The 57671-nt window shown below is 44.7% G+C and carries 51 protein-coding genes, 1 tRNA gene and 1 pseudogene (2 of these 53 only partly in view); 25 read left to right on the forward strand and 28 right to left on the reverse strand.

Features of this window, described 5'->3' with window-relative positions; genetic code table 11:
- On the reverse strand, positions 1 to 897 hold the 5' portion of the coding sequence (locus tag ACZ1GZ_RS06070) for an ABC transporter transmembrane domain-containing protein (RefSeq protein WP_472667580.1). The gene continues 873 nt to the left of window position 1, outside the view; only the first 897 of its 1770 coding nucleotides appear in the window; the start codon lies at positions 895 to 897; its stop codon lies off the left edge, out of view.
- Positions 898 to 1168: 271 nt separating this feature from the next.
- Between ACZ1GZ_RS06070 and ACZ1GZ_RS06075 the strand changes: the two genes are divergently transcribed.
- Both ACZ1GZ_RS06075 and ACZ1GZ_RS06080 read left to right on the forward strand, forming a co-directional pair.
- A complete protein-coding gene (locus ACZ1GZ_RS06075) occupies positions 1169 to 12640 on the forward strand; it encodes a cadherin domain-containing protein (RefSeq protein WP_472667581.1) in 11472 nt (3823 codons plus the stop codon).
- 149 nt (positions 12641 to 12789) lie between these two features.
- Entirely contained in the window at positions 12790 to 13131 is a 342-nt protein-coding gene (locus tag ACZ1GZ_RS06080) for an SH3 domain-containing protein (protein ID WP_472667582.1), read from the forward strand.
- Between the two features lie 90 nt (positions 13132 to 13221).
- Here the strand turns inward: ACZ1GZ_RS06080 and ACZ1GZ_RS06085 are convergent, their stop codons facing one another.
- A complete protein-coding gene (locus ACZ1GZ_RS06085; protein ID WP_472667583.1) occupies positions 13222 to 13818 on the reverse strand; it encodes a histidine phosphatase family protein in 597 nt (198 codons plus the stop codon).
- A gap of 118 nt (positions 13819 to 13936) precedes the next feature.
- Between ACZ1GZ_RS06085 and ACZ1GZ_RS06090 the strand changes: the two genes are divergently transcribed.
- The 9 genes from ACZ1GZ_RS06090 (at position 13937) to ACZ1GZ_RS06130 (ending at position 23094) form a co-directional block, all read left to right on the forward strand.
- Entirely contained in the window at positions 13937 to 14449 is a 513-nt protein-coding gene (locus ACZ1GZ_RS06090) for a DUF1499 domain-containing protein (RefSeq protein WP_472667584.1), read from the forward strand.
- Positions 14450 to 14505: 56 nt separating this feature from the next.
- Positions 14506 to 15273 (forward strand): LamB/YcsF family protein, encoded by a 768-nt coding sequence (locus ACZ1GZ_RS06095; protein ID WP_472667585.1) that lies wholly within the window; start codon positions 14506 to 14508, stop codon positions 15271 to 15273.
- Positions 15270 to 15950: a 5-oxoprolinase subunit B family protein gene (locus tag ACZ1GZ_RS06100; RefSeq protein ID WP_472667586.1), complete on the forward strand. Its 681-nt coding sequence runs from the start codon at positions 15270 to 15272 to the stop codon at positions 15948 to 15950. The genes ACZ1GZ_RS06095 and ACZ1GZ_RS06100 overlap by 4 nt, the downstream gene beginning before the upstream one ends.
- On the forward strand, positions 15943 to 16860 hold the full coding sequence (locus tag ACZ1GZ_RS06105; protein ID WP_472667587.1) for a 5-oxoprolinase subunit C family protein: 918 nt from the start codon (positions 15943 to 15945) through the stop codon (positions 16858 to 16860). The genes ACZ1GZ_RS06100 and ACZ1GZ_RS06105 overlap by 8 nt, the downstream gene beginning before the upstream one ends.
- 43 nt (positions 16861 to 16903) lie before the next feature.
- Positions 16904 to 18037, forward strand: a complete 1134-nt coding sequence (locus tag ACZ1GZ_RS06110) for an aminotransferase class I/II-fold pyridoxal phosphate-dependent enzyme (RefSeq protein ID WP_472667588.1) — start codon at positions 16904 to 16906, stop codon at positions 18035 to 18037.
- A 185-nt stretch (positions 18038 to 18222) separates the two neighbouring features.
- Complete coding sequence (locus ACZ1GZ_RS06115) at positions 18223 to 20178, forward strand: tetratricopeptide repeat protein (protein ID WP_472667589.1); 1956 nt, start codon at positions 18223 to 18225, stop codon at positions 20176 to 20178.
- Between the two features lie 33 nt (positions 20179 to 20211).
- Complete coding sequence (locus ACZ1GZ_RS06120; protein ID WP_472667590.1) at positions 20212 to 21249, forward strand: N-acetylneuraminate synthase family protein; 1038 nt, start codon at positions 20212 to 20214, stop codon at positions 21247 to 21249.
- A 5-nt stretch (positions 21250 to 21254) separates the two neighbouring features.
- Positions 21255 to 22409 carry a UDP-N-acetylglucosamine 2-epimerase gene (gene neuC / locus ACZ1GZ_RS06125; RefSeq protein WP_472667591.1) on the forward strand — a complete coding sequence of 385 codons (1155 nt, stop codon included), beginning with the start codon at positions 21255 to 21257 and terminating at the stop codon, positions 22407 to 22409.
- Positions 22387 to 23094, forward strand: a complete 708-nt coding sequence (locus ACZ1GZ_RS06130) for an acylneuraminate cytidylyltransferase family protein (protein WP_472667592.1) — start codon at positions 22387 to 22389, stop codon at positions 23092 to 23094. The genes neuC and ACZ1GZ_RS06130 overlap by 23 nt, the downstream gene beginning before the upstream one ends.
- 21 nt (positions 23095 to 23115) lie before the next feature.
- Here the strand turns inward: ACZ1GZ_RS06130 and ACZ1GZ_RS06135 are convergent, their stop codons facing one another.
- The gene (locus tag ACZ1GZ_RS06135; RefSeq protein WP_472667593.1) at positions 23116 to 24246 is read right to left on the reverse strand and encodes a GNAT family N-acetyltransferase; all 1131 of its coding nucleotides are present in this window, start codon (positions 24244 to 24246) and stop codon (positions 23116 to 23118) included.
- A 229-nt stretch (positions 24247 to 24475) separates the two neighbouring features.
- On the opposite strand from ACZ1GZ_RS06135, the gene ACZ1GZ_RS06140 reads away from it, so the two are divergent.
- The 4 genes from ACZ1GZ_RS06140 (at position 24476) to ACZ1GZ_RS06155 (ending at position 27532) form a co-directional block, all read left to right on the forward strand.
- On the forward strand, positions 24476 to 24925 hold the full coding sequence (locus tag ACZ1GZ_RS06140) for a hypothetical protein (protein WP_472667594.1): 450 nt from the start codon (positions 24476 to 24478) through the stop codon (positions 24923 to 24925).
- Complete coding sequence (locus tag ACZ1GZ_RS06145; RefSeq protein ID WP_472667595.1) at positions 24918 to 25517, forward strand: DedA family protein; 600 nt, start codon at positions 24918 to 24920, stop codon at positions 25515 to 25517. Before ACZ1GZ_RS06140 ends, ACZ1GZ_RS06145 begins: the two co-directional genes overlap by 8 nt.
- An 82-nt stretch (positions 25518 to 25599) precedes the next feature.
- Complete coding sequence (locus ACZ1GZ_RS06150) at positions 25600 to 26337, forward strand: SDR family NAD(P)-dependent oxidoreductase (RefSeq protein ID WP_472667596.1); 738 nt, start codon at positions 25600 to 25602, stop codon at positions 26335 to 26337.
- Between the two features lie 31 nt (positions 26338 to 26368).
- Positions 26369 to 27532, forward strand: a complete 1164-nt coding sequence (locus ACZ1GZ_RS06155) for a winged helix-turn-helix domain-containing protein (RefSeq protein ID WP_472667597.1) — start codon at positions 26369 to 26371, stop codon at positions 27530 to 27532.
- 51 nt (positions 27533 to 27583) lie between these two features.
- On the opposite strand, the gene apbC is transcribed toward ACZ1GZ_RS06155, so the two are convergent.
- Positions 27584 to 28729, reverse strand: coding sequence for an iron-sulfur cluster carrier protein ApbC (gene apbC, locus ACZ1GZ_RS06160; protein WP_472667598.1), 1146 nt, complete (start codon positions 28727 to 28729; stop codon positions 27584 to 27586).
- 40 nt (positions 28730 to 28769) lie between these two features.
- Complete coding sequence (locus ACZ1GZ_RS06165; RefSeq protein WP_472667599.1) at positions 28770 to 29138, reverse strand: gamma-butyrobetaine hydroxylase family protein; 369 nt, start codon at positions 29136 to 29138, stop codon at positions 28770 to 28772.
- A 186-nt stretch (positions 29139 to 29324) separates the two neighbouring features.
- Between ACZ1GZ_RS06165 and mobA the strand changes: the two genes are divergently transcribed.
- Together mobA and mobB are read left to right on the forward strand one after the other, a co-directional pair.
- The gene (gene mobA / locus ACZ1GZ_RS06170; protein ID WP_472667600.1) at positions 29325 to 29939 is read left to right on the forward strand and encodes a molybdenum cofactor guanylyltransferase MobA; all 615 of its coding nucleotides are present in this window, start codon (positions 29325 to 29327) and stop codon (positions 29937 to 29939) included.
- Positions 29936 to 30445 carry a molybdopterin-guanine dinucleotide biosynthesis protein B gene (mobB, locus tag ACZ1GZ_RS06175; protein WP_472667601.1) on the forward strand — a complete coding sequence of 170 codons (510 nt, stop codon included), beginning with the start codon at positions 29936 to 29938 and terminating at the stop codon, positions 30443 to 30445. Before mobA ends, mobB begins: the two co-directional genes overlap by 4 nt.
- Here the strand turns inward: mobB and ACZ1GZ_RS06180 are convergent.
- The 6 genes from ACZ1GZ_RS06180 to ACZ1GZ_RS06205 form a co-directional block, all read right to left on the reverse strand.
- Positions 30442 to 31563: an alpha-hydroxy acid oxidase gene (locus ACZ1GZ_RS06180; protein WP_472667602.1), complete on the reverse strand. Its 1122-nt coding sequence runs from the start codon at positions 31561 to 31563 to the stop codon at positions 30442 to 30444. The two genes, mobB and ACZ1GZ_RS06180, sit on opposite strands and share 4 nt — an antisense overlap.
- A 65-nt stretch (positions 31564 to 31628) precedes the next feature.
- Positions 31629 to 32192 (reverse strand): sulfopyruvate decarboxylase subunit beta, encoded by a 564-nt coding sequence (gene comE / locus ACZ1GZ_RS06185; protein ID WP_472667603.1) that lies wholly within the window; start codon positions 32190 to 32192, stop codon positions 31629 to 31631.
- Between the two features lies 1 nt (position 32193).
- Positions 32194 to 32691, reverse strand: a complete 498-nt coding sequence (comD, locus tag ACZ1GZ_RS06190; RefSeq protein WP_472667604.1) for a sulfopyruvate decarboxylase subunit alpha — start codon at positions 32689 to 32691, stop codon at positions 32194 to 32196.
- A 101-nt stretch (positions 32692 to 32792) separates the two neighbouring features.
- A complete protein-coding gene (locus ACZ1GZ_RS06195; protein WP_472668243.1) occupies positions 32793 to 33692 on the reverse strand; it encodes a LysR family transcriptional regulator in 900 nt (299 codons plus the stop codon).
- Between the two features lie 29 nt (positions 33693 to 33721).
- Complete coding sequence (locus ACZ1GZ_RS06200) at positions 33722 to 34516, reverse strand: anti-sigma factor family protein (RefSeq protein WP_472667605.1); 795 nt, start codon at positions 34514 to 34516, stop codon at positions 33722 to 33724.
- The gene (locus ACZ1GZ_RS06205; RefSeq protein WP_472668244.1) at positions 34513 to 34989 is read right to left on the reverse strand and encodes an RNA polymerase sigma factor; all 477 of its coding nucleotides are present in this window, start codon (positions 34987 to 34989) and stop codon (positions 34513 to 34515) included. The genes ACZ1GZ_RS06200 and ACZ1GZ_RS06205 overlap by 4 nt, the downstream gene beginning before the upstream one ends.
- Positions 34990 to 35249: 260 nt before the next feature.
- Here ACZ1GZ_RS06205 and ACZ1GZ_RS06210 point away from each other — a divergent pair, with 260 nt between their 5' ends.
- Entirely contained in the window at positions 35250 to 35789 is a 540-nt protein-coding gene (locus ACZ1GZ_RS06210) for a tetratricopeptide repeat protein (protein ID WP_472667606.1), read from the forward strand.
- 49 nt (positions 35790 to 35838) lie between these two features.
- Here ACZ1GZ_RS06210 and ACZ1GZ_RS06215 read toward each other — a convergent pair whose 3' ends face one another.
- The 4 genes from ACZ1GZ_RS06215 to ACZ1GZ_RS06230 are packed head-to-tail and all read right to left on the reverse strand — an operon-like array spanning position 35839 to position 38957.
- Positions 35839 to 36123, reverse strand: a complete 285-nt coding sequence (locus ACZ1GZ_RS06215) for a putative quinol monooxygenase (RefSeq protein WP_472667607.1) — start codon at positions 36121 to 36123, stop codon at positions 35839 to 35841.
- Between the two features lie 22 nt (positions 36124 to 36145).
- Positions 36146 to 37174, reverse strand: coding sequence for a Gfo/Idh/MocA family protein (locus ACZ1GZ_RS06220; RefSeq protein WP_472667608.1), 1029 nt, complete (start codon positions 37172 to 37174; stop codon positions 36146 to 36148).
- A complete protein-coding gene (locus ACZ1GZ_RS06225) occupies positions 37171 to 38274 on the reverse strand; it encodes an isocitrate/isopropylmalate dehydrogenase family protein (RefSeq protein ID WP_472667609.1) in 1104 nt (367 codons plus the stop codon). Before ACZ1GZ_RS06225 ends, ACZ1GZ_RS06220 begins: the two co-directional genes overlap by 4 nt.
- Positions 38275 to 38285: 11 nt before the next feature.
- Complete coding sequence (locus ACZ1GZ_RS06230) at positions 38286 to 38957, reverse strand: GntR family transcriptional regulator (protein ID WP_472667610.1); 672 nt, start codon at positions 38955 to 38957, stop codon at positions 38286 to 38288.
- Positions 38958 to 39094: 137 nt separating this feature from the next.
- On the opposite strand from ACZ1GZ_RS06230, the gene ACZ1GZ_RS06235 reads away from it, so the two are divergent.
- Entirely contained in the window at positions 39095 to 39889 is a 795-nt protein-coding gene (locus ACZ1GZ_RS06235) for an N-acyl homoserine lactonase family protein (RefSeq protein ID WP_472667611.1), read from the forward strand.
- Between the two features lie 3 nt (positions 39890 to 39892).
- Here ACZ1GZ_RS06235 and ACZ1GZ_RS06240 read toward each other — a convergent pair whose 3' ends face one another.
- On the reverse strand, positions 39893 to 40750 hold the full coding sequence (locus ACZ1GZ_RS06240) for an urease accessory protein UreD (RefSeq protein WP_472667612.1): 858 nt from the start codon (positions 40748 to 40750) through the stop codon (positions 39893 to 39895).
- Between the two features lie 214 nt (positions 40751 to 40964).
- Between ACZ1GZ_RS06240 and ACZ1GZ_RS06245 the strand changes: the two genes are divergently transcribed.
- Positions 40965 to 41041, forward strand: a tRNA-Arg gene (locus tag ACZ1GZ_RS06245).
- A 14-nt stretch (positions 41042 to 41055) separates the two neighbouring features.
- On the opposite strand, the gene ACZ1GZ_RS06250 is transcribed toward ACZ1GZ_RS06245, so the two are convergent.
- The 3 genes and pseudogenes from ACZ1GZ_RS06250 to ACZ1GZ_RS06260 form a co-directional block, all read right to left on the reverse strand.
- Complete coding sequence (locus ACZ1GZ_RS06250) at positions 41056 to 42135, reverse strand: tyrosine-type recombinase/integrase (protein ID WP_472667613.1); 1080 nt, start codon at positions 42133 to 42135, stop codon at positions 41056 to 41058.
- A gap of 14 nt (positions 42136 to 42149) precedes the next feature.
- Positions 42150 to 42452 (reverse strand): annotated as a pseudogene (locus ACZ1GZ_RS06255) (excisionase family DNA-binding protein); the annotation flags it as partial.
- 146 nt (positions 42453 to 42598) lie between these two features.
- Positions 42599 to 43021, reverse strand: coding sequence for a helix-turn-helix transcriptional regulator (locus ACZ1GZ_RS06260; protein WP_472667614.1), 423 nt, complete (start codon positions 43019 to 43021; stop codon positions 42599 to 42601).
- 173 nt (positions 43022 to 43194) lie between these two features.
- Between ACZ1GZ_RS06260 and ACZ1GZ_RS06265 the strand changes: the two genes are divergently transcribed.
- Together ACZ1GZ_RS06265 and ACZ1GZ_RS06270 are read left to right on the forward strand one after the other, a co-directional pair.
- The gene (locus ACZ1GZ_RS06265; RefSeq protein WP_472667615.1) at positions 43195 to 43473 is read left to right on the forward strand and encodes a hypothetical protein; all 279 of its coding nucleotides are present in this window, start codon (positions 43195 to 43197) and stop codon (positions 43471 to 43473) included.
- Positions 43474 to 43589: 116 nt separating this feature from the next.
- Positions 43590 to 43736 carry a hypothetical protein gene (locus tag ACZ1GZ_RS06270; RefSeq protein ID WP_472667616.1) on the forward strand — a complete coding sequence of 49 codons (147 nt, stop codon included), beginning with the start codon at positions 43590 to 43592 and terminating at the stop codon, positions 43734 to 43736.
- 110 nt (positions 43737 to 43846) lie between these two features.
- Here the strand turns inward: ACZ1GZ_RS06270 and ACZ1GZ_RS06275 are convergent, their stop codons facing one another.
- A complete protein-coding gene (locus tag ACZ1GZ_RS06275) occupies positions 43847 to 44014 on the reverse strand; it encodes a hypothetical protein (protein ID WP_472667617.1) in 168 nt (55 codons plus the stop codon).
- 487 nt (positions 44015 to 44501) lie between these two features.
- On the opposite strand from ACZ1GZ_RS06275, the gene ACZ1GZ_RS06280 reads away from it, so the two are divergent.
- Together ACZ1GZ_RS06280 and ACZ1GZ_RS06285 are read left to right on the forward strand one after the other, a co-directional pair.
- Positions 44502 to 45269, forward strand: coding sequence for a hypothetical protein (locus tag ACZ1GZ_RS06280; RefSeq protein WP_472667618.1), 768 nt, complete (start codon positions 44502 to 44504; stop codon positions 45267 to 45269).
- 393 nt (positions 45270 to 45662) lie between these two features.
- On the forward strand, positions 45663 to 47099 hold the full coding sequence (locus tag ACZ1GZ_RS06285; RefSeq protein WP_472667619.1) for a chromosomal replication initiator DnaA: 1437 nt from the start codon (positions 45663 to 45665) through the stop codon (positions 47097 to 47099).
- Positions 47100 to 47472: 373 nt separating this feature from the next.
- On the opposite strand, the gene ACZ1GZ_RS06290 is transcribed toward ACZ1GZ_RS06285, so the two are convergent.
- Together ACZ1GZ_RS06290 and ACZ1GZ_RS06295 are read right to left on the reverse strand one after the other, a co-directional pair.
- Positions 47473 to 49584, reverse strand: a complete 2112-nt coding sequence (locus ACZ1GZ_RS06290; RefSeq protein WP_472667620.1) for a DNA methyltransferase — start codon at positions 49582 to 49584, stop codon at positions 47473 to 47475.
- 87 nt (positions 49585 to 49671) lie between these two features.
- Complete coding sequence (locus ACZ1GZ_RS06295; protein WP_472667621.1) at positions 49672 to 50223, reverse strand: recombinase family protein; 552 nt, start codon at positions 50221 to 50223, stop codon at positions 49672 to 49674.
- 216 nt (positions 50224 to 50439) lie between these two features.
- On the opposite strand from ACZ1GZ_RS06295, the gene ACZ1GZ_RS06300 reads away from it, so the two are divergent.
- On the forward strand, positions 50440 to 51012 hold the full coding sequence (locus ACZ1GZ_RS06300; protein WP_472667622.1) for a hypothetical protein: 573 nt from the start codon (positions 50440 to 50442) through the stop codon (positions 51010 to 51012).
- 79 nt (positions 51013 to 51091) lie between these two features.
- On the opposite strand, the gene ACZ1GZ_RS06305 is transcribed toward ACZ1GZ_RS06300, so the two are convergent.
- The 6 genes from ACZ1GZ_RS06305 to ACZ1GZ_RS06330 all read right to left on the reverse strand — a co-directional run.
- Positions 51092 to 52141, reverse strand: a complete 1050-nt coding sequence (locus ACZ1GZ_RS06305; RefSeq protein WP_472668245.1) for an ornithine cyclodeaminase — start codon at positions 52139 to 52141, stop codon at positions 51092 to 51094.
- Between the two features lie 193 nt (positions 52142 to 52334).
- On the reverse strand, positions 52335 to 53063 hold the full coding sequence (locus ACZ1GZ_RS06310; RefSeq protein WP_472667623.1) for a branched-chain amino acid ABC transporter permease: 729 nt from the start codon (positions 53061 to 53063) through the stop codon (positions 52335 to 52337).
- Between the two features lies 1 nt (position 53064).
- Entirely contained in the window at positions 53065 to 53778 is a 714-nt protein-coding gene (locus tag ACZ1GZ_RS06315) for an ABC transporter ATP-binding protein (protein WP_472667624.1), read from the reverse strand.
- A gap of 9 nt (positions 53779 to 53787) precedes the next feature.
- On the reverse strand, positions 53788 to 54939 hold the full coding sequence (locus ACZ1GZ_RS06320; RefSeq protein ID WP_472667625.1) for an ABC transporter substrate-binding protein: 1152 nt from the start codon (positions 54937 to 54939) through the stop codon (positions 53788 to 53790).
- Complete coding sequence (locus ACZ1GZ_RS06325; RefSeq protein ID WP_472667626.1) at positions 54936 to 56816, reverse strand: branched-chain amino acid ABC transporter ATP-binding protein/permease; 1881 nt, start codon at positions 56814 to 56816, stop codon at positions 54936 to 54938. Before ACZ1GZ_RS06325 ends, ACZ1GZ_RS06320 begins: the two co-directional genes overlap by 4 nt.
- Positions 56813 to 57671, reverse strand: partial view of a branched-chain amino acid ABC transporter permease gene (locus ACZ1GZ_RS06330; RefSeq protein WP_472667627.1) — the 3' portion only. 107 nt of this gene lie beyond the right edge of the window; 859 of the gene's 966 nt are visible here — the last part of the coding sequence; its start codon lies beyond the right edge, outside the window — the gene reads right to left on this strand; its stop codon occupies positions 56813 to 56815. Before ACZ1GZ_RS06330 ends, ACZ1GZ_RS06325 begins: the two co-directional genes overlap by 4 nt.

Consider the following 57671-nt stretch of genomic DNA (forward strand, 5'->3'; position numbering starts at 1 on the left):
GGCAAGGGCGGCTAAACTCATATCGCCGCCAATGACGCGAACCGCGCCAAAAGAAACGACGCAAATCATCATCATGTTCGAAAAGATAACACCTTGAGTTTGCAGTTTGTTGGTGCTGATAATCGCGTTATAGCTTGAAACGGTGGATGTCTTCTGCAACATCTCAAATCGTCTTAGCAACTGACTTTCAACGGCAAGATTTTTCACCGTTTGAATATTTGCAAAGGTTTCCAAAAGAAAATCATTCTGACGGGTGTCCTGTTGAGATCGGTTATCAAGAAATGATTGGATTTCACGCCCCTGAAGGAAACTGAACAGGCCGAAAGCAATAATCAAAACAATTGGGACAAAAACCAAAGTACCACCGACCAACGCGACCATGGCTAAAAAGATAAACGCCATTGGAATGTCGATGAGGATGGTTCTGTTTTGACTTCCTTGAAAGTTTGAGTATTCGGCAATTGCATCAAGGCCGTCCAGCCATTTGGCCCGCGTAATTGTTGCACGCTCTCCTGGGTTAGCATTCAGCAACTGGTTCATTGCAAGTTGCTGCGACCGATGTCCGTTTTTTAGTGCCGCCCAACCTAGAATATAGGATCTTAAACTGCGCAACACTGTATCGAGAATGACAGCTGCTAACAGTCCTGAGATCAACCAAAATAAAGTTGCCCCGGCTTGATTGGGTAATATGCGGTCATAAACCTGAAAGATCGCAAGTGGCATCGCTAATCCTAAAAGGTTTGCAATGAGCGAGATGATCAAAACCTGTTTTGTTAAAGGTGTATCAGCTTCGGCAACCACTGGGTTTACGGTATTTTGATCGGCGCGCACGTCTTCAATCGCCGATGACAATTCTTCGGTTTTTGAGGCAATCTTCTGTCTTATTTCAAGCGCCATACGTTTAAAGAAGCCAATCTAATAAAATGTACCAGTCAATATGATTAGTTAGTACACGCAATTTATTAGCATCTTATTAACCATAATTAGATTGCGGCAAGCTTGCGAAAAGCCATCAAATTCCCAAAAATATCGACGAAACAGACACCAACGTAATTCTGGAGTCGTTTTGTTAACTATGATGCCAGATTCATAGATCTTGTAACGATCACCTCAACTTTTTGAAAACTTTTACAATTAAATTGAGGATTCGACATGTGTAGGAGTTATTATGTCTAAAGTTGAGCAAGGTTCTGGAAAAGCAGGCGCCACCAAGAAAAATAAGGTTGAAACAGAAAACCTAGATCTTGGTAGTGAAACACCCATTGAACGCATGGACATCGTGCTCCCAGGTCAAGATGAATTTGGCGATGGGCTAGGACATGGTGACGAACAGCCACTCGAAAGTGGCTTAACTGCTCCCACGACATCGCCATCTGGCGCTGGTATTTCTGAAGGACAAAACTCCGCCTTTAGTAATGCTGAGGATGCCAATAGAGCTGAACCAGAAGCTGCTCTATCTAATAATTCAGACAATCAAAGCCGCACTGCGCAAATCCAGGATACGCCATCTATTGATGGTGTTGATATTGGTACCGATCCATCCGCAAGTGGCCCAACACTTGCGCCTGAACTTGAAACATTGAATCAAGATCCCACTTCGTCAAACGCAGATAACCAGCAAGTTTTGTCAACTAATGCCACTGGTACGACGGGTTCCGATGAGGCGGGTGTAATTAATGTTGCGCCGAGCGATATTGTTTTCAGCAATACAGAAGTTGCGGAAAATGCCAGCGGTGGAACTGTTATCGCCACGCTTTCAACGCTAGATGCCGATGCTGACGACACGCATACATATACAATTGTATCAGATCCATCCGGATATTTTGAAATTGTTGGTGATGAAATTAGTGTCAAAGACGGTGCGGACTTGGATTTTGAAACAGCGCCGGTACATGAGCTTACAATAATGGTGACTGACAGTGCAGGTAATACCTTCACTGAAACCATGACAATCGATCTTACTGATCTGAACGAATATGATGTGAGCGAAATCACAGACACAGATGGTTCTGCAAATACCATTGCTGAAGATGTGTCTGATGGTGATAGTGTTGGAATTACAGCTTCTGCAACAGACGCTGATGGTTCAAATAATACAGTCACTTACAGCCTGTCTGACGATGCCGGCGGTATCTTTGAAATCGATGCGTCAACAGGTGAAGTGTCTATCGCAGATGCATCCGGCATTGATTACGAAACAGCGACCAGCCACACAATTGAAGTGACAGCAACATCTGCTGATGGTTCAACATCAACGCAGAGCTACACCATTAATGTAACTGATGTTGATGAGTTCGATGTGGGTGCGGTCACTGATACTGATAGTGCTACAAATACCATTGCAGAAAACGCATCTGCAGGTGATGAAGTTGGCGTGACCGCGTCTGCGACAGACGCAGATGGCACGAATAACACCATTACTTATTCCGTTGATGATGCACGTTTTGAAGTCGCATCCGATGGCACGGTAACAGTGGCTTCAGGTGCAAGCTTTGATGCTGAAACTGAAGGTTCAATTGATATTGAAGTTACGGCCACTTCTGCTGATGGTTCAACATCGACTGAAACATTCTCAATTAACGTCTCTGACATTGATGAGTTTGATGTGGGGGCAGTGTCTGACAGTAACGCTACTTCCAATGCGGTGGATGAAGATACGTCTGTAGGTGATACGGTTGGTATCACAGCGCTCGCTTCTGATGGTGATGCGACGGACGGTGTGACGTATTCACTTTCTGATGATGCGGGTGGTCTGTTTGATATTGATGCCAATACAGGTGTTGTCACTGTTGCGGGATCTTTGGATGCTGAAACTGCAACATCTCATACGATCGAAGTGACAGCGACATCTGACGATGGCTCAACATCAACGCAAACATTCTCTATTGGCGTGAATGATGTCAATGAGACATCGATCACAGCTATTTCTGATACAGATGCTTCAGGGAATTCTGTCACTGAAGGTGCGTCTGTTGGGACTGCAGTTGGCATCACAGCCTTTGCCTCTGATGCTGATGAAACAGATACAATTAGCTATTCATTGTCATCCAATCCTGGTGATTTCTTTGCAATTGACGCCAATACAGGTGAAGTCACTGTTGCAGGGTCTTTGGATTATGAGACAGACACATCCCACACCATTGAAGTAACTGCGACAAGCTCAGATGGTACAACATCAACGCAAACATTTACCATCGCTGTGGGTGATGAAGACGAACATGATGTCTCATCAATCACAGACACAGATGGTTCTGCAAATATCATTGCGGAAAATGTGTCTGATGGTGATAGTGTTGGGATCACTGCCTCTGCAACAGACGCTGATGGTTCAAATAATACAGTTACTTACACATTATCTGATGATGCGGGCGGTATTTTTGAAATCGATGCCAATACTGGCGAAGTCTCAATCGCTGATGCATCCGGCATTGATTACGAGAATGCAACTAGCCACACAATTGAAGTGACAGCAACATCTGCTGATGGTTCAACTTCAACGCAGAGCTACACCATCAATGTGACTGATGTTGATGAGTTTGCAGTTTCCGACATCACTTATACCGGTGGTAGTGTGAATGAAACTGTTGCTGATGGCGGTACGATTGATAGTTCTTATGATCCTTCAGGCGCCACTGTTGCTACATTATCCGCCGTAGATGGTGATGGTACAGATACATTTTCTTATGCGATAACTAATGATCCATCAGGCCATTTTGAGATTGTTGGCGATGAAGTACGAGTAAAATCAGGCCAAACAATCGATTTTGAAACAGCTGAATCGCATGACATTACCATCGAAGTCACAGATGCCGGCGGAAATACCTATTCTGAAACCATCACAATCAATGTCCAGGATTATGAGGGTTCTGAAACTGGTACAAGCGGCGCTGACACCATTACCGGGACATCTGAAGAAGATATCATCATCGCCGGCAAGGGTGACGACACAGTTTATGGTGGTGATGGCGATGACTTTATTTACGGCTTAGGTGGAAATGACAATCTTTACGGTGGTGACGGCAATGACACCTTTCAAGTCGGTGGTGGTAACAGCGACTATGTGGATGGCGGCGACGGCATCGATACCATCAATGCGACCGGTGCACATAGCGTTGATATAAATCTTGAAACGGGCAGCTATCAAATTGCTGGACAAAACAACACTGTCGTTGACATTGAAAATGTCGATCTAAAAGAGTCAACCGTTGATAATACTGTCGTTGGTAGCAGTGAGGATAACCTACTTGAAACGGGTTCAGGGTCGGATACACTAACAGGCGGCGCTGGAGATGATACGCTTGATGGTGGGGCTGGCACGAGCGACACAGCTATCTATTCAGGCGACTGGTCTGACTATACAATCACAGAAAGCGATGGCGTTTATACAATAGTTGATAATCGTGATGGTTCGCCTGATGGTACAGATACTGTCACCAATGTTGAGAATTTTGAATTTGCCGATGGCACTGTTGGTGTTGCCGACCTATTGGATGTTGGCCCTAGTGATATTGATGTGTCTTCTAACTCTGTTGATGAAAATTCAGCTTCTGGCACAGTCGTTGCGACATTGTCTGCGACCGACAATGCGCTTGATAGCCATACATATACGATCACCAATGATCCATCCGGATTTTTTGAAATCTCAGGGGACAAAATTCTGGTTAAGACGGGTGCTGATCTCGATGCAGAAAGTGCACCCTCGCATGATGTGACAATCGAAGTTACTGACGCGAATGGCAATACGTATTCTGAAACTATCACCATCAATGTCAATGATCTCGATGAGTTTGATGTGGGGGCAGTGTCTGACAGTAACGCTACTTCCAATGCAGTGGATGAAGATGCGTCTGTAGGTGATACGGTTGGTATCACAGCGCTCGCGACAGATGGTGATGCGACGGACGGTGTGACATATTCATTATCGGATGATGCAGGTGGTCTGTTTGATATTGATGCCAATACAGGCGTAGTGACTGTTGCGGGATCTTTGGATGCTGAAACTGCAACATCTCATACGATCGAAGTGACAGCCACTTCAGATGATGGTTCAACATCAACGCAAACATTCTCGATTAGCGTGAATGATGTCAATGAGACATCGATCACAGCTATTTCTGACACAGATGGTTCAGGGAATTCGGTTACAGAAGGCGCTTCTGTCGGCACAGCTGTTGGGATTACAGCCTTTGCCTCTGATGCAGATGAAACAGATACAATTAGCTATTCATTGTCATCCAATCCTGGTGATTTCTTTGCAATTGACGCCAATACAGGTGAAGTCACTGTTGCTGGCGCGCTGGATTATGAAACAGACACGTCACACACAATTGAAGTCACTGCGACAAGCTCAGATGGCACAACATCTACGCAAACATTTACCATCGCTGTGGGTGATGAAGACGAGCATGATGTAGGAAGCATCTCAGACACCGATGGTTCTGCAAACACAATTGCTGAAAATGTGTCTGATGGTGATAGCGTTGGAATTACAGCATTTGCAACAGACGCAGATGGTTCAAATAATACAGTTACTTACAGCCTGTCTGACGATGCGGGCGGTATTTTTGAAATCGATGCCAATACTGGCGAAGTCTCAATCGCTGATGCATCCGGCATTGATTACGAAACAGCGACCAGCCACACAATTGAAGTGACAGCTACATCTGCTGATGGTTCAACATCAACGCAGAGCTACACCATTAATGTAACTGATGTTGATGAGTTCGATGTGGGTGCGGTCACTGATACTGATAGTGCCGCAAATACTATTGCAGAAAACGCATCTGCGGGTGACGAAGTAGGCGTGACCGCGTCTGCGACAGATGCAGATGGCACGAATAACACTATTACTTATTCCGTTGATGATGCACGTTTTGAAGTCGCATCCGATGGCACGGTAACAGTGGCTTCAGGCGCAAGCTTTGATGCTGAAACCGAAAGTTCAATTGATATTGAAGTTACGGCCACTTCTGCTGATGGTTCAACATCGACTGAAACATTCTCAATTAACGTCTCTGACATTGATGAGTTTGATGTGGGCGCAGTGTCTGACAGTAACGCTACTTCCAATGCAGTGGATGAAGATGCGTCTGTAGGTGATACGGTTGGTATCACTGCATTAGCGACTGATGGTGATGTGACAGACGGTGTGACCTATTCATTATCGGATGATGCGGGTGGTCTGTTTGATATTGATGCCAATACAGGCGTAGTGACTGTTGCGGGATCTTTGGATGCTGAAACTGCAACATCTCATACGATCGAAGTGACAGCCACTTCAGATGATGGTTCAACATCAACGCAAACATTCTCCATTGGTGTGAATGATGTCAATGAGACATCGATTTCGGCGGTTTCTGATACAGATGCTTCAGGGAATTCTGTCACTGAAGGTGCGTCTGTCGGCACAGCTGTTGGGATTACAGCCTTTGCCTCTGATGCAGATGAAACAGATACAATTAGCTATTCATTGTCATCCAATCCTGGTGATTTCTTTGCAATTGACGCCAATACAGGTGAAGTCACTGTTGCTGGCGCGCTGGATTATGAAACAGACACGTCACACACAATTGAAGTCACTGCGACAAGCTCAGATGGCACAACATCTACGCAAACATTTACCATCGCTGTGGGTGATGAAGACGAGCATGATGTAGGAAGCATCTCAGACACCGATGGTTCTGCAAACACAATTGCTGAAAATGTGTCTGATGGTGATAGCGTTGGAATTACAGCATTTGCAACAGACGCAGATGGTTCAAATAATACAGTTACTTACAGCCTGTCTGACGATGCGGGCGGTATTTTTGAAATCGATGCCAATACTGGCGAAGTCTCAATCGCTGATGCATCCGGCATTGATTACGAAACAGCGACCAGCCACACAATTGAAGTGACAGCTACATCTGCTGATGGTTCAACATCAACGCAGAGCTACACCATTAATGTAACTGATGTTGATGAGTTCGATGTGGGTGCGGTCACTGATACTGATGCGGGCGCCAATTCAGTTGATGAAAATACCGCCGCAGGCACAACGGTTGGCATTGTCGCCTCTGCTTCTGATGCTGATGCAACAAATTCGGGTGTCACATATTCATTATCTGATGATGCCGGTGGTTTATTCACCATTGATGCAACATCAGGTGAAGTGACAACTACCGCACCATTGGATGCAGAAACAGCTTCGTCTTACGATATTGAAGTCACAGCCACATCTGAGGATGGCTCCACATCGACAACGACATTTACTGTTGATGTGAACAATCTCATGGATGAAGGCCCGACAGACATTACGTTCACGGGCGGCACGGTCAATGAAACTGTTCTTGATGGAGGCACAATTGATAGTGCTTATGACCCATCGGGCTCAACAGTTGCAACATTATCTGCAACAGATGCAGATTCTGGCGACACATTTACTTACGCGATCACCAATGATCCATCAGGACATTTTGAAATTGTCGGTAATGAAGTGCGCGTCAAATCTGGTCAAACGATTGATTTTGAAACCGCTGAGACTCATGACGTTACGATCGAAGTCACAGATGCGGGTGGTAATACTTATTCTGAAACAATCACCATCAATGTGCAGGATTTTGAGGGCGCGTATACGGCAACAAGCGCTGGTGAAACGATTACAGGTACTCGCGAAGAAGATGTCATTGATGCCCATGCTGATGGCAGCACAATTGATGGCGGTTGGGGATCTGACACGATCAACGGCAGTGCAAGTGATGATGACATCACCGGTAATCGTGGTCATGATACCATTAACGCAGGCGACGGTAACGATGTGATTGATGGTGGCGATGGCGACGACTTAATTTACGGTGGTGATGGTGATGACATCATTGAAGCTGGTGAAGAAATAAACTTTGGCGACGATGACATTATTTATGGTGGCGCTGGAAATGACACGATTACATCAGTTGAAACCGATAGTGGTTCAAATGACACATTTTACGGTGAAGCTGGCGATGATACGATTATCAGTCAAGGTGGCGCTGACATTCTAGATGGTGGTACAGGCAACGACCGTCTCAGCGGGGGCACCGGAAATGATACCATCGACGGTGGCGATGACACAGATACTGCTGTTTATTCCGGCAATTGGTCCGATTACACAATCACTGAAAGCGGCGGTACTTACACCATCGTTGATAACCGTGCTGGCTCTCCGGATGGCACGGATACGGTTACCAATGTAGAGAGTTTCGAATTTGCGGATGGCACTGTAGGCGTTGCGGATCTGCTTGACGTTGGTCCAAGCGATATTGATGTCTCTTCAGACTCAGTTGATGAGAATTCATCAGTTGGCACTGTTGTCGCGACATTGTCTGCGACTGATAATGCGCTGGATAGCCATTCCTATACGATTACCAATGATCCATCTGGTTTCTTTGAAATTTCAGGCGATCAAATTTTGGTAAAAGCGGGTGCTGCTCTGGATACAGAAAATGCTCCAAGCCATGACATTACAGTTGAAGTGACAGATGGAAACGGAAATACATATTCCGAGACAATCACCATTAATGTCAATGATGTTGATGAATTTGATGTGTCTGCGGTTTCAGATACTGATAGTGCTACAAATTCGGTTGATGAGAATGCACCGGCAGGCACAACAGTCGGCATCGTAGCGTCAGCATCTGATGCAGATGCAACCAACTCAGATGTCACTTACTCACTCACAGATGATGCAGGTGGTCTCTTCACTATTGATGCAAACACAGGTGAAGTGACAACAACCGCGCCACTAGATGCCGAAACAGCGTCTTCTTATGATGTTGAAGTTACAGCCACATCTGAAGATGGTTCATCATCGGCAACAACATTTACAGTTAATGTGAATAATCTGATGGACGAGGGTCCAACTGATATTTCTTTCGGTATGGATGATTTGATCATCAACGGTAGCTTTGAAGACTTTGTTGCAAGCTCAAGCAATGTTTATGGTGCAAATTCAAACGATGTTGAAGGTTGGACTGCTGAACATGGCGGCGTCATTGAAATGCATGTTGATGGTTATGGCGGTACGAATGCAACCGATGGTGACTATTGGATGGATGGTGGCACTAATGCCGATAATGCGCATATCTCTCAGGTTGTAGATGGTGCAAATGATGGTGTCAGTTATAATTTAACGTTCGATGCGGCCGATCGCAAAGATTCCGGTGAAATGGAAATTTACTGGGGCGGTGAACTTGTTGCAACCATTGATCCTGATACAACTGAAATGCAAAGTTATAGCGTTGAGGTTGTTGGTGGGGCAGGTGATGGCACCAATAAGCTTGAGTTTAAAGAAGTCGGCAATGTCGATAATTTTGGTGTTGCACTTGATAACGTTCAATTGGTGCAAAACGCAGTTGTCGAAAATGCAGCAGAGGGCACCATTGTTGCAACTTTGTCTGCTGAGGATGCAGACGCTGGCGATACCTTTACATATGCGATCACCAATGATCCATCGGGTTTCTTTGAAATTTCTGGTAATCAGGTTGTTGTAAAAGCAGACGCAGACATCGATTATGAAGATGCAACGAGCCACGATATAACCGTTGAAGTGACGGATGCTGGCGGGAACACTTATTCTGAAACCGTGACTATCAATGTCGCAGATACCAATGAAACGCCAACAGATCTGACGTTCACCGGAAATTCAGATCTTGAAATTACCGGTGGGGATGCGTCACACACTGATGCGGTCGTCACGGGTGAAATTGTTGCCAGTGGAAGCAATTCGTCCATTGATCGATTTGAGATCAGCCATAACGGTGGTGAATTAACAATTGATGGATTAGCCGTTGGATTTAATGGCGGTGATCTGGACATGCAGATCGAACTTTTACGTGATAATGGCGATGGAACATATACATCCATTGGCTATAATGATGACAGCAGATCCGGTTCTGATGGCAGCACAAGCTCTCTCGATTCATATCTGAATTTCACAGACCTTTCTGCTGGTGATTATTTGTTGGCAGTTGGCAATATCAACTTTGATCAATCTGATGTTGAAAATACATCAAGTGATTATCCAACTGGATATTGGAGCAATAGCTCTGAAACTGGAGAGTATCAGCTTACCATTTCTGGCGATGCGACAATCGCCGTTGCTGAAAACCCAGATTTTGGTGGCACTTGGGGAGATCCCCAAAACAACATTTCGATTGTAAATGATGGCTCTAGTTCGGCAACCATTGCCGCCGGGTCAGTCATTGGCAGCGTGGATAATGTTGCAGATGCCGATGCTGGTGACACATTTACCTATGCACTGACCGATGACGCTGATGGAAAATTTGAGATTGATGCTGATACAGGAGAGATTAAGCTCGTTGCAGAACACGATGCGACAACCGCATATAGAGATAGCGTTGACGTCCAAGTAACTGACGCGGATGGCAATACATATACTGAAACAGTGGGTATTCATCTGGGGACTGAGGGGAATGATGATATCATTGGCTCAACGGGTTCTGACATCGTACATGCATTTGATGGCGCTGATTATGTTGATGGTAACGGCGGTGATGATTTCGTCTCAACAGGTGGTGGTTCCAGCTCAGAGAACCTCATCGTGAATGGAAGCTTTGAAGCAAATGACGTAGGAACTGTACAACAAGCAACATCATTTGATGGTTGGACTGCTTCGTCGGGCACCATAGAAGTAGGTGATGAATCACATAGTCTGTATGGAGGTGTAAATGCTTCCGATGGAGAACAATTCGCTGAGATGGATTCCGCATCAGCTTTTGATTCCTTCTATCAAGACGTTACGACAAATGATGGTGAGATTTACAATCTAAGCCTTGATGTCGCGCTGCGCGGCGGAAGTGTAGCAGGTGACAATGGAGTTGAAGTTTACTGGAATGGCGAACTCGTTGACACAATAGAACCTAGTTCCAACTCGATGGAAACTTACACTTTCGAGGTTGTTGGTACTGGAGGTGATGATCGTTTGGAATTCGCCGAACCAGGTGGCACAGATGGAGGAGCGAGTGTTTTATTTGATAATGTGAGCTTGGTGTCTTCAGGTGACTTTGTGACCACAGACGATGGCAACGATACCTTGGTTGCCGGTGAAGGCACACCTGGTGAAGCTGAAGAACTGACGTTAAATGACACAGGAACAGATGCCGTTGCATCGGTTTCTAACCTCTTTAGCGTTGATTTGGATGAAATCTCATTTGAGGTTAATTTATCCGTCGATAATATTCCATCATCTGGCGCAACAATCGTCTCTTATGCGACGATGGATGGTTCTTCCATGCATGATGACGAATTTTCTATCGTCTTGCAGGCTGATGGAAGTTTGGACATAACCATAAATCAGACCTCTACTATCAATACCGGGTCATTGACCACAGATCTAACAGACGGTTCCGAGCATAGATTATCGGTCACCTGGGATAATTCTGATGGCGGCATTAAAGTCTATGTGGATGGAGCTGAAGAATATTCCGTAACCGGTATTGCGAAGAACAATATGATCGATGGTAGCGGAACGCTAACCCTTGGACAGGAGCAAGATTCAGTTGGTGGCAGCTATGATACCAACCAGATCTTCAGTGGCACCATGGATGACGTTCGCATTTTCAACGATGTAAGAACAGCAACAGAAATCGCAGACAATCACGATAGTCAGCTTGCTGATCCGTCATCAACCTCAAACCTTGTTGCCAATTGGCAGTTTGATGGTGAAAGCGGTTCGACAGTTACAGATCTTGCCAATCATTATGATCTGACTTTGTCAGGTGACGCATCGCTTGAAACTGGCCCGATCGAAGGGGATACGCTAAATGGTGGCAATGGTGATGACATCTTAGTCTCATCAACGGGCACAGATACGTTAAATGGTGGCGAGGGGTCAGATACTGCCAGCTATCAAGGGTCCGATGCTGCAGTGAACGTGAACCTGTCAACAGGCGCTGTATCTGGCGGAGATGCAGAAGGGGATACTCTTTCGTCCATCGAAAATGTTACCGGTTCAGATCATGATGATAGCTTAACTGGTAACTACCAGAGCAATACTTTATCTGGTGGTGAAGGGAACGACACACTTGACGGTGGATGGGGTAAAGATACCCTTGATGGCGGAGCAGGCGATGATATCTTGATGGCCGGATTTGATGACGGTACAGGAGATATTTTCATTGGTGGTGAAGGAAACGATACCTACCAGATCGAAGGAAGTACCGTTGAAAATTATGGGTTCAATGTCGATTTGAACACTGGTACCGACCAATATAACAACTCCTATTCCGGCATTGAAAATATCAATGGTGGTAATGGGGATGATACCTTTACCGGTGATGCCAATGCCAACACGTTCTCAGGTGGTGCAGGTGATGACACCATGTATGGTGGTGATGAAAGCGATATCTTTGTCTTTGGTGAAGGTGACGGCGCAGACACCGTTCATGGTGGTTCTGGTGGCGGCTGGACAGATACGATTGAGCTTTCGGATGCTGGAGGTGATCTTGGCGCATACGGCACCGATTGGACCGTGTCGCTCACGTCAGGTTCAATCGATGCACAGGATGCGAACAGCCTTACTTTAAGTGACGATGCCGATGGTACGATCACACTTGCTGATGGCTCAACGGTTGACTTCTATGAGATCGAGCGTATCGAATTTTGAAAGGGTGAGCTGGAAACTTCATCCAGTTAAGTCCATCAATTTTTATAACATGAATATAAACTGAACGTAGTACTCAAGCTACGTTCAGATCCGCTTTGGTAATTTGTTTTCAGAATTTAAGACAAAACGAATTAGCCGGAGGGAAAATCATGTCATTCATTTCAAAACTATCAAAAAACGCAAAACCGATCATGATTGGTATGATCGCAATCCTTGGTGCATCTTTCGTATCCGCGAGTTCGGCAAATGCAGCTGGCTATGATGCTGGTTATTATGCTTATGTAAAAGATGTTGCCTATTGGGATCGTTTGAATATGCGCAAATGGCCTGCGTCATATTCACAAAAAGTATCGTCTATTCCAGACAATGGTTGGGGTATTTGGGTTGAACGTTGCATTATTGTTGAAGATGCAAGCGACTGGTGCAAAGTTAAATATGCTGATCAATGGGGCTGGGTGAACAGCCGATATCTTCAACAGTACCAATATTAATTCAGTTGCGCTTCCGGGTTACCGTGGGCGGGCAGAAATGGGTGATGCGTAATATCGTATTGCCCGTTTCTTGGTTTTGCCATTGATGACTTAAAACGTGAATTGTTCAATGGGTTGCCAATGAGTGAGGGCTGATTGTTTGGCAATATCAATCTTAAAATAATTTCCACCACCACCGGATTGGTCAAATTGCCGGTCAATATCTTCGCCTGCCAAATGGCAGTATAACAATGTGCCCACGGCGCCGTGGCCAACAAAAATCAAACTCTCATCACCATTTTCTGCAAGATGCGCGCGATACCGCTTTACAATTCTATTCTGTGCGTCTCGCGCGCGTTCCCAGCCCTGTATGCTGACATCCGGATTTGCAAAAAACTGATTGGCAACTTGTTCAAATTGTTCAGGTGGCAAAAAGCCCGTTGCACTGCGATCATTTTCTCCCATCAAAGGATCTATGATCAACTCAACTGATAATATATTTGCTAACGGTTGAGCGGTTTCAATGGCTTTGGTTTCATCACTTGCAACAATCTTGAATTTTGATCCTCCAGGAATGTCTTGGGCGAGGATTTCAGTGAGTTCAGCAACGCGCTGCGTGCCCATCTGATTTAGTCCCCATTTCGGAACGTCAATCTTCGGATCAACATTTACTTGCGGGTGCGTGATGTAATAGGCGTAAGCTGACATGAAGTTTGATCGCTTTTTGGTTGTTCACGGATATTACGTGTTAAGAATTATGAATTGAACAGGTCTTGCAAGTCCATGTTTCGTGACTATCTTTATCGCAGAAATTAGAGTTGTTTACATGTCATTTTTCATAAAATTTATTGCCTTTTCCTTTATAGGTTTGATCGCCATTCTGGCTGCTATTTACACATTCGTCGGTTTTGAACGAGTCTGGTCAACAATTGGTGGAGAGCCAAACTCTGAGCTTGTTGATATTACAACGGTAAAAAAGACATCCAAGCCCAATCAATATCTTATCTGCCCAGCTGATTACTGCAACGAAGTGATCGATCAAACTGCCCCGATCCTTGATGTATCGGTCAGCAAATTGAGCGAGGTTTTATCCAGCTTGGAAAATTCTCAAGTTGATTTTACGAAGGTAAATTCAAACGATGATGGTCTACGCCAGAAATACATTTGGCGGTCGTCTTTCTGGAGATTTCCTAATCTGATTAGCATCGATCTCATTCCGCTTGAAAATGATCAATCTACCATCGCTATTTATGCGCAAGCACAACTGGGTCAGTCGGATCTGGGTGCGAATAAAGCATTTGTGGAGGATTTACTAAGCAAAATAAGTTCTCAAATCTGATATTGCGATCTTACAGATTTGTTCTAAAGTCTTTTTGGAACTGATTTGGGATAAAAATGAACTTGGAAATCGATTTAAATTCAGATCTGGGGGAGAGTTTTGGACCTTGGCGGATGGGAAATGATCCTGAAATGCTAAAGGTTGTTACCAGCGCTAATATTGCCTGTGGTGGACATGCAAGCGACCCTGAGACAATGTTTGAAACGCTCAGACTTGCCAAGCAAAACAATGTTATTGTTGGTGCGCATCCTGGCTATAACGATCGTGAGGGTTTTGGTCGTCGTGTAATCCCAATGCAGCCAGCTGAAATTGGCCGAATGGTTGCAGCTCAAATCGGTAGTTTGATCGCTGTAGCATCATTGGTTGGTGTTCGTGTTTCTTATGTTAAACCACACGGTGCATTGGGTAATTTAGCGGCCCGTGATAAAGATGTAGCGGAAGAAATTATCAGAGTTATTGCTCAAATAGATGAAAAATTGTCAGTTCTTGCAATATCGGGCAATGAATTAGAACATGCAGCGCGTCGTGCTGGTGTTTCGGTATATTCAGAAGTCTTTGCTGATCGTGGATATTTATCATCGGGTCAATTGGTGCCGCGTGGGCAAAAAGGCGCGATGATTGAAGACGCCAATGAAGCTGCAGATCGACTGATCGCTTTTTTGAAAGACGGGCTAATGCCTGTGATCGATGGTGATCCAATAAAGCTGAATGCACAATCTATTTGTGTGCACGGAGATAGTCACACTGCCGTTTTAATGGCGCAAACAATACGGCAGAAGCTGACCACTGAGGGTATATCCATCACGCCGTTTCTAACTTCATGATGCAGCCAAGATTTAAAAATGTATCAGATTGCGGTGTGCTGGTTGAACTCGGGTCTGAAATTAATGAAGAGACCAGTAACGCAATATATGCGCTGGATAAACGCATTGCATCCGCAAATATTAAGGGCGTTGTGGAAGTCATTCCTGCACTTATAAATTTGCTTGTAATCTTTGATCCAATCTTGGCAGATCATATTGATATTCAGGCGGCAATTTCCAAACTATTCCCCATTCCGAATACAGCAGATGGGCGTGTCGCAAAACATGTCGTCGATGTTTGTTATGATGAAGAATTCGCCCCTGATTTAAAGGCCGTGGCCGATGCCTGTGGTCTATCACAAGAGACAGTGATCAATAAACACTTAGCATCTGAATTGCGCGTGAGCATGTACGGATTTGCGCCTGGCTACGCCTATATGTCTGGCTTGTCAGATGCAATCCAAGTTCCGCGTAAAAATACAGCCGTGCGCGATGTACCAGCAGGCAGTGTCATCATCGCGGGACCTCAATGTCTCGTGACCACGATTAAGATGCCGACTGGCTGGTCTATCATCGGTAGGACACGCACGAAAGTTATCACCGGCCGTGACGATAATCCTTTTTTGTTTAATGTTGGAGACAAAGTTTCATTCAAGCGGATAACGAAGAAACAATATTTGGAGGCTGAAAATGACTAATGCGACATTTCGTGTTGTCCGTGCTGGCCCTTTAATTTCGTTTCAAGATCTCGGTCGAAATGGCCACATGCGATTTGGTGTACCCAAGTCTGGACCAATGGATATCTCCGCCTTTAATCATTCGAACGCGTCGCTTGGCAATGCAGGCGATACAACCTGTATTGAAGTTTCGATCGGCGGGTTAGAATTGGAGTGCGTACAAGGTGCGATATCTACTTGTGTCTGCGGTGAGAACTTTCATATCACACTTGATCAAAGTGAAATGGCGACCGGTGAAATATTCACAATCAGCTCGGGTCAAAAACTGACCATCCGAGCAGGCAAAACTGGATCATGGTGTTACCTTTCGTTTGCCGGTTCGTTAGATACAAAAACTTGGCTTGGCGCCAGTGCGACCCATTTTATATCTGGATTTGGTGGTGGAGTTCTAAAGGCCGATCAAATTATAAATGTGTCTGATGCGAAAAATATTGAACAGGTTGGTAGTACAAAGCCCATCAATCAAATGGCTTATCAAGGCTATATTCGCGTCACACTAGGCCCTCAAGATCATTATTTTACCTCTAAAGCGATCCGTAGATTGCTCAATGAAGAATACAAAGTTTCAACCGCATACGATCGGATGGGCATGCGTCTAATTGGACCTAATTTGGAATTAAATACAGCTCTTTCCATTCCATCTGAACCTTTGATGAAAGGTTCTGTTCAAGTTGCCGGCGATGGTGTGCCAACCATTTTAATGGCAGATCATCAAACCACAGGTGGTTATCCAAAAATTGCCACGGTCATATCATCTGATCTGGACACGCTGGCACAGTTGCGACCTAATCAACCTTTGCGGTTCATGGTGGTCACATCACAAGATGCTGTGCGGTTAGCCCGTGTGAAAAAGATTGAACAAAGCTCATAAATTGAACCATCGTTTCGTTGGCTTAAGATAAAAAGGGATCCAAATGCGCGAATTTGAACTCGAAAAACATTTTTCAAAATGGGAATTTGCAGCGCGCTATCATATGACGGCTTCAGACGCGCAGAGCATGACTGTCAACGAGCTTTTGGAAATGGCCGGAGGTAATGCCAAGGACGAACTACTTAATTGTTGGCTTGGATATACTGAAACGCGCGGCGCAGAAGATTTGCGCGAAGCCATTGCAGGCACCTATGACGTTTGCAAAGCAGATAACATCCAGTGTTTTGTAGGCATCGAAGAGGGCATTTACGCTGCAATGCGCGTCATGCTGAATTCCGATGATCATGCCATTGTTGTTGTTCCAAACTATCAGGCGGCTGAAACCCTCCCGCTGTCGATTTGTAAGGTTACAGGTGTTCCTCTTTTAGCGGATGAAAACTGGCGGCTGGATTTGGATGCATTACGCGATGCTATTCGTCCAAATACAAAACTTATCTCGATCAATTTCCCGAACAATCCTACAGGCGTAATTCCTGATCAAAAGACACTTGATGAATTAATCGCTATTTGCCGGGACCACGGCATATGGTTGTTTAGCGATGAGGTGTATCGCTTAATGGAGGTTGATGAGGAAAAACGCATCCCGCAAATCGCCGATATCTATGAAAAAGGCGTGTCTGTAAATGTCCTTAGTAAGGCCTATGGTCTGCCAGGTTTAAGAGTTGGGTGGGCAGCTTGTCAGGATAAGGAGCTGCTCGCATCTTTAGAAAAATATCGTCACTACCTTTCTATTTGCAGCTCAGCGCCAAGTGAAAGACTATCCGTGATCGCGTTGTCTGTGAAAGATAAATTATTAGCGCGTAACCGAAAAATTGTTTTGGAAAATCGCAACAAACTTGATGCATTTTTCGCAGATTATCCGAACCTGTTTGAGTGGTCACATCCAGATGGTGGATGTGTTGCCTATCCAAAATATCTCGGTGCAGATGGGGTTGAGGCCTTTTGCCATGATCTGGTTGAAACCGAAGGCGTCTTGTTATTACCGGCTTCCATTTACAAATCGGAATTGATGGAAACGCCTCAGCAACATTTCAGAATAGGCATGGGTCGATCTGGCATTGATGAGGGTTTGCAGGTTATGAGAAAATTCATCGATCGACGTGCAAACGCAGTCTAAAGTTTGGCATTTTAGCGTGCGAATTTAGCGGCTCTCAACCCTGAAATCCGGGTAAAAAATTTCGTTGGCAACAGGTACGCGCAAGTTCATTTAACTATCCCATTAACATGAAGAATATACTGGCATGTCAAACCCAGCTGAAAAAGTTGGTCCGCCAGTGAGAGAAGACATAGGGATCAAGTTCGATGGCTCAAGCCGCAAAAAAAGTCAGTGTTAATTCTCCACCGAAAAGAATATTGAAAGAAATCAAAAAGTTACAGAGTGCCGGACATGCAGGTCGGACAGTGTTGCTTTGTGATAGATTGCATAGTCTTGGCCACAAAGACGCTGAGTTTTTGCTGATGTATGGAACGGCATTGAAAGCAAATCGTGACTTTAACAAAGCGCTATTCATGCTAAATGCTGCTTTTGACCAAGAGCCTTCCAATCCCGATATTATTCATATGATGGCAACAGTCTTTTATCAGATGAAAGATGTTGAGACGGCCATTGAACTGTTCAAACGCGTCACAGATATGGATGAACGTCACTTCGATGCCTGGAAAGATTTGGGTATCGCACTGCAATCGGTTGAACGCTTTCATGCAGCACAAATTGCGCTCTCATGTGCGCATTTTATCAAGCCTGAAAATGTAGAAGTTATCATAGCGCTTATCGGCGTTTATCTTGAAACAATTTCCTATAAGCCCGCTGAAGAGCTTATAGAGCGCTTATTTGCACGGGGTGAAACCATCACGCCGGCGCTGTATATCAAGCGTCTTCAAATAGCATCTCGCTTGGAAGATTTTGATTACATTAGAACAAGTGTCGAAGGGACTGATTATTCTACATTTGAACTAGATGACCAGGCGCGCGTTGAGAACCTTTATGCCTATTATTTGCAAACCTACGATAGGTGGGATGAAGCACTGGAAGTGTTGAACAAATGGATCGGTGACGACAGCGATAAAAAGATTAAGAACGCGCTTTTGGCCCGATTGTTAAAGACACATGCGGCGGCAATTTATGCTGACAAGGGTGATCCTCAAAAAGCCATTGAAATGAACAAAGCGCTTGTAGCAGAAAATCCAAGTGACATTTCAATTAGATATAACTTAGCCAATCTGCAGATCTCAATTGGGGATTTAAAAGAAGCTTATGAGAATTACGAAATTCGCTTCAAATGGCGCGAATATACATCAAAGCGCAGACGCTTCAGCATTCCTCGCTGGAAAGGCGAACCAATCAAAGGCAAGAAACTTTTGGTCTGGCGTGAGCAGGGGATTGGTGATGAACTTCGTTATGGCTCAATGGTGCAAGATCTTGAAGAAATGGGCTGTGAAGTCACCTTTGAGGTATCTGAAAAGCTTGTACCATTGTGGGAACATAGCTATCCTTGGGCAAATATTCAGCCAGAGGGCGATATTGAATGTCGTGGCGACGAAAATTATGCGCATTTCGATTATCAGATTCCGGTTGTATCCCTCGCGCCATTAGTTCGTCCAACTGTTGAATCCTATGAGGGACGTCAAAAACCTTGGTTGCAGCGTTACCCGGAAATCGAAACGAAAATTCGCAAAGACCTTAAAGCCAAGAAAGATGAACTGATTGTCGGTATTTGTTGGCGTTCATATAATATGAGCGCGACGCGTGCCCGCTTCCTCTTTGCGGATAAACAATTAGCACCACTTAAAGACCTGCCCAACATTAAATGGGTCAATGTTCAATATGACGCTGGATTGGAAGAGGTGCAAAGCGCCCGTGAATCTGGTCTTGATATTTATCACTATACCGATATCGATCAAAAAGACGATTTGATCACAGCCTCTGGTCTATTGGGCGCATGCGACTTAGTGGTCACAGTGGGTGGTTCTGTTGGTGATTTGTGCGGCGGTCTTGGGATACCAATGATCTATATTCCAAAACCACGTGCATCTACTTTCCTTGGAACCAACAAGTTACCGTGGTTCCCAAATGGTAAAGGTTATCCAATCGCTTCCAATCAAGGTGATGCTGTCATTCAAAGCATTATCGATGATTGGGATGAAATCATTTCATGGGCGAAAGACCTAAATTCAGTTGACAGATATTTCACTGACGACATAGCTAGTGAAGACGCTGCGTTGGAATTTGATCGTCAGTATCAAATTCTAGACAAGTGATCTGTTGAATATTGAAATTTGGGGGTGGTGTGCATGAAAATCGCCCATCGAGATATCGGGGTACAATATCCGCCATTGGTGATAGCTGAAATTGGCATCAATCATGGTGGTGACTTGGCTGTTGCTAAAAACATGGTTCGCGCAGCAGCTCTTTCAGGGGCTGAATGTATCAAGCACCAAACACATTTCGTTGAAGATGAGATGACCGATGAAGCAAAGGCAATTTTCCCGCCCAATGCCGATGTATCCATTTGGGAAGTTATGGAGCGTTGTGCACTATCGCAAGCGGATGAAATAGAGCTTAAGCGGTTTAGTGAAGAACTTGGCCTGATTTATATTTCAACACCGTTTTCACGCAAAGCGGCTGACTTTTTAAACTCAATTGATGTGCCTGCTTTCAAAATTGGGTCCGGTGAAGCTGATAATCTGCCGCTGATCCGGCATATTGCGAATTTTGGTAAGCCGATCATATTGTCAACTGGTATGCAGTCGATAAAAACAATCAAGGCTTCGGTTGATATCTTAGAACAATCTGGTGTGCCATTTGCTTTGTTAGAATGCACGAACCTTTATCCATCACCGCCAGAAATTGTATCACTTGGCGGTATAAAAGAACTACAAAATGCGTTTCCAAATGCAGTCGTTGGCTTTTCGGATCATTCAATTGGCCCAAGCATGGCAATTGCCTCTGTGGCTCTTGGGGCGTCCATTATCGAAAGACATTTTACTGACGACAGGCATCGCAAGGGACCGGATATCATTTGTTCAATGGACCCGAGCGAATTGCGGTTCTTAGTCGACCGAAGTAAGGAAATTCATACAAGCTTATATAATCCGAAACAGCGCACACCGGATGAGGAACCTGTTTATAAATTTGCACGTGCATCGGTGGTATCCGAGCTTGATTTGCCAAAAGGCCACGTCATTAAAGAGCAAGATATATGGGCTCGACGACCCGGTAATGGGGATATCCCTGGCTATGAGTTTGATAAAGTTGTGGGAATGAGGTTAATTAAACCAGTCAAAAAGAATCAGCAGCTAACTTGGTCTGATTTTGAAACAGGTGAATGACCACAATGTCTAATAGGGTCCAACCACAGGATCGACATATTTTGTTCGTGACAGGAACACGAGCAGATTTCGGCAAACTAGAGCCGTTAGCGATCGCTGCTGCGGATGCAGGCTTCCCTGTTACATTTTTTGTAACAGGTATGCATATGATGAAAAAGTATGGCCATACAAAATACGAAATATATCGGCAGAACCGCTTTCAGATAGTTGAATATATCAATCAGCGTGAGGGTGACCCGCAAGATATGGTAACGGCGAAAACCATCACCGGTTTTTCTGACTTTTTGCAAGAGATGCGCCCTGATCTTGTCATCATTCACGGCGATCGCGTTGAAGCGTTGGCCTGTTCTTTAGTGTGCGCGATGAATTACATTATGTGTGCACATATCGAAGGTGGTGAAGTTTCAGGCACGATTGACGAGGTGTTTCGTCATTGCAATACCAAGCTTTCAACAGTTCATTTTGTTTCGTCGAAAGTGGCGGCTGAACGGGTGATACGCTTGGGTGAAGATCCAAGATCTGTAAAGGTTATCGGTTCTCCAGAGCTTGATATTCACTCAAAACCATCAGGTGTGTCGCTCGAAGCAGTTTTTGATTGGTATGAAATTTCCAACAAGGATTACGGTATTTGTGTATTCCATCCAGTAACGTCAGAAGTGCATAAAACTGCAGAACAAGCGAAATCATTATTCACAACTCTCAAGCAATCTGGCAAATATTTCGTTGTCATTATGCCAAATAATGATCCTGGTTCAAAAGATATAGAGGAAGAGATTGAAAAGCTGCCAAGCGACAGGTTTCGTGTGCTTCCTTCAATGCGTTTTCAGTATTTTTCTGAACTTTTGAAAAATGCTAAAATCATCGTTGGTAATTCAAGTGCAGGTGTACGAGAAGCGCCTTATCTTGGGGTTCCTTCACTAAGTCTCGGAACGCGGCAAAACAATCGTGCATTGGCGGCATCCGTTGCTAAATCGTCGTGTTTTGATACTGAAAAAATCGCGTCATTTATCGAAAATGAGTGGGGCAAACGTTATCCACGTGATGAATCTTTTGGTGAAGGATTAGCATCGGCTAAATTTGCTGAACTTCTATTATCATCAGAATTTTGGGATACCCCGCTACAGAAATACTTTGCCGATGGCACAAATGATCAATCTTGATCCTGAACAACCTTTGCCGATTATCCCAATTCGCAAAGGTTCCAAAGGCTTACGCAATAAAAACATTACGGCGCTTGCTGGCAAAGCTTTGTATCTCTACTCAGTTGAACAAGCTTTGCGTTTGTTTGGTCAATGCGTGATTTCGACAGATATACCATCGGTACTAAGCGCTGATTTGCCGGAAAATTGTTATATTATCGAGCGTCCAGAACAGTTGTCGCAAGATAAAACGCCAATGGATGATGTGTTGCTTCATACAGTGCAGGAGCTTAAAAATAACGCGTTGAGCCCCGCGTTATGCGTCTTGCTTCAAGCAACTTCGCCCCTACGGCTTGATGAGGATGTGCAAAAGGCTGTTGCGTTCTATAAAGCAAATAATTTTGAACTTGTTAAATCGGTCAGTCCAGTGGATGCAGGCTTTTTAAAATACGGCTCTATTGGTGTAAATGGTGAGTTTTTACCGGTATCAAAACCCCAATATTGTTTTACAAACCGTCAGGACCTACCCAAGATGGTTCGGCCAAATGGCGCGATATACGTGTTTTCGGCAAAAACGCTCATCGCAAACGGTGGATTGGCTTGCCAATCAATAGGAGCAGTTCAAACTGAACACACCGTTGATATTGACGAGCAAGATGACCTACGACGGGCTGAGCAGTTGATTTTGGAACGCGCAACCAAATAGACACAAAGGATAATTGTTCGCTTAAAGCGTTCGATTTGCTGTCTCAAGAAGCTTTAGAGCAAGCTTTCCTTTTGGGGACACAGCTTTAGTCATCTTATATAATCTGACTGCTTGCGTACCAAATTTGGGCTTAAAGGGTTCGTCGCCAATATCAAAATCGCAAACACGTCCACCATCTTTGTGCCAATCGGCCATCAGCATATCAACCATGCCAAATACAGGTGAAAACTTGCCGAAAGCATCATAATCACATGCCATTAGCATGCCATGATGGGTTTTATTATTGGTAAGACCAAACAATGCGCCGACAAATTTGTTATCAGCCTTTAAAACATAGGTACGCGCAAAGCCTTCCAATTGCCCTTGTTCGGCGATTTTTTTGTAAAAAGATAGAACGAAATCTTGCTGGATAGGGTCGCCTTCAAAGCGTCCTGCGCGTAACGATTGGATCTTTTCAATAATCTGCGCACATTCATCCGCAGGAGTTAGTTCAAACGAGATCTTATCATGATGATTTGTGATCCGGCGAACATTTTGATCAATTTTCTTGCGGTGTTTGGCATCAAAATATGCGTCTCGCCATTCAGCATAATTTTCGCCCATCACGGCCTCATGTGATGAGAAATCTAATTGTTCGAACTGACCTTCAAAGAACATCTCCCATTCCTTGCGCGATTGATCACGCACGGGCTTAAGGCGAACAATATCAAACTTGCCAATCTCAGCTTTGATTTTTGAAGGCAAGTTTTTAACTTTTGCAATTTGGTCGATATACTCTTTGTGCACAATTGGCGCAGAATAGTCACATACACCAAGATCTGCGGATTCAAGCAGTGTGATGCCCTTGAGTTTGCGTTTAATCAAGGGAAGCACAAATATGAGATTTCCATCTGCATTATTGCGGCCGGTGATGACGATTTTCGATGCGCCTCGGTGAGGTGCGAGTTGTTTATACAGCTCTTCTAACCAGAAAGCGGATTGAAACGCTGTAGCGGATGCATTTTGAAACAGGGCCTTATATTCATCATTCGTGAAATCAAAATCATCAGCTTGTTCGATCATGATATCATCAGCTAACCGTTCAGATGCTTCTGATAATTGCCCATGATTAACGCCATAATCCATTTTCGCTGTTTGACTACCCATATCCATTCGTGCGCCCACAATTCTTCAGGTTTTATTGCAAATTGTCCCATATTCGGACAGAAACCTACCTGAAAATTGTTAAAATAAGAAAAAATGCATAGTTACAAATTTATCTAAAACGCTCTACGTCATTGTATATCCATTTCAAAAACACCGCTTTATGGTCGAAGTATTGAAACCAGCTGCAATTGGCTTTAGTTCTTACAGATCACATCTTAAAAAGGTAGTTATAATCGTGAGTAACCAAGCAGCAACGGATCGATCCTTCCTAGCTTTCGCCAGAAAAAACATGATACCCATCGGGCTTTTATTGGCCTCGATCATTGCAGTCATATTCTTTTCTAAAGGTTTCATCGCAAATCTGATTTATTTTGCGGATCCAAGGCATCAAAATCAGCCATTGGAATATTGGATGACCCCGAGATACGTCGTTATGTCTTATGATCTGCCGCCGCCCATTGTTGATGAGGTGATGGGAATAAGGCCGAAAATCGATAAACGCAAACCATTGACCGAAGTGCTTGAAGATTTGGACATTACGCTGGAAGAGCTGCAAACCCGAATTAATGAAGCGCAAGCGGCTCATTTAAAGTCGCTTGAGAAAAAGCGCCCACCAAAGAAGGAAAAACTTTCAAAGCCGGAAGCCGATACAGCGACAAATAGCTTGGAAAATGCCAATGACTGATTATGTATTAGCGCTTATTCCGCAATATGGCCTCTTGGTGGTATTTGTGGTGACAACAATTGCATGTCTGGGCATTCCATTGCCTTCGGCTATGCTGGCACTCGCGGCTGGCGGGTTCGCAGCAACAGGCGATCTAACACTTTGGCATGTGATTGCAGTGACGTTGCTCAGTTTTATCGCCGGTGATCAAATTGCCTATCAAATTGCAAGAAAAGGCGGTCCAGGCCTAATTAATAAGCTGAAGAACTATCAAAAAGTTGAGAAAATTATCGGCAAAGCCGAAGGGCTTTTGGATAAACGCGGGAATACCGCAATCATTTTATCACGCACAATTGTAAGCCCTGCAGGGCCCTGGGTGAGTTATATATGTGGGGCAACAGGTTTTAAGTGGCCAAACTTTTCAATCTCTGCCAGTATTGGCGCCGCATGCTGGACGTTAGCTTATGTCTGTGTCGGTTATTTCTCGGCGGGGCATTTGTCTAACCTGACTGATCTAGTGAGTAATTTCTTAGGATTCATCATTGCAGGTCTCGTTGGCTTGATAAGCATTATCTGGTTAGTAAGATCTTGGATGCATCATAAAAACACATAAAAACAATTGCTTATGAAAATTAACTTAATTTGAGTTAATCTAATATTTTGGAAGAATAATTTGTTGAGGAGGGGATATCATAATGGGTAGGAAACAGGTTGCGGTTATCACAGGCGGCGCGCAAGGTATTGGTCTGGCAACAGCCATCCGGCTTGCAAAAAACGGCTTCTCTATAGCAATTTGGGATATGGATAAGGCAGCAATGGAAGCTGCCAAAACCGTCTTAAGTGATTTTCCTCATTGTGTATGTTCGGTAAATGTCATCGACGCGCAGCAGGTTTTTGATGCTGTGAGCGAGACCGAGGATAAACTGGGACCCATAACCGCGCTTGTTCATAGTGCGGGAATAACCGGACCAAATCAAAAGCTCGTGGATTATGATATCGACGCATGGCGGCAAGTGATCGATGTTGATCTTAATGGCACCTTTATAGTCAATAAAGCAGTTGTTGCGCGCATGCAGGCCCACAGATATGGCCGTATTTTAAACATCGCTTCGGTGGCCGGCAAAGAGGGTAATCCGAATGCATCAGCTTATTCATCTGCGAAAGCTGGTGTTATTGCGCTTACGAAATCACTTGGTAAAGAACATGCAGATGAAGATATTGCAGTTAATTGTGTAACACCGGCGGCAGCCAAGACTCGGATATTTGATCAAATGAGCGAAGAACATATTCAATATATGTTATCAAAAATCCCGCGTGGTCGTTTCCTTGAGGTTGAGGAAGCAGCAAATATGATTGCGTGGTTGGTTTCAGAAGAAAACAGCTTCACAACAGGTGGCGTATTTGATTTATCGGGTGGTCGAGCGACTTACTAGTTGGCTCAGCGGCCAAATTAGCGGCGAATAAATGCTAGAAATTGATAATAGGACAGCACGATCTCTATGGTTGGCTACAACTGGTTTGGCAAAAGCGCCCACGGGTGCTTTGAACTTGGAAAAGATTATTCATGATCTTGGCTTTGTTCAGCTCGATACGATTCAGGTCGTGTCGAGGGCCCATCACCATATCTTATGGAGCCGAAACCAAAACTATCGCGAACCCATGCTGGATAAAGCATTGGGTAAAGATCGTGTTGTTTTTGAGCATTTCACCCATGATGCGTCGGTTCTTCCCATGGAGTTCTTGCCCATGTGGAAGCGGCAGTTTAAACGAAAAAAAGATCGGATCGATAATTCTAACTGGTATTCTAGCATGTTGGGACCTGACGGGCGGCAAGAAATCAAAGACCGAATTCGCGCGCAAGGACCATTATCTACCCATGATTTTGATACCAAAATCGAGGGTGAGAAAGCCATGTGGCAGCGACCGCCGCATAAGCTAGCTCTGGATTATATGTGGTATTCGGGTGAACTAGCGACGTGCCATCGTGTAAATTTCACCAAGTTTTATAATTTAGCAGAGCGCGTGTTTCCCAGCCAATTGTGGGATCAAAATATCGATGAACAGGAACAGATAAACTGGCTATGCGAAGCGGCACTCGATCGTTTATCGTTTGGAAATGCATCTGATGTGCACAAGTTCTGGGAAGCAACTGATCTGGATGAAGTTAAGTCATGGGTAAGTGAAAACGAACATTTAGTTCCACTGCGCATCCAGTCCCATGACAAAAGCTGGGTCGAAGCTTTTGGACCGGCAAATATTGAGGACCGTCTGGCGAATTTAGAAAAGCCAACATCCCGTCTTCGGATTTTAAATCCATTTGATCCAGCAATTCGTGATCGCAATCGCTTAGAGCGTTTATTTGGCTTTAACTATCGTATCGAAATGTTTGTTCCAGCAGCTAAACGGCAATGGGGATATTACGTCTATCCGATTTTGGAAGGCGATCGTTTTGTTGGACGAATAGAAGTAAAGGCGGACCGGAAAAAAGGTGCGTTAAACATCATTCAGTTTTGGCCGGAAGGGAAGACTAAATGGACCCCAGCTCGAATACAAAAGCTCCACGGTGAACTTGAACGCTTGGCAAGATTTATCAAGGTCAGCGACATCATATGGTCGTGTGACATATAAAAGCCCGATCATTACAACCGGGCTTAAATAATTGAAATAGAAAACGTTTATCTACTCAAACGTAATGCTTGGTGCGACACCTTCAAATCCAGCACCATCAAGTGAATTAATGATTGATTGCGCAATCTCTGCATAAACTTTTGCATGCGGTCCATCTGGTTCAGAGGCAGCAATAGGGGTGCCGCCATCTGAATTCTTGCGAATGTCCATATGTAAAGGCACTTCACCCAAAAACGGAACGCCAACTTTTTCAGCCTCATCACGTGCACCGCCATGGCCGAATATCTCTGAACGCTCCCCGCATTTGGGGCAGATAAAGGTGCTCATATTTTCAATGATACCTAAAATTGGCACGTCGACTTTGCGGAACATATTGAGCCCTTTGCGTGCGTCAATCAGTGCAATGTCTTGTGGAGTCGATACAATCACCGCACCAGCAAGAGGCACGTTTTGAGACATGGTCAATTGTGCATCACCGGTCCCTGGCGGCATATCAACAACCAGCACATCAAGATCACCCCAAGCAACTTCGCGCAGCATTTGTGTAAGCGCTGAAATCACCATTGGTCCTCGCCAGATCATCGGTGTTTCTTCTTCTACCAAAAAGCCCATAGACATTACTTTAACACCATGGCCTTCAAGAGGGGTTAGAATTTTGCCATTCACCGTTGGTTGCTCATTAATTCCCATAAGGCGCGGCATAGAAGGTCCGTAAATATCAGCATCCAATATTCCCACTTTCTGGCCAAGTTTTGCCAAAGCGATTGCCAAATTTACCGATGTCGTTGATTTGCCAACGCCACCTTTGCCAGAGGCAACGGCTATAATGGATTTGATGCCTGGAACCGGAGCACTATTGTTGGCTTGTCGTGCTGCAGAACTTGTCGGTGCTTTAGGTGGAGTGGCCGACGCTGTTGGACGTTGAGAACTTGGTGCTGATCCACCGGCACGTTCTGCCGTGAAAATCACGGTGGCGTTTGTAACACCTTCTAATTCGCTAACCGCCCGTTGTGCGGCAAGGCGCATAGGCTCGAGCTTTTCTGTCTGATCTGATGGTACAGTGATGGTGAAAATGACTTTGCCACCATCAATCATAATTGGACTCACGAGGCCAAGGGAAACAATGTCACCCTCAAGATCGGGACCTTTAATAGTCTTAAGACATTCAATTACGGTTTCGTTCGTTACTTGTGACATTTCTTGTCCTGCTGTTTAATAAATGTGGCTCGAAATAGCCTTAATCGCGTGAAAGCCCTTTGGAATTGAGATCCTGTAGATACTCAGACCATCTGGTTTCCCTTTCATCGATCAATTGCCTCAGATAAGGCCAGTTAAATATACCTGTATCATGCCCATCAGAAAAGATAATCCGGATGGCATAACGTCCAACGGGTTCAATATTTGTTATCAATACATTGCGCTTGCCAACCTGCGGAACTTCCTGCCCCGGTCCATGGCCTTTAACTTCCGCTGACGGCGATGAAATTCGCAAATATTCTGAAGACAACTCACCCTCGGTTCCATCGTGGTAGAACAGCTTCATAATCCCACGTTCTTTTGAAACGCGGATATCTTTTGGAACATCATTCGGATTAGTTTCGGTCATTAATCAGCGCCTGCTTAGCACAATGTGTGTTTGTTTATTTCGTCTACAGTTAGGAACAGAATTACATACTGTCTAGGGTCTAATAGCGATTAATTTCCATTTGGGTGATGTGTCGCACCGAGATTGTAAAAATAAAGCTTGAAAGCACACCAAATACCAGAGATGTTTGAGCTTTTAAGGGAAGAAATGAAAATTCTCGGAGCAATCATTGCAGGTGGGCAATCTCGCCGAATGACAGGTGCTAATAAGCTGTTGCTTAAGCTCAACGGTGAACCTTTAGTTGCGCGCGCCGCAAGAAGGCTTTCTGCACAGACAGATAAGGTTGTGATTAATTCAAATGCTCCGGATGCAGCGATTGATGAGCTAGGTTATGACATTGTCGGCGATGAGCTTGTAGACCATCAGGGGCCATTGGCTGGCATTTTTTCCGTGCTCAATTGGGTTGAGCAAAATAACGTTTCGGTTGATTATATAATGACAGCACCTGCGGATGCTCCGTTCTTTGCGCAAGACCTGACTAGAACACTGCATGATGCTATTGGATCTCACCATATCGCCATCCCCCGCTATAATGGTTATTCGCAGCAACTATTTGGCCTGTGGTCGGTTGATTGTTTAGAGGATTTATCAATTTATCTCGAAAACCCTGAGAACCGAAAAGTTATGACTTTTATTAGATCAAAAAATTGGGTGCAGGTAGATATCAAAACACAGGAAATGGATCCGTTTACGAATATAAACACACCTGAAGATTGGAATCAGGTGCAACAGATACTCGCATCTAATGGTGATCTGGAATGACGCAAAAAGTATTTGGTATCTCTGGATGGAAAAATTCAGGCAAAACTACGCTGACATCGGCCGTTATAAAAGAGCTTTCGACAAGAGGTTTGCGCGTATCGAGCGTTAAGCATGCGCATCATAATATCGATGTGGATCAAGAAGGGACTGATAGCTTCAAGCATCGTATTTCAGGGGCCAGCGAGGTGATGCTTGCGTCTTCAAAGAGATTTGCCCTCATGCATGAAATCGCGGCAAGCGAAGTAGAGTGGAGTTTAGATCAGTTGCTTGAAAAAATGTCAGCTGTAGATCTCATACTAGTCGAAGGGTTTAAATCGTCAGATATACCCAAAATTCAGACAATTCGAATCGAGAGTTTGAAAAATGAGGGAAGGGGGCAGATGAAAAATGTTGTCGCTTATGCAACGGATATGCCCAAAGAAACTGAATTGCCTGTGCTTGATATCAATAATGTGTCGATGATTGCTGATTTTATTATTGATTATATGGACTTATATGTAAGCTAATACTTACATAATGACTCTTTGGAAACTGCGTTAATATCGTTTAACCCCAATTGTGCTAGTGCAATACTAATATCTGACGCGACATTATCAACATAAACAGTAAGTCCATGCTTACCACTGGCAGCTATTGCGTATGAAAACGGTCGGCCAAGAAACGCATAGTCCGCACCACAAGCATAGGCTTTAAGAATATCTTCACCCGACCGCAGCCCGCTGTCGAAGAACAATGGATAGTCATTTCCGACCATCTTTCGGATCTCTTGCAACGCGTGGATAGGGGCTGGAGCGCTATCCAACTGACGCCCGCCATGGCTAGATACCTGAATGGCATCTACACCTGCATCTTTAAGTTTCACCGCATCGCGCGGATCCAAAACGCCTTTCACCACAAGGTTTCCTTGCCATTTGTTGCGAATATCCTGAAGCAACTCCCAGTCTGCACCTGCGCGACTACTGGTGCGATCAAATTCACCAAATTGGCCGCCAAAGTTTGCAAGTTCTGGTTTCCCATGAAACAAGGTCGAGAGCGACCATTGGGGATGGAGTGCAAAATCTATGAACTGAGGAATGCCAATCTTAAAGGGCATCTTAAACCCGCGACGTAATTCACGAGGTCGTCTGCCCACTTCAGGCACATCAACAGTTAAGATAAGTGTTTGATAATCAGCAGCTTTTGCGCGATCAATGAGTTTAAGGGAATCGTCTTTGTTGCCGCTGAAATAGAGCTGAAACCAAGCATTGCCTTCAGACATTTCCGCCATATCTTCAAGGGAAGTGGAAGCCGCTGTTGAAACGCCAACAGGTATTTGGTGTTTTGCTGCAAATCGAGCCATTAGCTTATCTGCATCGTAGCGTGCAAGATTACACATGCCCATTGGACTAATACCAAAGGGAAGGCCAGCTTCTTTGCCAAATAGTATTGGTTTTATGTTGCGTTCAACGACATTATTTAGAATACGGGGCTGAAGTTTGATTTTCTGGATCTCATTGCGATTATATTGCTCGCCAGCCTCGGTGCCTGCGGCCCCGTCTATATAATCAAAGACCATCCAAGGGAGGCGCTTTTTTGCTAAGCGCCTCGCATCTTCATATGTATGTATTTCGTTGTTGTGAAGCATTGTTTTCATTTCCTAATGTAAGTTTATAATTACATAAGATGCGAAGATGCTTCTTAAAGCATGGATTAGGCGTTGCGCTCAGCAACCGTTTTCATAAAGCGGTCACGAATAACAACAGGATCCATAGTGATAACAGGAACTTTGATATTACCTGATTCACATTTGCTCACAATGATAGTCATTTTATCACCATCAAGTGCTTCTTGAACAACTTTGGCGGTATCTTCAGCAGAACATTCAATAACATTTTCGCAACCGCAAGCTTTTGCAACAGCAGTTAGAGATGTTTTCTTACCAGCATATGTTGGTTGGTCTCCGGTTGAACCGTAACTACCATTATCGATGATAAGAAGAATAAAGTTATCAGCAACATTGTTGGCAATCGTCGGTAATGTACCAAAGTTGGTCAAAACAGAACCATCACCGTCAATTGAGATCACTTTTTCTTTTTGAGCTAAGGCAAGACCAAGACCGATTGATGAAGAAAGGCCCATGGTTCCAAGCATATAGAAATTGCTTGGCTGATCGTCCATCAAATGCAATTCCTGGCTTGGAAGACCAATGTTACATACAACAAGCTGGTCAGAAATGATTGGCATAAGTTCTTTTAATACGTCTGAGCGGATCATATTAGTATCCTTTCCAGAATGAAGCATCGGTGAGGATCGCAACTGGTTTGTTGCACATGAATGTATATTTCAAAATTTTATCTAGCTCTTGCACATCGTCTTCATGGTGGAAGTGATATGTTGGGATGTTGAGCTGAGCCAAAAGCGCCTTTGTATGCACAGCCATTTCGACCTGACACGCAACAGGTTCGCCAAGCTCACCGCGATAAGAAATCAGCATTGGGAGCGGCATGCGGTAGTATTGTGTTAATGTCACAAGCGTATTGACGGTCACACCAATAGCAGTGTTCTGCATGATGATTGCAGGACGCTTGCCGCCCATATACGCACCAGCGCAAAGGCCCATGCCTTCGTCTTCTTTATTGGCAGGAATGTGATAGATGTCTTCACTTTCCTCGATTTTATCAATAACGCCAGCCAATTGCTTACATGGCACTGTCGTTACAAAATTGACGTCGTTGGCGACGAGGTCTGCAACTATTTTATCATTAACGGACACGGGATTTTAGCTCCTATTTGGTTAGGTTACCTGGGTTATCTTATAAATGTAAATTTAATTCAAGGCAAAGATATTTGACAAAATGTAAAATAAATTTTTACTTATAAGCCTGACTTTTCTGCCAGCACAATATTTTCAACAGTTTCAAGCAGTTTATCGATTAATGTTGATTTTGAGCTGTTTTTACGGGCTAATATGCCCAAAATTCGGCCGGCTGAATGGTCATTCTTCTCTATATCCAATGGAATTTTGCGTAAGGATTTAAAAATTAAATCCGGAACACATAAGTTTGGCGCAATAGATACGCCCAGATTATGTGAAATCATGCTGCTTAATGTTTCCAATGATTCCATTTCCATGGAGGGACGTACGGAAATATTGTTTTTTAAAAGCCAGTCCTCCGCCAGTTGGCTAACAGATGCACGCCGTGTTTGACTTATATAGGGCAGGGTTTGCAAAAGTTTCACCGGATCTGTTTCGTCAACCTCTGGAGCGGTTAGCAAAACCAACTCTTCTTCAACAAAAGGGCGCCACTCCATATGTGCACCTATATGAGTGGGCATAGCAATCACGCAGGCATCAACGGCACCGCGTTCGAGTTGTTCATGAAGATCCTCAGATAATCCGGGCACTACGCGTATATGCAGTTCAGGATATGTCTCAATTAGCTTTTTGATCGTGCGCGGAATAAGTTCGCGGATCACCGATGGCACTGCACCAATGATTAACTCTCCATGGAGTTGCGCTGTGCCGACAATATCATCCAGCATCGTGTCATATGCCGCCACCACCTCACGAGCTTTGGGAACAAATGCCTTGCCCAGTGCATTGAGCTGAGGTGACTTTTGTGAGCGATCAAAAAGCTCTATTTGCAGCTGATCTTCAAGACGCTTCATTTGCTGTCCTACAGCAGCATGTGAAACATATACTTTTTCAGCTGCTGCACTGAAACTGCCATGATCTGCAATTGCAATCAGAGTTTTTAAAAGAGATATGGACAGATCAAAACCTCAATGACTGAGTGTGGAACTTAAATGTCCAGCTTAACTTGATCCGCCACTTCTTTCAAACGACTTTCTGTTTGTTCCCCAATGACCAAATATTGGCCATTGCCTTTGGACCAGGACAAGATATCAAACCCATTGATCGTGCTTGATTTAGTCTCATCAGATCCCATCATCGATCCAGAACTGTTTTGGAAACAAATCGCGATAACAGCTCCCGCCTGATCTTTATACATTAGCTGAGCAACAGGTTTGCCCTTCACAACAAGCAATCGCGCACCTTGGAATTCAAACCCAGCATCGGTGATATCAGGAATTGAAAATGGCAATCCTGTTGTTTTGCTTAACCAGCCAACGATATGATCAGATTCATCGGCGCCAACTTCGACCAAATGCCGTTTTTGTTGCGCATAAATTCCGTGATAGTCAGCAACATGGTGGAGCCAACCTGTGGTTTGAGCAACCGTTATTTCCGGTTGATTGGTTTCGTTGAAGACAAATCCACCAATCCCACCGGCAATCAGCAATGCAATTCCCGCAGCTATAGAGCGAAAGCTAAAGTTATTGTTAGCCGCAACAGGTACAGGTTTTACGCTTGGTTGCAGATCAGCATTTTCAATCATGCTGATTAAGTCGTTGGATGTATCATTATCCAGCAGTCCCTCAAACTCGGTTAAGGCATGGTCATTTGCAAGCGCTAGCTTATCAAACTCTTCGGCAACCTTGGGATCGGTCTCGATTAGATGGCGAATTTCTTCAAGCTCATCTTCAGGCAATTCCTGATCAAGATACGCACTTAATTTTACTGATAAATCACTCATATCGTTTCTTCCCTTGGTGTAAGGGTTTCACTGATCATTTTTCGTGCTCGGTGAATGCGGCTCATCACCGTGCCAACCGGGATATCTAAAGCTTGAGCTGCTTCTTTATAGGTGAAGCCTTCCTTTGCAACGAGCAACAGTGTTTGGGATAGTTCGCTTGGTAGTTTCATAACAAGGCTTCCAATTTGATGCGCAAATAAAGTTTCATCCGCATCGTTATTGTCACTTAGATCATGTGCATCTTCAATTTGCATCTGCCCAGCTCCCTGCCTTACCTTTCGTTTTCTCTGTTCACTTATCCAAGTGTTTCTCATAACCGTAAATGCCCAGCGATCCAGCGGTTGGCTAGAATCATATTTATCCCATTTTGATAGAGCCTGCGTGCAGGTTTCCTGCAGCAGATCATCGGCGTCCGCAGAGGACCGCGTTAATGTCAAGGCATACCGTTTAAGCCTTGGCAATAGCGCAATCATTCTGGTTTTAAATTCGTGTGGTGCTACCAAAATAACTCACTACCAGCTGTGTTTTTCTCTGTCAGATCCTAAAGATTTGTCCATCTCAAAACCTGCGTTATAGTACTATTACGTCTTTACCTTGAGGAATATTCACACAAAGTTGAAAATAAAAAAATATCATTTTCGTGAATAATTTCCAAACCCAATGCGTAATCATTTCGTACGACACATCAGAACACAAGAAATTTTTGAAATTACAAACCACAAAGGAACATATCATGATGAAAGCAATGACAATCGCATTAGCACTTACAATCCCAGCCAGTTTTGCTATGGCAGCAGGTTCAAGCAGTGATGAGCCACCAAAGAAAACAAAAACATCTATGGAATGTAAAGATGGCCAGGTTTGGGACAAAAAAATGAAAAAATGCCTAGACGCTGAAAGCTCACTGTTAACTGACGATGCACGTTATGAAGCTGCGCGCGAATTGGCTTACGCTGGTCAATATAAAAATGCACAAGTCGTTTTGGCGGCAATGTCTGACCAATCAGATACACGTGTATTGACATATTACGGGTTTACACACCGCAAGGCAGGTAACGTTGATCTAGGCATGGCATATTATCAAAAAGCACTTGCTGCAGATCCAAACAATCTCCTTGCACGCTCATATATGGGTCAGGGATTGGTCTCACAGGGCGATAAAGATGCAGCACGTTTGCAGCTTGTTGAAATTAATGCCCGTGGTGGCAAAGGCACATGGCCAGAAGTTGCACTTGCAAACGCTATTGAAAGTGGCAAAGGCTACAGCTACTAAGCCGACGTAACCTTTAAAATTTGAATGGCGGCTCGCACTGGGCCGCCTTTTATATGCGGGTAAGGATCTGAACTTTCTTATCAGCAATCATGTCAGATACGGCTCTATCAAATTCTTTAAAATGTGCAGATGCTAAGTGTATTTTAAATGCCGCCTCATCATTATAAACTTCATATAAAAAAACGATCGACGTATCGTGTTCATCAACGCACACATCAAACTGCTGGCACTGCTCTTCTTGTTCGAATGAGGTTGTCGCGTTTGCGATCATCAAAGGCATAAATGCCTCAATATCTTGATGTTTGATTTTAAATGTTACGCATACAACATACATTTATTCGCTCCAAAACTCTTGTTTACAACGCAATCTTGCGACCAGTTTGTACGGATTGATAGCTCGCTTCACTCGCCTTCATGACCGATAAGTAATCACAAGCTTCATTTTCAAATTCACCTTTGCCACGAGCAGCAAGAAGAATGTGTCTATTCAGCGCTTTAACGCAACCACCACCAAATGCATTTAAATCGAGTTCAAGCGTTATTGGTAATTCTATCAGCGAGTTTGAGCCAAATGGTCTGAATGTAATGTCGCCCATTCCGTTTAGATCTAATGTGCCTTTTTCACCTTCAATTTGCAGAACACCCATGGTGCGACGTAAATTATCTGTCGGGTGGTCAGACAACCGATTGCCATCAAGTATCGATTGGCTACCGTTCTTATGGTTCATAATCACCAGGCCGGTATCTTCGCCGGCAATGACCGGGTTTAGCTTGCGAATGTCCGCATAGACATTTTCAATCTCACCAGAGATCCAGCGGAACAGATCGATAAAATGAACACCTGTTTCGTGAATTAACAGGCGTGGCATTGTTTGAAATGCGGGTTGGCGCGAAAGATATGCATCTGGCCCACGCCCATCGCCTGGCCTTAAATAAAACCGCGTCTGATAAATTTTGCCCAGTCCGCCTTGATCAATGTAGCTCTTAATTGTCCGGTACCAAGGTTGAAAGCGGAAGTTTTCATGAATGAAAATCCGGCAACCTCTTTCTTTAGCAAGGGAAATCGCTGCTTCTGCTTCTTCAATACTTTGGCAAAATGGTTTTTGACAAATTATAATTCGGTCTTTTGCCGCAAGCTCTTTTATCAGTTTAAAATGCGATGGTGGTGGTGTGACTATGTCAACAATGTCGGGTTTTTTTGCAGCAAGATCCGCCAGATTATCAAGGGCGACAACGTCATATTTGTCTTGTGCCCAATTGCGACGTTCTTCGCTGATATCACACACGCCGACGAGCTCAGAATCTTCAAGCTCAGTCCACGCATTTAAATGGAATTCCGAAAAATATCCAAGCCCAGCAACAGCAACCTTTAATGCATCGCTCATTCGATAGAACCAATTTGTGATATAACTTCTTGTGTCATGGCTTTGGTCCCCATATCACCACCAAATTCAAATGGGCGTAACAAGTTGTTTGCAAAGCCATTGTCAACGGCTTGATCAATAAGTTCACCAGCTTTTGCAAAAGCCTCATTACCTGATTTATCGGCAAGAAAATCGAGCATAAGTGCACCGCTTAATATGGCGGCTAATGGATTAGCTTTGTCCTGCCCCATGATATCAGGAGCGCTACCATGAGCGGGTTGGAACAAGCCAATTTCATCACCAATTTCCGCACAAGATGCCATTCCCATGCCGCCGACTAAGCCGCCCGCAAGATCAGATAAGATGTCGCCAAATATGTTTTCCATGACCATGACATCAAATTCCCATGGTTTACGTACTAAGTCTAACGCTTGCGCATCAACATAATTATAAGATGTTTCAACTTCAGGATGGTCGGCTTTGATTTCATCAAATATCTGGCGGAAAAACGCCATGGATTTAAATACATTGGCTTTGTCAACGCAGGTGAGACGACCAAGCTTTCCGCGCAACTTACGACGTTTTGCTAAATTGAAAGCAAATTTATGCAGACGTTCTGTTGTGTTTCTTGAAACTAACAGACTGTCGTAAACTTCCTCATTTTCGACAATTTTGCTGCGATTGTGCACAGCAGCTGAATAAAATAAACCTTCAGTGCTTTCTCGCAAGATAACCATATCAATACCAGCGGCCTTCGGATCAGCCAAACGTTGCGGAGCGTTTGGATACGCTTTAATGGGTCGCACACCCGCATAAAGACCATATCGATCGCGAAGTCGAAGGTGAGGGGAGATTTCGGTTCCATCCGGATGGCGAATTGAAGGTAGGCCGATCGCACCCAAAAATATTGCATCAGATTCGCCGGCCTTTTCCTCGCCTCCGGGTTCGATGTCAATGCCGTGCTCTTTGTAGTAACCGGCGCCTGCTGCAATATCATTATATTCAAGTGCGCAATCGCCGACCTTGGCCATTGCTTGTTCCACAACATCCAACGTTGCATTTGTTACATCAATTCCAATACCATCGCCGCGAATGACTGCGACGCTTTGTTTTAGCGACATTCTTTTTCTTTCTATAGCTGTTGAAGCTTATATTTAGCCAAAATTGCAAGTAGCTCTGCGCCTGCGCGCTCGCGGTGCTCGCGATAAACGCTTCTGGCTTCCTCGATTTGACCCCTAATTATATGTTCAACAACTGTTTTATGTTCAGCTGTTGAACGGTATGGTTTTTCGCGCATGCGCAAAGTGATAACGCGCGCCCGATGCGCCTGATCAAACAACAAACTAGCAATAGATAAGAGCCGTTTGTTACCATGCAGCACCAGCAATTCTTTATGGAACTCATCATCAGCATCCGCCCAGGCCTCAAGATCATCATCTTCCAATGCCTGTTCCATCCGCAACGTTGCGTCAATCAGCGGTTTGAGTTGTTCTTCCGATAACTTCCGAGCAGCTAAACTGGCGACAGCTTCGGGTTCAATAGCCGTTAAAACCTCATAAATTTCTCTCATATCCTGAGGTAAAATTGGTAAAATATATATCCCGCGTCTGGGCTTCATTTCTACCAGACCGTCAGCTTCCAATAAGACCAAGGCCTCTCGTAATGGTGTGCGGCTCATACCCAAACGTTCCGCCATCTCAGGTTCCGTTCCATGAAAACCGGGTGGCAGCCGATTTGAACGAATTTCCTGCTTCAGACGCCGATAGGCATCATTGACAAGACTTGATCTAGATTTCTGCATCATGAGTTCCGCTCCCGGCTACAGAATTCGCATGATTTTGTCTTCACGTCAAATACTTTAATGTATACATTAATATAAAACTATGATTTCATACAGATAAATGCGAAAAATATGCCACGGAGTTGGAGGTAGAAATATAAATGTCTGATATTTGGGAAGTCTATGCGTTAAAATATGCGGACCGTAATTCAAGAACCCGTGCGGAAAGTTTTATCGATGATGACCATGCTGGCGAACCTCATGGCATGGATTATTTCGTTTGGGTTTTATCCAATAATGGCAGAAATATTGTCGTTGATACAGGCTATGATAATGCAGAAGCTGATCGCCGTTCGCGTCCCATTATCCGCAATCCTGCCAAAGCAATTGAAGCTTTAAGTCTCAATGCAGAAACGGTTGATACGGTGATCATCACCCATTTGCATTATGATCATGCGGGTGGCTTGGACCGCTATCCTAATGCAATCTTTCACTTACAAAGCGATGAGATGGCTTTTGCCACTGGGCCATGTATGTGTGATCAAACGCTTAAAGCACCTTTTACTGCGGATCATGTGTGTGAAATGGTGCGCCATGTCTATTCAGGGCGCGTTGTTTTTCACGATGGTTCGGCTGAAATTGCACCAGGTGTACGTGTTCATAATGTCGGAGGGCATTCAAACGGATTGCAGGTGGTGGAAGTTATGACCAAAACCGGGCCTTTATGTTTAGCCTCTGACGCGTCGCATTATTATGAAAATTTCATCGACAAAAAGCCATTTCCAATTGTCTATAATTTGGATGCAATGTTTGCAGGGTTTGACCGGATTGTCGAAATAGGCGGCTCAAACGATCGCGTGATCCCGGGGCATGATCCGCTGGTGACGCAAATGTACCCAGTCCATGGCACATCTGGTTTTGTCTGGCGCTTAGATGCAGGGAAATTAAAACCCTAACGCTTAGCTATGCCAGACCTTCGGCAGCGCATTTTTGCCATGTAAGACGTTAATGATAGGAATGAGAGATTTTCGTAGCTCATAACTTGTAGCCGCGCTCATGCGAATAACGAGTTTATGGGTGTTTTGGCCTGTTAAATGCCAGATGCTCGTGCCGATATTTACATCCTCAGATGTTTTAACCTTCTCAAACTTTGCTTCCGCTTGCGGGCCAATATACAATATAAATGCAGTAGCAAGGTCACCTGATGTCACTGTATCACGCTTTAAAATTTGATCCACATTGCCATCAATTTTTTGATTTTCCGCATGAATTAATTGCCCGTTTTGAAAAACACGCCACTGATCATGAAGCGATGCTGACGACACGATTTCATCCATTGCAGGGCGTCCAAACATGAGGGGCTCAACCATCAAAAATTCACTATTGTCGGATAAGTCGACATTGATGCTGCGTTTAAGTCGCGCTTGATCAAACAAAATCGTTTCTTGCGGTAGCCATGCAAAAGAGCCACCTTTGCCAACATTGATATTAACATCAATTAAAGCCGGCAAAGCGCGTGAAGCTTTATAAATCCGCTCACACGCCTGACTGGTAATGGTCAATTGCGCGTGGTCTTCAACACCAAATTTCCAGCTAAGGTGATCATTGTCGGTTAAACCGCCAGAGGTGTTGATCATCACAGCTTCAATAGGGTCTGTTTTGTCATGATTAGGCATGCGCAGCCGTGCGCATCCTTCTTGAAAAAGACGTTCTAACCTATTTTGATCACCTGAGCGTTTGACAAATAACTCTCCGTGACCACGGGCACGCTGCATACTGATGACATTGTCTGCCGTTGCGAGATGACTTGCATTCATTAATGTTTCACACCTTAGTTTAACAATATCTCATGTATCGCTTCGCTAAAGACTTCGCAATCCATTTGGTAAAAATAGCGGGGTTTCCATTTTTCAATGCATTAAAGTTTTAAAGAGGAAATAAATGCGTTCAGCCTCACAATTTTAATTTGCCGCATGATAGATCATCGTTTAAGAAGATATCCAACAAAGGCGAGGCTTTCATCCCTTTTATGCACCCGTAGCTCAGCTGGATAGAGCGCTGCCCTCCGAAGGCAGAGGTCGCAGATTCGAATTCTGCCGGGTGCGCCATTCTTTTCAATGACTTAGCCAATCTCAGCCACGGAAAATTGATGTTCCGCAATGTTATCCGCAACGATATCATTTCCAATTTGGTTCATAACAGCCACAGCACGGTGCTGATGGAGAGGCGAATGTTGTTTGTAAACTTTCAACAAAGTTTCTGCTGACGTGGCGAAATATTCGACAGCGTCCTCCAGCATCATGCCTTCCTGAAATGCCCATGTGACTGCCGTATGCTTCAGTGTATGACGTACTACATCATCAAGACCAGCGAGTTTACAAGCGTTGTTAAAGCCTGTCGTTACGTTCGAGACTGGATTACCCTTGTAATGGATGACCGACTCGTTTCCATCCTCTTGCCATAACTTTGCGATCTTAACCAAGTTGGAAGGCATGGAGATCGAACCCTTGCGTTTGCTTGATTCGGTGTCCGCATATCCTTTGAAGTGAATCATCTGCTTATCCATGTCGATCCAACCGTGATGAGGTGAACGTTTCCAACGTAAATCCAAGACAGCGTTCTTCCTTCTTCCAGTGAACAGCGAGAGTATAATGAAGCGATCAATATGGGGTGGAACGTGTTTGCGAAGTGCTGACACTTCCTCTCGTGTTAACCACCTCTCTAGAGGCTCTGGTTTCTCTGGCAACTCTGCTCTGGGAGTATTAACTAACCCCATGGCCTTGGTTGCGTGATTCAATGCGGTGTTCAGCACACCTAACTCACGGCGTATCGTTGAAGGACTTACTCCGCGTTGCCGTTCATATTCAGTGCAATTCGTAATTGTCACATCGTTCGGGGTCAGGTCACCCCAGAAGGGTGCGAGAGCTTCAATGGCATAGCCTGTGCGTTCAGGGGCTTTCTGTTTGGGACCTTTAGCATCGGCGTAGGCGTCAAGAATTATTCCAAGCTTTACTGTACTTGGGTCAACATCCCTCTGAAATGTTTTACTCTTTTCATTTAAGTATTCGCGGAGAGCCTCTTCAGCTTCATCGCGCTGTTCAAGGCGATATCCCGTCCGTTGTTGGGTGCCGTTGTGGAGGATGACCCAAACGTCGTCGTCTTTCCGGTACCACAGCCGTGCTGGCTTCTGTCGTCTCGGCAATTTAGATACTCCTCTATTGCTGCCTTGGTAATTAAGAACTTATTGCCAACTCGTTTCGCATGAAGTTCACCGTTGTGAATTAATCGATAGATTGCAGATTTTGGAACAGAATGATGTAGCAGTCGGGCTACTTCATCCACTGTGTAAATCTCAAATGGATTTTGATTTGAAGAACATACTTCCGGGCGATAACCAGCCGTGGGACAACGTGAATTTTCAACGTAAGTGGGAGGCGGTAGACGGATTTGCTGTGGAGGGAAACTCGAAGATAAATCATAAGAGCTTGTAGGCTCTTTAGAGTTCACGGTGATATTCATAGGCAGATTCCTGCTCAAAACTGTTGCAATTTATTGCTTTGGTTCTGAACGGGACTCCCCGATCCTCGTAACTGCCAACTCTCCGCTGACCCGATTGACGTGGATATGGGTATCCAAAATGAAATTTCAATATTTTTCCTGAAAATTTATTCGGCCATTGCCTCAACGATGTCCTCGTACTCCGAAACATCGACATCATCAGAGCTTAGTCCGTTCTCCTCCAACCGCTTAGTCTCTTTCCGGTAAAGAATAACACAGAGATCAGCACGTTTTTTTGAAGAAAGCGATATGTTTAGCCGAGTGAGGAACTCATCCACTTGCAGAATGATTGCATGCATGATGTCCAAGTTAAGCTCTCCCGTCTGGTGGGGAGCTAAGTAAAGCTCTTGGGGTTTGACCTCCAAGATGTCCGCGATTTGCTGCATCCGTGCTTGCGTCATTGATGAGCGGCCATTTTCTAATCTTGATAACTGAGTTATCGTTATGCCCAACATCTCCGCAAATGCTGCTTGGCTGAGGCCACGCTCTTTGCGCTTCTGAGCTATTGAATTTGGTACCTTGGTTGTCATGGCAACACGCCTGCATCATTGATTCATAATCCCCCTATTATGCTGATAAATGGAATCGCCGGTAGTCACGCTTTATAACAATATTGACATATTATTACAATAATGATATAGATTGACCATAAAACTTTACAAATCGTTTTAACTTAACATCGATCTTCAGCACGGGAGGGTGAATGCACATTCGTCTTAAAGATATTTTACGTCCAGTAATGACTACCATCGGTATAATCTTATCAGCAACCATGGTCATGGCATCTGACCTGTCACCATCTGATCAGGCATATGAGCATTACGTTTGCGATGCTTATGAACAGTATGGTGATGATGATATTGCCGTGAAGGCTAGATGCTCCAAGCTTACCGATGATGGTTTTGATCTTGGTGCATGGGAGGCTGCCAACAAAGGTCAATCCATCAAGCTTCAACAAGAGGCATTCTCGATATTCTTCTGACAATTTCAAATTGGGTGAGGTTCATACGACGTTCCATAACCCAAGATGACAGGTGCGGCTACAACGATGGTCGCACCTGTTTGTATTCTGACAGCGGTGATGATGAGGAGATTGATATGCAGAGACGATATTACAACGTGAAGCTCAAACAGGGTCTGAATGAGAAGTGGGTAAAGATTTCTGCAAAGTCTTACGCGAATGCATCATATGAAGCTGAGTCTCAGCATCGCGGTTGGAAGGCTATAGATGTACAAGACGGATAGTTCGTGACAAACAAAACCAACAATAAAAAAGTTCGTCACGAACTAAAAAGACGAATCCCGTAATTCTGGGATTCGTCTTCATGGAAACAGAAAAAACATAAAACTGACACTTAGTCTAAATCTTCAAACACTTCCTCCTCTGCACGATCATCCCAATAATCGCGAACTGCATCGGACAGGATGCGTCCGATAAATCGACCTTCTTCTTCCCTTAACTGGCTGAGCATATCGACAACCTCTTCATCGACTGCTCGAACTGTTATTCGCTTCTTCAACATCATCGTCCCCCACATTGCTGAACCCCATTCCTGACAACAGTATTTAGGGTCAGAACGGTTCAACGACGTACCTTTGTCTGATGATAGTCGCCACTGTTCCGTTTGCCGATTTGACTTCGAGCACTCCCGATCTAGCTCTCTAAATAGATGAACCATCGTCATCCTAGTGTCTGACAGTGCGGTGGTGTTTGGAGCAGAGCAAATGGATATTGATCAGGAACTGAGACAGAAGCTTAATCTTGCACTGTGCAGCGATAGCAGTCCAAGGAAGCGTTGGGCTACCCGCATCATTGCAGATCATTTGCCAGAGCTTGAAGAAGAAAATGAACGAAGACGAGCCTGTTGCTTTCATCGCCCATGCAATCGTCCTGAGTGTGATAATTGCGGCGGTGGCATAGCCTATAGGGCCAATACGAAGAATGATTACATTTACAGCCAGAGAGCCGATAAGAAGCAATCCTATGGTAAATCCAAGAACTATCGTTCAGTGGCAGGAAGATGGCTCACAGAGCCATTCTGGGGCTTTCCTGAACATCAATGCCATATGTTTACCATAGACCTGTCTGTTGAACGTCGTGACATGGATGGAATTGAAGTCATCAGGCGCGAACGGCCAAAGTTCCAATCCATGATCAAAAGAGAAATACCAGATGCCGTAGTGCGGATGATCTGTGATATTTCGGTCTGTGATGCCAACAAGCAATTCCAGTTCATGCCTGATGATAGTATCCATCCATCTTTTCTGGCCGGTGATCGAATGGATCAGGTTGCCATGAACTTTCATGGCCATGGTCGTATCTGGCATCCATGCCTGACACAGTATCAGATTGCCAAGAGGATGAGAGATTTCTATCCCGGTAAACATCGTGTGTGCTTTAGCCCTCCAAAGCCACTCATCGAAACATCCGATGGATATCTCTCAGGCGGTGTACAGGGCTGGTGCGAATATGCAGGACTTGAGAAGTCTGAAGCCAAGCTTTCATTTAATGATCCAGACAATGACAATGTTGCTGCTGTTCGGGATATGCTTCTGATCAGACATTCATGGCCAAGGCGTGCCCGTAAGATTACCTATGGTGATAAAGCAGCCAGAGTGAAGGAGCTTCAGCTTCTATCATCGACCTCTGTTGCTTCCTGTGAGAGTTCTGAACTCCCTTCCATTGTGTCGATCAGTGAAAGTGGTGGTGACTTCTATGGCTCTTCTCTCGAGTATATTCCTTCTATAACTAGTCCAGCACCCACATTCACCCATTAGCCCAGAATTCTGGGGTTTATGGCATAACTGAGGGCAAAACTTCGTCGGCAGGGTACAATTATCTGCTAGTAGAAAACAGGCTGCTAATACGCCCTGAGCAGGCATCAGGACATATTCAATGCCCAGCAGCAGTGGTGCCATTCGGAGGCAAGTGACAACACAGATATTGATAGCCAAATTTCGGTATCAACAACTGCTACACGGACTTTTGAGATATTTGCGTAAACGGCAATTTCAGCACTTTGTAGACATTCGAAATGTATCTGCGTGATGGCTCTGACATGTTATACTGGCTGTATTCTGAAGCCATACAACAACTATAGATTTTATTTTGGGTTTGATGCATACTGGCAATCTCGGTTACAATACGACTGAGATTGCACCGGAGGTTTCATGGCGAAGTATTCTAACCCGATCTTGTTTTCATCACATTTTGGCATTGATCCCAACGAGTTGGACAAGGCAAACTTACTTGATCCATTTCTTAATGTGGACTTGGAACTTTTTGTCGATCCAGTCTTGCTCGAAAAGTGTTCCTACGAAGAAATTTCGAAGGGTGCAGTCGAAGACTTTCGAAAACACTTTAACAACGTCATTCGGCTCTTAGCTATAGCAGAGAAAGAAGGTGATGTTGCATGGAAAGGTGCAGAAGAACTTTTGAACCTAAAAGAACCTCCGGAGAACGGATTGGGCTATGGTGGCTCAAGCAGGTCGGGCAGCTCCCGATCTGACGAGATCAAGCAGTCAATTCTCAGAACTACATCTGAGATCATTAGGTTAGGCGCAAAAGACCCAGACATGATCTCTCTTATGGGTTTCTTCGAGGAAGGAGTGGGCCCAGACACCATTAGCGATTTTACTACACGGGTCATTTTTTTGAGGCTTGCAGCAATTACCAAGAACTTTTGTGAGCGCATGAAGGTGACTACGCAGGGAATTGGCGAAAACAACGAAACAGAACTACCGGTTTACGATGATGGGAGTGGTAAAGTCAGGCCATTCTTATTAATTCCAAAAGACATTGTTCGAGATTTACCTATCGCAAATGATTGGTCGGATGTTCAAGCCGCCGCCATGTTGAACGACCAAATTCGGACGCGAGTCAGTCAGATGCTTGCGGGGATCGCAACACCGACTGTCACGGAATACAAAGAGGCCTTGCGGAGTGCGGCACTAAGTTCTTCTGATGCTTTCAACCACTTTCTTGCATCTGTTATGACAAATGCCAAAGCATACGATGCTGAAGAAGATATACTGGGTTATTTCCGCTTGCGACAATTGATGTTGCAAGACAAAACAAGATTCGAAGAGAAATCAAACGTGGATTTGACTAAAGGTCCTGAGGCAATCCGAGATGTCGTACTAGAGGCGATTGGAATGTTCAAAAAGCATGTTGAAGTTGGTGACCTATGGAAGGAACTCTGGTCGGGTGATAAGCCCAAACTGGAGCGGGCTTCACAGATCATTTTCCAACTCGCCGCCGATGCTTTTTGCAAGGCTAACAATATTGATATGTCACCAGAAGCAAATATGGGAGGCGGACCCGTCGACTTCAAATTCTCGTCCGGTTATAAGGCGAACGTGCTAGTAGAATTAAAGAGAGATACCGGCAAAGTTAAGCATGGTTACGAGGTTCAACTTGAGCACTACAAAGAAGCTAACAATAGCTTTTTTGGTATCTTCGTCGTCATTGACTACGGAAAGCTAGGAAGCAAACTCGAAACAATCCAAAAAATCAGAAATAAGCGGATTGCTTTAGGTCAACGAGCGTCCGATATCATCGTTATTGATGCGACGCCAAAAGAATCAGCTAGCAAGAAACTTATATAGCTCAAGATACTGCAGGCTCGCATACCGGTTTCGTTTTCGATAAGCGGCTTGCTTACATCGATCCGAATAGAGCCGGCGATCAGACCGACCATCAACTGGATCGATTGGTGTAGAACAATACTCACAGGCCATAACGGAAATAGATGCCATAATACGTTACGGATAATATAATATTCTATCTCTGTCGATTAAAACTTTCCCAAAGATATTGATCAATTAATCTTTACATCATGACCCAAAAATATAAAGAAAATATATGCAGAAAATTGGGCCACTTATCAGGGCAGTTAGGGCTGATCTTGGAAATACCCAAGAGGATATATCACATTGCCAACACTGATCAGGTGTGAATTGGGTCTTGCAACATAATCGATCAACTGCCGAATGCCTCTTTAATGGCTTCAGTCACAAGCTTAACTGGGATATTTATGGCATCTAGCTGTTTTGTGAATGGACCCTTTGCCCACGCATAGAGATTGATGTTCTTTGATCCTTGACGTTGCAGCCAATCCAGAAGTTCATGATCGAAACGATCTACCAGAACAATGATAACATCACTGGCCTCGCTTACGTTCCAAGGTTGATCATCGTCGTACGCAGTTAATGGTAACCCATGCAATGTTTGCAAGAAACACCATGCCACAGAGGGCGTTAAGTCATATTCGATGTTATCAGTCTTGATCTGTGTGGTTCGCAGATATGTAAACCCAGCGGACAGCTTGGCATATTTGCGAATGTTTGAGCTGTTCAGCAAACGAATGCGTTCGGCTGTAACATCACGACATAAGTTCTTATGTGGTTCGGACGCCGTTGCCTCCGTGGAAGACACCATGATGAACCTTCGATTGCCACCATCTTCGAAATTGAGTTTCATAACAGCATGTGCCGTTGTTGCTGAACCTGCAAAGAAGTCCAGTACCAGATCATTATCAGAAGTGGATTGACGTAGGAGTTCTTGGATCAAGGAAACAGGCTTTGCATAGTTGAAGACTTTGGAGCCAAATATCCGAGTAATATCCTGTGATCCTTCCGTATAAGAACCCGCCCTGATTTGGTTGGCATCGTCATCATCGATTTCAGTTTCAAATAACCCCGATATCCAACTCGATAATGGCTTTGTCGGTCGTTTGAGTTCGCTCTTAAAGAGCTTTCTGGTGGGTGTGCCATATCCAATCCTCTTACCCACCCAGAATGATAGGTCTGGGAGATCATGGCGTAATATCGGCGCACCGTGACTGAGCGGAACTTGCCTTTGATCAATGGCAGTCTTTAGCTCGGCCAATGTGTTAAAACATTCAACCCTCTGCTCTATTGGGAACTTGATGCGACCCTGTTCAATGAAGTCTTCCATGGGCTGAGTTTGAATATGCTGATCATCTGTAATCTGCTTCTTCGTTGCAAATCTCCAAACTGAATCTGGATTACAGGGGTAGTAAATGTCTGTCTTTGGGTCATGTACCGGATAATAGAGATTAGGACGCTCATGTCGCGAATATCCGAGCCTGATGGGGACAGGTTGCCAATCGCCTCTTCGGTCATTGTCAGGGTTGGAATAGTTTGCATAACTTCGTTCCACGCCCTTAAATGCAAAACCCTTCTTCGCAGCGATGAGAATATGTTCGTGGTCTGAACTGAGATATCCATCCTGACCAGCATTTGAGCCATTACGGGTTCGCCAGACAAGACTACTGATACGCATCTTGGGAAGTGTTTCATGCATCAACAATTCCAGCATAGCTCGGCTTTCATCATTGATTGAAACCAAGATCACACCATCGTCAGTCAGAAGATCACGGGCTAGTTCAAAACGCTTATATAAAAACTCCAACCATGCTGATTGTCGAAATCGGTCATTGGCATTGGTATACCGATCATTATAGGCCCATTCGGTGTTACCAGTGTTATAGGGTGGATCGATATAGATACACTTCACTTGATTACTATGGGTTGCTCTGAGCCATCGTAATGCGTCGTAGTTATCACCTTCTATCACGAGGTTGTTCCAAGGCTCGGTTGGGCAGGATAACTCGACATCGATGTCCGCCATTACTAGCTCACGGTTTGCTGGTTGGCCTTCATTCTTGTTGCCCTGTTCCCAAACTAATCCCAGCTTCTTCCCTTGGTCTTGTTGCTCAAGGAGTGCGATTAACTCAGCTTTACTTAATCGATCATACTTGTCCTGTTTAGGATCATTTTCTTGTTCGATATCATCTGCAACCAGTCTAACATCGTCTGGCTCGATCTCATCATGAATGGGGTGAGCACTATCGCTGACCAATCGATGATATTCTTCTGTGATCTCTCGCCGTTTGTTCAAGGCAGCAGCAGCGGCAGTCTTTAAAGCTATGGACCGATCAGAAGTTCCAAGAGAAACCCAATATTCCTTCCGCCTCAAGGCGTCTTGCATCAAAGCTGGAACCTGCACACGAACGTACCAACGATTGCCTCTGAGGAAGAGTTTAGGGACTGCTACAGTAATACTCATATCAGAGTTTTAATTAAAGAACTGTAGCAGATAAATCTATAATGAACTATTTCGCTCCACAAGGGCATTAAAGCGAGTGTCCAGCGATCAATTTGGGTTCAATCGTGATATCGTCGCCGGCGAAACTCTGAAGTCCTTGGCAATCTGCCTGCAAGATTCACCATTGGCAAGTCGGTCCCGAACCACCTGTTGCTGATCTGGAGATAGGATTGGCTTTCGTCCGAACTTCACGTTCTTGCTTTTGGCTATCTCTCTACCTTCAGCAGCACGTCTAACGATCCTAATTCTTTCGTCCTCGCTCAGCGCAGACATGAATGCGAGGATGCCCTTCCCCATAGGTGTAGTGAGATCAAGGAACGGCTTGTCGAGCACCTTGACTAGTGCACCACGGTCAGCAACTCTTTGCATGATGTTCAAACCATCCTGCATGCTTCTTGTTGCTCGATCCCATTCTGCGACGACAAGGATGTCATCCGTTCCAAGGGCGTCGATTGCTTTGTCTAGCTGCGGTCGTCCCTTGAGTGATTTACCAGACGCTTTCTCACGATAAATTTTGTCACAGCCTTCAGAGCGAAGTGCTGCAACCTGACGATCCAAATTCTGTGTGCTTGTGCTGACGCGACAGTAACCGATTCTCATGACCTATTATAACGGGTCCGGAATAATATGTAAATTCCGGTCATAAATGCGCCGTTTAGAAGCGTTGAAACTTTTCTTTCACGCGGCCCTTTCCTTTTGCCTTTCGCGAACTAGGTTTCAATTATGAGGCGGTTGAAACTGCCTAATTTAAATTAAAGGAGGCCATAAATGGCTAAAAAAACTGAACAGATAATGGTGGAATTGTACGAGCAGATGATGGAAAGACGTGAAGCGCAGTCCGACTATGAACAACTTGCAGCAGACATCCGTCGTAAGAAAGATGACTACAGCATGATCGAGCACGATTACCATGGAGTAGTCGATATCAACCAACCCTCAACGGTACCATTTCGTTGGGAAAAGGAAGATGTCGGCAAAGAGATGGTGATCTTTGATCCGTGGGGGCAATTCGGCGAACAGCGTGTTGTTGAACTCACACTAACCTGCTGCGATGATGAGACCATCGAGTTCCAGATCGATAAAGTTACCTTGATCGACATCAGTCGAGATGATGAGTTCAAGATCATTGATCAGGATGAATTCCAATCAGGTGGCATCGTACGGCTTAAACGTGATGAGATCATCACCGGTGAGCAACTGGGTCAGATGAGTGAATTCGTCTATGGTCCCTATGGGGCACCTGACTACAAGGAATTTAGTCTCTATGCACTCGTACAGTACTGGGCGCACCACCATGTGTTGGTTCGGAACCTGCATCATGCAGCAGAGCGTCGTGCCCTTGCAATGGCTCATCTTGAAGCTGCCAATGCCAAAGAAAATCGCGTTTAGTTCTGAAACGTAAATATGAAACATTGCGAAGCCCAGTTCTCTGGGCTTCTGCAAACTGTTTCAAATGTCATGAGTTTTGCTAACTCGCCCGTTTGACCATTCCAAACAAGTCACGAGGATCATCAGGGTCAGCTAACATATCCAGCGGAAGATAGTGGCCTGTTCGATCAAGCTGGTCGCGGATGTAACGCAATGCGGAGAAATCTTCTGTTGCAAAGCCGACACTGTCAAACAGCGTGATGTCATTGCTTGATTGGCGACCAATAGCTTCACCTGTCATGACCTGCCAAATCTCGGTGACTTTGTGATCATCATCGAGTTGTTGGATTTCACCCTCAATCCTTGTTTGAGGTGGATATTCCACAAATATATTGGAGCGTAGCAGGATATCTTTATGAAGCTCTGTCTTGCCCGGACAGTCGCCACCAATTGCATTGATGTGAACACCAGAGCCAATCATATTGTCTGTTAAGATTGTCGCATATTGCTTATCAGCGGTACATGTTGTGATGACTTGAGCACCATTCACAGCTTCCTGTGATGAAGAACAGGAAATAACCTTCAGACCTGAATTTTCAAGATTTCGTGCAGCCTTCTTGATGGCTGCTGGATCAGTGTCAAAAAGCTTGACCGTATCGATACCTACGATCTCTTTAAATGCCAATGCCTGAAACTCACATTGGGCACCATTGCCAATCATAGCCATGATCTTGGAATGTTCAGGTGCGAGATATTTTGCAACAATAGCCGATGTAGCCGCAGTCCGAAGGGCTGTCAGGATCGTCATTTCTGACAGCAACACAGGGTAACCATTATCAACCTGTGCAAGCACCCCGAACGCCGTAACTGTCTGAAAGCCTCTGGCCATATTAGCCGGATGACCATTGACATATTTGAACCCATAAATGTTACCATCAGATGTTGGCATGAGTTCAATCACACCTTCATCAGAATGGGCAGCAACACGTGGTGTTTTATCAAATTGGTCCCAACGCTTAAAATCAGCTTCGATATAACTTCCCATTTCAGCAATGACTTTTTCCAGACCGATATCATTGATGATATTCATCATATTATCAACGCTAACAAAGGGCACAAAGGCCAGTTTCGAGGGAGCTGGTTTATGCATGTTCATAATGTTCAAATCCTTATAAATATGATAGCTTAAGATCGATCTGAGGTCGCTGGAGCGACTAATCCGTTTGGTTTCCAGAGCAACACACCGATAACAAAAGCCAAGACGATTGCTTCTCTGTAGGGTGAAAGTGAATCTGGAAGATAGGCTTGCGTCAGGACCTCTAAGGCACCAACAACGAACCCGCCTACAACAGCCCCCCCAAGCTGCCCAAACCTCCCAGAACAGTCGCAATGAATGCCTTAATGACCGGAAAAAAACCCATCAATGGGTCAACTGAACCTCGCTGTGCTGTCCATATGATAGCGGCAGCTCCGGCCAACATTCCAGAAATTGCGAAGGAAACTGCAACCACACGATTTGCTTTAATGCCCAAAAGCCTCAGCATTTCGATGTCTTCTGCTGCTGCCCGCATGGCAAGACCAACAGAGGTTCGCTTTAAAATAAGTGTCAATCCAGTCAGGGCTAATAATGTGATCACAACAGATGCCGTTGGAATAACGCCGATAGAAATAGTTCCAAGCTGATAAGTTCCAGACCACGAAGATGGGAGACTAATAGGCACTGGTCTAGCCGAGATACCATTTTGGAAAAAGACTTTCAAAATCTCCGAAACTGCGAAGCTAGTTACAAGCAGAGATACAACATTTGCGCCTCGCATTGCACGGAACGCTGTTCTCTCCATTGCCAACGCTATGAAGATAGATGCTGCAAGACCAACAACAAGAGCCACCACAACTGGCACTCCAAAAGCGAGTGACAGAAATATCCCATATCCGCCAAAAGTCATGATCTCGCCATGGGCAAAGTTAATCAGTCTGACGATAGAAAATACGATCGCAAGACCAAGAGCCAGCATGGCATAAACGCCACCCAGACTAATTGCATTTATAAGTTGCTGTAAAAATAATTCCATTTCAAACCGCCAAATATGCCGCGTGGAGCATGTTGTTATTCTTCAACTGATCAGGAGAACCAGTAGCGGCAACTTTCCCATTCGCAAGAATTACCGCATGATCTGCAACTTCCAGCGCAAGTGCTGCGTTTTGCTCAACAAGCAGAACAGAAATGTCTTCGTCCCGAATTTCTTCAATGATATCGAAAATCTGATCGACCATTCGCGGAGCCAAGCCCAGTGACGGTTCGTCCATCAAAAGAAGTTTCGGGAAACTCATCAATGCTCTGGCAACCGCTAACATTTGTTGCTCCCCGCCAGACATAAGACCAGCAAGCTGTTTTCGACGTTCCCCTAAAATTGGAAAACGCTCCATCATTTCTTGCCTGCGGTTCTCCAACAGTTTGGTCTTTCCTAAGATTGACCCAGCCAGACTTAAATTTTCTTCCACGGTAAGAGAGGCAAAAACTCTACGTCCCTCAGGTGAGATGGATACACCAGCTCGCACGATTTCATCTTCGTGCGAACCTGTTAAATCTTGTCCAAAAATTGAAACGACACCTCCAGCAATCTGACGAGCACCTGCGATTGCCATCATGGTCGTGGTCTTACCAGCTCCATTTGCACCAAGTAGCGCGGTTACACCACCAGATTTCACAGATAAGCTCACGCCTTGTACTGCTTTAATCGGTCCGTAGTTCACAGATAGGTCTGTTACTTTAAGTGCCGTTTCCATGGGGTTCTCTTATGGTTTAGGAAGAATATCAGGATTGGCGGTTGATCTCTTGATAAATTCCTTCTCACCTTCGGCTGTGATTTTTGCGACAATCACGTCACGTAAAGGCATTCTATCCGTGCCTTTGAAAGTAAAATTGGACATGATGCCTTCACCATTTTCAAGATTTGCCATCGCTTCTGAAACTGCTGCAGGGTCAGTAGAACCAGCGACAGCTACTGCCTGTTCGATCATGTTGGCGATGTCACAACCATTGACATAATAGTTGTTGTCTGGAGCTGAGCCGGTAGCGGCTTCAAAACGCTTGTTGAAGTCCGCGTAGGCTGATCCCTCGTCTGGGAAACCGCCTGATGTGTGTGTCACCCCGGTCACGACATCACCCAATGTACGCAATGTTGGTGAATCCAGAACATCACCACCCATAACTTGCGTATCTAAACCCGCTCCGCGCAGTGCCTTAATGAGAGCCGGGAAATCAGGCTCCCATGCCCATGTGACAATCAAATCAGGTTGGGGATCAGCTGCCTTGATTGTTGTCACAATAGCAGAAAAATCCGGTTGGCTAAGTGTGTAGTTAGATTCTCCGACAACCTCACCACCCAATGATGAGAATGCCGTGCCGAAATATTCCGGACCACCAAGCGTGTAAGCACTGTCTGGTGATTTCACAAGCCAGACTTTTTCAAAGCCGCTATCTCTGGCATGTGTTGCCAAAACTGTTGCCTGTTGGTTATCAGCAGGATAGCTGCCAAAAACATGCGCACCAACCTGCGTTAATACAGGTGCTGTTCCGGCAAAAGTCATGGTCGGTATATTATCAACCTGTGTAATCTGAGCCGCTGCAATGGTCGGGTCTGCATCTGCGGATGAGACAATAAACTGTGCGCCTTCATCGATCATTTCCTGAACGACTTTGACACCTTCTGCAATGTCGGAACGTGTATCCTTGACAATTGTTTTAACTTTCAAGGTTCCATTAAGACCGCCACTTGCGTTTTTCTCATCAATGCAAAATTGAAAACCTGCATAGGATGGACCATCATATGGGGCCAGATATCCAGATTGTGCTGACATGACTCCAATCACATATTCTTCGGAATATGCTTGACCAGCCATGACTGTTAAACAAGCAGTTGTTAGCAGTATCTTTTTGAGACTCATTTATTCTCTCCATTGGTTAGTGCTTCGTCACTTACTTTCTTATTTGCCAAATTCGCAGTACGACCTTTGCCGATATAGGCTTCTATAACTGCAGGGTTAGCTTTGACCTGTTCAGGTGTTCCTTCGGCAATGATTTGTCCTCTATTCATCACAACAATCCAGTCAGACAGGCGATTGATGAATTTCAAATCATGATCAATTAGGAAGATACCGGTGCCGCGTTTGTCGCCCAGTTGTTCCAATCGCTCTGCAAGATCGGCAGTTTCTGCCGGGTTCATCCCTGCAGCGGGCTCATCAAGCAACATCATTGTTGGCTCTTGTGATAATGCACGTGCGATCTCTAATCGTTTCTGAGCACCGTAGGGAAGTTCATTGGAGTGCATATTAGCGACAGCCGTAAGATCAAATTCCATGAGTTCACGGACTGTTGCTTGTTCACTTTCTCTAGGATTTAAGCCGCTTGAAAATGCGCCAACAAGCACATTCTCATATGCTGTAAGTCCTTGAAACATTCGAATGTTCTGGAAACTGCGCGACAGTCCCAAACGTGCGATTTGTTCACGTGATTTATGTGTTATTTCTTGCTGTGAAAAATGTATTTGGCCAAAATCCGCTTCATATTGTTTGGTGAGCAGGTTTACTAAAGTCGATTTCCCAGCACCATTGGGTCCGATGAGGCCCGTAATCCTGCTCGATGGAGCAGAAAAACTCACATCCGATACAGCCTTAACACCGGCAAAATTCTTTGAAAGTCCGTTACACGATAGAACTTTCTCTTCCGGCTTTCGAGATTGAGCCGAGGGTTGTGAGGCTTTTTTGATATTACTAAAAAGTCTTGAATCTGCGCCCGGCCCAACCTCATGATTGCCAACCAAACCTTGAGGTCTCAATCTAATAATAAGCAAGATAATCAAGCCCAAAACAACAGTTGTCAGGCCAAAGACTTCTGGGAGTTCAATTCCCCACCATACTGCACCACCCTCGAACTGCCGGACTGTATCTTGCAAAAATGTAACGACCATAACCCCGGCAACGGCACCGCTGACAGACGCCATACCACCGACAATCATCATTGCTACATGAGCAAACACAAGTGATAGGTAAAATGAAGCAGGTGAAAATGCACCCAGCATATGCCCGTACAGTGCACCGGCGACGGTTAGCAGTGCACCAGAAAGACACCAAGAGATATAACGTGTTTTTATTGGATTAATGCCAAGAGCAGAAGCTGCGTCTGCATCGTCTCTTGCTGCTCTGGCGAATAGGCCAAACCTACTTTCTCTGAATAAACGAGCAACTATAACAAAGGCAAGTGCGGCTGCCATTGCTAAGGGGAGATCAGTCTCACGCGGGACACCATAAAAAGTTTGGCTTCCACGTGTAATTTCTCTCGCACCTACGGCAACACCATGGACAATAATCAATAATCCAAGCGTTGCAATGGTCGCAGAAGCTGCCGCTAATCTTGAAATGGCGGTGCCAGTAATTGCTGCGAAAACCAACCCTGTCAAAAGAACGATTGGGAGAGATATCCAGATATCAAATTCATGGCTTGAAAGAAATGCGGGTAGTTGAGGTAACGCGGATTTTTGTAATGCTGCGGGCATTGTCAGAATGCCTGATAGGTAGGCACCAATAAGCATAAATGATCCGTGTCCGAAAGATACGATTCCTGTGTTGCCGCAATAGATACCTAGGGCAACAACTGCGGCAATATTTACACACATCTGTGTTGCAATGCGTTCACCAGTTCGACCAAAAACCAAAGACAGAAATAGGACGACGCAGATCACAGCTATCAGACACAAAACTGTACGCACAACATTGGTCGCCGCAAGTCTTGCAGGCAGGGTGAGTATGTCTGAATGGTTGCTCATTTCGCCTTCTCACGCTTTAGTAGGTTGAGGAGGAATCTAGTTGAGCCTATCGCTACCAGCCCGCCGGGTGCAAAACGAAGTACCAAAATCATAGCGACCGCGACTATTATAAATCGGGCTTCCTCCATGCCCCTTATTCCCGCCATTGTTTCTGTTGCAAATATCAAGAAGAATGATGCGATAACTGGACCGATTATGGTGCCAGCCCCACCGATCAAGACCATTGAAAGTGCGAGACTCAAGGTGCCGAAACTTAAAACTTCAGGTGAGGCCACGCGTAGGTAAATGGCAAAGAATCCGCCCATAATGCCGGGAAATATTGCACTTAGAACGAGGGCTAGGACACGTTGTCTGGTGATTGATATACCACGTGCAACCGCATAATCCTCGTTATCTCTAACGGCCATAAGCGATTTACCAAACGGCGACTTGGTTAACAACAATAAGTACAGCGTTGAGATGACGAGTAATGCAAGACCCACATAATAATAGCCAAGCTTGTAATCACGGATGAATTTGTAATCACCAATTTGCAAAAATGGTATGCGAACCAAACCTTCTGCACCGCCGGTAATGTGAGATTGGCTTAAAATGAGTTGCAGCACAAGTTGGCTAAATGCAAATGTTACCAAAACAACGTAAATGCCTTTGAGGCGTACAACTGGTGCGGCCATGATAAAGGCCACAATCGCAGCGGTTATCCCTCCAAGTGGAATAGCCAGCCACGGGTCTACCCCGAATGTTTTGGCTGCAATAGATGCCGTGTAAACACCTGACGCAAAAAACGTTAGATGGCCAAAATTGAAAACACCGCAATAGCCCAGCGACAAATCCCAGTTCGATGCAATGACTGCA

The organism is Lentilitoribacter sp. JB5-8 (assembly GCF_055693385.1).

Excerpts from the sequence above, each read along its gene's own strand:
- ACZ1GZ_RS06075 (WP_472667581.1), top strand. The coding sequence starts at position 1,169 with ATGTCTAAAGTTGAGCAAGGTTCTGGAAAAGCAGGCGCCACCAAGAAA.
- ACZ1GZ_RS06150 (WP_472667596.1), top strand. The coding sequence starts at position 25,600 with ATGGGTAGGAAACAGGTTGCGGTTATCACAGGCGGCGCGCAAGGTATT.
- ACZ1GZ_RS06215 (WP_472667607.1), bottom strand. The coding sequence starts at position 36,123 with ATGTATGTTGTATGCGTAACATTTAAAATCAAACATCAAGATATTGAG.
- ACZ1GZ_RS06305 (WP_472668245.1), bottom strand. The coding sequence starts at position 52,141 with ATGCATAAACCAGCTCCCTCGAAACTGGCCTTTGTGCCCTTTGTTAGC.
- mobA (WP_472667600.1), top strand. The coding sequence starts at position 29,325 with ATGAAAATTCTCGGAGCAATCATTGCAGGTGGGCAATCTCGCCGAATG.
- ACZ1GZ_RS06270 (WP_472667616.1), top strand. The coding sequence starts at position 43,590 with ATGCAGAGACGATATTACAACGTGAAGCTCAAACAGGGTCTGAATGAG.
- ACZ1GZ_RS06210 (WP_472667606.1), top strand. The coding sequence starts at position 35,250 with ATGATGAAAGCAATGACAATCGCATTAGCACTTACAATCCCAGCCAGT.
- ACZ1GZ_RS06135 (WP_472667593.1), bottom strand. The coding sequence starts at position 24,246 with ATGGATATGGGTAGTCAAACAGCGAAAATGGATTATGGCGTTAATCAT.
- ACZ1GZ_RS06310 (WP_472667623.1), bottom strand. The coding sequence starts at position 53,063 with ATGGAATTATTTTTACAGCAACTTATAAATGCAATTAGTCTGGGTGGC.
- mobB (WP_472667601.1), top strand. The coding sequence starts at position 29,936 with ATGACGCAAAAAGTATTTGGTATCTCTGGATGGAAAAATTCAGGCAAA.
- ACZ1GZ_RS06105 (WP_472667587.1), top strand. The coding sequence starts at position 15,943 with ATGACTAATGCGACATTTCGTGTTGTCCGTGCTGGCCCTTTAATTTCG.
- ACZ1GZ_RS06265 (WP_472667615.1), top strand. The coding sequence starts at position 43,195 with ATGCACATTCGTCTTAAAGATATTTTACGTCCAGTAATGACTACCATC.
- ACZ1GZ_RS06155 (WP_472667597.1), top strand. The coding sequence starts at position 26,369 with ATGCTAGAAATTGATAATAGGACAGCACGATCTCTATGGTTGGCTACA.
- ACZ1GZ_RS06320 (WP_472667625.1), bottom strand. The coding sequence starts at position 54,939 with ATGAGTCTCAAAAAGATACTGCTAACAACTGCTTGTTTAACAGTCATG.
- ACZ1GZ_RS06325 (WP_472667626.1), bottom strand. The coding sequence starts at position 56,816 with ATGAGCAACCATTCAGACATACTCACCCTGCCTGCAAGACTTGCGGCG.
- ACZ1GZ_RS06315 (WP_472667624.1), bottom strand. The coding sequence starts at position 53,778 with ATGGAAACGGCACTTAAAGTAACAGACCTATCTGTGAACTACGGACCG.
- ACZ1GZ_RS06220 (WP_472667608.1), bottom strand. The coding sequence starts at position 37,174 with ATGAGCGATGCATTAAAGGTTGCTGTTGCTGGGCTTGGATATTTTTCG.
- ACZ1GZ_RS06230 (WP_472667610.1), bottom strand. The coding sequence starts at position 38,957 with ATGATGCAGAAATCTAGATCAAGTCTTGTCAATGATGCCTATCGGCGT.
- neuC (WP_472667591.1), top strand. The coding sequence starts at position 21,255 with ATGTCTAATAGGGTCCAACCACAGGATCGACATATTTTGTTCGTGACA.
- ACZ1GZ_RS06090 (WP_472667584.1), top strand. The coding sequence starts at position 13,937 with ATGTCATTTTTCATAAAATTTATTGCCTTTTCCTTTATAGGTTTGATC.
- ACZ1GZ_RS06115 (WP_472667589.1), top strand. The coding sequence starts at position 18,223 with ATGGCTCAAGCCGCAAAAAAAGTCAGTGTTAATTCTCCACCGAAAAGA.
- ACZ1GZ_RS06295 (WP_472667621.1), bottom strand. The coding sequence starts at position 50,223 with ATGAGAATCGGTTACTGTCGCGTCAGCACAAGCACACAGAATTTGGAT.
- ACZ1GZ_RS06130 (WP_472667592.1), top strand. The coding sequence starts at position 22,387 with ATGGCACAAATGATCAATCTTGATCCTGAACAACCTTTGCCGATTATC.
- comE (WP_472667603.1), bottom strand. The coding sequence starts at position 32,192 with ATGATCCGCTCAGACGTATTAAAAGAACTTATGCCAATCATTTCTGAC.
- ACZ1GZ_RS06095 (WP_472667585.1), top strand. The coding sequence starts at position 14,506 with ATGAACTTGGAAATCGATTTAAATTCAGATCTGGGGGAGAGTTTTGGA.
- ACZ1GZ_RS06225 (WP_472667609.1), bottom strand. The coding sequence starts at position 38,274 with ATGTCGCTAAAACAAAGCGTCGCAGTCATTCGCGGCGATGGTATTGGA.
- ACZ1GZ_RS06120 (WP_472667590.1), top strand. The coding sequence starts at position 20,212 with ATGAAAATCGCCCATCGAGATATCGGGGTACAATATCCGCCATTGGTG.
- ACZ1GZ_RS06200 (WP_472667605.1), bottom strand. The coding sequence starts at position 34,516 with ATGAGTGATTTATCAGTAAAATTAAGTGCGTATCTTGATCAGGAATTG.
- ACZ1GZ_RS06275 (WP_472667617.1), bottom strand. The coding sequence starts at position 44,014 with ATGTTGAAGAAGCGAATAACAGTTCGAGCAGTCGATGAAGAGGTTGTC.
- ACZ1GZ_RS06235 (WP_472667611.1), top strand. The coding sequence starts at position 39,095 with ATGTCTGATATTTGGGAAGTCTATGCGTTAAAATATGCGGACCGTAAT.
- ACZ1GZ_RS06085 (WP_472667583.1), bottom strand. The coding sequence starts at position 13,818 with ATGTCAGCTTACGCCTATTACATCACGCACCCGCAAGTAAATGTTGAT.
- ACZ1GZ_RS06100 (WP_472667586.1), top strand. The coding sequence starts at position 15,270 with ATGATGCAGCCAAGATTTAAAAATGTATCAGATTGCGGTGTGCTGGTT.
- ACZ1GZ_RS06145 (WP_472667595.1), top strand. The coding sequence starts at position 24,918 with ATGACTGATTATGTATTAGCGCTTATTCCGCAATATGGCCTCTTGGTG.
- ACZ1GZ_RS06260 (WP_472667614.1), bottom strand. The coding sequence starts at position 43,021 with ATGACAACCAAGGTACCAAATTCAATAGCTCAGAAGCGCAAAGAGCGT.
- ACZ1GZ_RS06205 (WP_472668244.1), bottom strand. The coding sequence starts at position 34,989 with ATGATTGCGCTATTGCCAAGGCTTAAACGGTATGCCTTGACATTAACG.
- ACZ1GZ_RS06240 (WP_472667612.1), bottom strand. The coding sequence starts at position 40,750 with ATGAATGCAAGTCATCTCGCAACGGCAGACAATGTCATCAGTATGCAG.
- ACZ1GZ_RS06110 (WP_472667588.1), top strand. The coding sequence starts at position 16,904 with ATGCGCGAATTTGAACTCGAAAAACATTTTTCAAAATGGGAATTTGCA.
- ACZ1GZ_RS06290 (WP_472667620.1), bottom strand. The coding sequence starts at position 49,584 with ATGAGTATTACTGTAGCAGTCCCTAAACTCTTCCTCAGAGGCAATCGT.
- ACZ1GZ_RS06165 (WP_472667599.1), bottom strand. The coding sequence starts at position 29,138 with ATGACCGAAACTAATCCGAATGATGTTCCAAAAGATATCCGCGTTTCA.
- ACZ1GZ_RS06285 (WP_472667619.1), top strand. The coding sequence starts at position 45,663 with ATGGCGAAGTATTCTAACCCGATCTTGTTTTCATCACATTTTGGCATT.
- apbC (WP_472667598.1), bottom strand. The coding sequence starts at position 28,729 with ATGTCACAAGTAACGAACGAAACCGTAATTGAATGTCTTAAGACTATT.
- ACZ1GZ_RS06080 (WP_472667582.1), top strand. The coding sequence starts at position 12,790 with ATGTCATTCATTTCAAAACTATCAAAAAACGCAAAACCGATCATGATT.
- ACZ1GZ_RS06300 (WP_472667622.1), top strand. The coding sequence starts at position 50,440 with ATGGAAAGACGTGAAGCGCAGTCCGACTATGAACAACTTGCAGCAGAC.
- ACZ1GZ_RS06180 (WP_472667602.1), bottom strand. The coding sequence starts at position 31,563 with ATGCTTCACAACAACGAAATACATACATATGAAGATGCGAGGCGCTTA.